This window comes from Enterobacter sp. SENG-6 (assembly GCF_001605945.1).
In the GTDB taxonomy this organism is placed as follows: domain Bacteria; phylum Pseudomonadota; class Gammaproteobacteria; order Enterobacterales; family Enterobacteriaceae; genus Enterobacter; species Enterobacter cloacae.
The window spans coordinates 1-57,671 of the sequence record NZ_LOMM01000004.1 but is presented as its reverse complement, the minus strand read 5'-3'; the positions used below and the strand labels follow the sequence as shown (position 1 = coordinate 57,671).

The 57,671-nt window shown below is 48.4% G+C and carries 55 protein-coding genes and 1 pseudogene (1 of these 56 running past the window's edge); 29 read left to right on the top strand and 27 right to left on the bottom strand.

The annotated features are described in order from the left end of the window. Positions 1-940, top strand: the 3' portion of a protein-coding gene (eno, locus tag AX755_RS02630; RefSeq protein ID WP_013098515.1) for a phosphopyruvate hydratase. It extends 359 nt beyond the left edge of the window; 940 of the gene's 1,299 nt are visible here — the last part of the coding sequence; its start codon lies beyond the left edge, outside the window; its stop codon occupies positions 938-940. 53 nt (positions 941-993) lie between these two features. Here the strand turns inward: eno and AX755_RS02625 are convergent, their stop codons facing one another. Both AX755_RS02625 and AX755_RS02620 read right to left on the bottom strand, forming a co-directional pair. After that, positions 994-2,103, bottom strand: coding sequence for an SDR family oxidoreductase (locus AX755_RS02625; protein ID WP_062856230.1), 1,110 nt, complete (start codon positions 2,101-2,103; stop codon positions 994-996). Positions 2,104-2,459: 356 nt separating this feature from the next. Then, positions 2,460-3,284, bottom strand: coding sequence for a MurR/RpiR family transcriptional regulator (locus AX755_RS02620; protein ID WP_047024544.1), 825 nt, complete (start codon positions 3,282-3,284; stop codon positions 2,460-2,462). A 166-nt stretch (positions 3,285-3,450) separates the two neighbouring features. Between AX755_RS02620 and AX755_RS02615 the strand changes: the two genes are divergently transcribed. From AX755_RS02615 to queE, 3 genes are read left to right on the top strand one after another with little or no spacing between them, the layout of a single operon-like run. Further along, positions 3,451-5,010, top strand: a complete 1,560-nt coding sequence (locus AX755_RS02615) for a maltose/glucose-specific PTS transporter subunit IIC (RefSeq protein ID WP_062856229.1) — start codon at positions 3,451-3,453, stop codon at positions 5,008-5,010. After that, on the top strand, positions 5,010-5,717 hold the full coding sequence (locus tag AX755_RS02610) for an N-acetylmannosamine-6-phosphate 2-epimerase (protein ID WP_062856228.1): 708 nt from the start codon (positions 5,010-5,012) through the stop codon (positions 5,715-5,717). Before AX755_RS02615 ends, AX755_RS02610 begins: the two co-directional genes overlap by 1 nt. Positions 5,718-5,771: 54 nt before the next feature. Continuing rightward, positions 5,772-6,443, top strand: a complete 672-nt coding sequence (queE, locus tag AX755_RS02605; RefSeq protein ID WP_013098510.1) for a 7-carboxy-7-deazaguanine synthase QueE — start codon at positions 5,772-5,774, stop codon at positions 6,441-6,443. A gap of 87 nt (positions 6,444-6,530) precedes the next feature. On the opposite strand, the gene queD is transcribed toward queE, so the two are convergent. Further along, complete coding sequence (queD, locus tag AX755_RS02600; RefSeq protein WP_010434567.1) at positions 6,531-6,893, bottom strand: 6-carboxytetrahydropterin synthase QueD; 363 nt, start codon at positions 6,891-6,893, stop codon at positions 6,531-6,533. Positions 6,894-7,199: 306 nt separating this feature from the next. Here queD and cysJ point away from each other — a divergent pair, with 306 nt between their 5' ends. Genes cysJ through cysH form a run of 3 tightly spaced genes read left to right on the top strand, consistent with a single transcriptional unit; the run spans position 7,200 to position 11,467 of the window. Continuing rightward, the gene (gene cysJ, locus AX755_RS02595; protein WP_062856227.1) at positions 7,200-9,005 is read left to right on the top strand and encodes an NADPH-dependent assimilatory sulfite reductase flavoprotein subunit; all 1,806 of its coding nucleotides are present in this window, start codon (positions 7,200-7,202) and stop codon (positions 9,003-9,005) included. Then, positions 9,005-10,717, top strand: a complete 1,713-nt coding sequence (gene cysI, locus AX755_RS02590) for an assimilatory sulfite reductase (NADPH) hemoprotein subunit (RefSeq protein ID WP_020689304.1) — start codon at positions 9,005-9,007, stop codon at positions 10,715-10,717. The genes cysJ and cysI overlap by 1 nt, the downstream gene beginning before the upstream one ends. A 15-nt stretch (positions 10,718-10,732) precedes the next feature. Beyond that, positions 10,733-11,467, top strand: a complete 735-nt coding sequence (gene cysH, locus AX755_RS02585) for a phosphoadenosine phosphosulfate reductase (protein ID WP_020689303.1) — start codon at positions 10,733-10,735, stop codon at positions 11,465-11,467. Positions 11,468-11,538: 71 nt separating this feature from the next. Here the strand turns inward: cysH and AX755_RS02580 are convergent, their stop codons facing one another. Beyond that, entirely contained in the window at positions 11,539-12,582 is a 1,044-nt protein-coding gene (locus tag AX755_RS02580; RefSeq protein WP_013098506.1) for an aminopeptidase, read from the bottom strand. A gap of 246 nt (positions 12,583-12,828) precedes the next feature. On the opposite strand from AX755_RS02580, the gene cysG reads away from it, so the two are divergent. The 13 genes from cysG (at position 12,829) to rpoS (ending at position 23,908) form a co-directional block, all read left to right on the top strand. Further along, positions 12,829-14,178, top strand: coding sequence for a siroheme synthase CysG (gene cysG, locus AX755_RS02575; RefSeq protein WP_161496891.1), 1,350 nt, complete (start codon positions 12,829-12,831; stop codon positions 14,176-14,178). Positions 14,179-14,187: 9 nt separating this feature from the next. Next, positions 14,188-15,096, top strand: coding sequence for a sulfate adenylyltransferase subunit CysD (gene cysD, locus AX755_RS02570; protein WP_008499613.1), 909 nt, complete (start codon positions 14,188-14,190; stop codon positions 15,094-15,096). 9 nt (positions 15,097-15,105) lie between these two features. Further along, positions 15,106-16,530: a sulfate adenylyltransferase subunit CysN gene (cysN, locus tag AX755_RS02565; RefSeq protein WP_062856226.1), complete on the top strand. Its 1,425-nt coding sequence runs from the start codon at positions 15,106-15,108 to the stop codon at positions 16,528-16,530. Beyond that, on the top strand, positions 16,530-17,135 hold the full coding sequence (cysC, locus tag AX755_RS02560) for an adenylyl-sulfate kinase (protein WP_062856225.1): 606 nt from the start codon (positions 16,530-16,532) through the stop codon (positions 17,133-17,135). The genes cysN and cysC overlap by 1 nt, the downstream gene beginning before the upstream one ends. Before the next feature lie 58 nt (positions 17,136-17,193). Further along, positions 17,194-17,520: a DUF3561 family protein gene (locus AX755_RS02555; protein ID WP_013098502.1), complete on the top strand. Its 327-nt coding sequence runs from the start codon at positions 17,194-17,196 to the stop codon at positions 17,518-17,520. A gap of 166 nt (positions 17,521-17,686) precedes the next feature. Next, positions 17,687-17,998, top strand: coding sequence for a cell division protein FtsB (gene ftsB / locus AX755_RS02550; protein WP_003862095.1), 312 nt, complete (start codon positions 17,687-17,689; stop codon positions 17,996-17,998). Positions 17,999-18,017: 19 nt separating this feature from the next. After that, positions 18,018-18,728 (top strand): 2-C-methyl-D-erythritol 4-phosphate cytidylyltransferase, encoded by a 711-nt coding sequence (gene ispD, locus AX755_RS02545; RefSeq protein WP_062856224.1) that lies wholly within the window; start codon positions 18,018-18,020, stop codon positions 18,726-18,728. Continuing rightward, positions 18,728-19,207, top strand: a complete 480-nt coding sequence (ispF, locus tag AX755_RS02540) for a 2-C-methyl-D-erythritol 2,4-cyclodiphosphate synthase (RefSeq protein WP_013098499.1) — start codon at positions 18,728-18,730, stop codon at positions 19,205-19,207. Before ispD ends, ispF begins: the two co-directional genes overlap by 1 nt. After that, on the top strand, positions 19,204-20,253 hold the full coding sequence (truD, locus tag AX755_RS02535) for a tRNA pseudouridine(13) synthase TruD (RefSeq protein ID WP_058683705.1): 1,050 nt from the start codon (positions 19,204-19,206) through the stop codon (positions 20,251-20,253). Before ispF ends, truD begins: the two co-directional genes overlap by 4 nt. Next, positions 20,234-20,995: a 5'/3'-nucleotidase SurE gene (gene surE, locus AX755_RS02530; protein WP_029883175.1), complete on the top strand. Its 762-nt coding sequence runs from the start codon at positions 20,234-20,236 to the stop codon at positions 20,993-20,995. The genes truD and surE overlap by 20 nt, the downstream gene beginning before the upstream one ends. Beyond that, positions 20,989-21,615 carry a protein-L-isoaspartate(D-aspartate) O-methyltransferase gene (locus AX755_RS02525; RefSeq protein WP_013098496.1) on the top strand — a complete coding sequence of 209 codons (627 nt, stop codon included), beginning with the start codon at positions 20,989-20,991 and terminating at the stop codon, positions 21,613-21,615. Before surE ends, AX755_RS02525 begins: the two co-directional genes overlap by 7 nt. 116 nt (positions 21,616-21,731) lie before the next feature. After that, complete coding sequence (gene nlpD, locus AX755_RS02520) at positions 21,732-22,856, top strand: murein hydrolase activator NlpD (protein ID WP_023620533.1); 1,125 nt, start codon at positions 21,732-21,734, stop codon at positions 22,854-22,856. 59 nt (positions 22,857-22,915) lie between these two features. Continuing rightward, positions 22,916-23,908 (top strand): RNA polymerase sigma factor RpoS, encoded by a 993-nt coding sequence (rpoS, locus tag AX755_RS02515; protein ID WP_013098493.1) that lies wholly within the window; start codon positions 22,916-22,918, stop codon positions 23,906-23,908. Between the two features lie 51 nt (positions 23,909-23,959). Here rpoS and AX755_RS02510 read toward each other — a convergent pair whose 3' ends face one another. After that, positions 23,960-24,337: a DUF4440 domain-containing protein gene (locus AX755_RS02510; protein ID WP_048971754.1), complete on the bottom strand. Its 378-nt coding sequence runs from the start codon at positions 24,335-24,337 to the stop codon at positions 23,960-23,962. Further along, positions 24,334-25,542, bottom strand: coding sequence for an MFS transporter (locus AX755_RS02505; protein WP_062730084.1), 1,209 nt, complete (start codon positions 25,540-25,542; stop codon positions 24,334-24,336). Before AX755_RS02505 ends, AX755_RS02510 begins: the two co-directional genes overlap by 4 nt. A gap of 108 nt (positions 25,543-25,650) precedes the next feature. Between AX755_RS02505 and AX755_RS02500 the strand changes: the two genes are divergently transcribed. Beyond that, entirely contained in the window at positions 25,651-26,538 is an 888-nt protein-coding gene (locus AX755_RS02500) for a LysR family transcriptional regulator (protein ID WP_062856223.1), read from the top strand. Here the strand turns inward: AX755_RS02500 and AX755_RS02495 are convergent. Then, positions 26,535-26,942, bottom strand: coding sequence for a MarR family winged helix-turn-helix transcriptional regulator (locus tag AX755_RS02495; protein ID WP_020689291.1), 408 nt, complete (start codon positions 26,940-26,942; stop codon positions 26,535-26,537). The two genes, AX755_RS02500 and AX755_RS02495, sit on opposite strands and share 4 nt — an antisense overlap. Positions 26,943-27,114: 172 nt before the next feature. On the opposite strand from AX755_RS02495, the gene AX755_RS02490 reads away from it, so the two are divergent. Genes AX755_RS02490 through AX755_RS02480 form a run of 3 tightly spaced genes read left to right on the top strand, consistent with a single transcriptional unit; the run spans position 27,115 to position 29,366 of the window. Then, positions 27,115-27,717, top strand: coding sequence for a non-oxidative hydroxyarylic acid decarboxylases subunit B (locus tag AX755_RS02490; protein WP_062856222.1), 603 nt, complete (start codon positions 27,115-27,117; stop codon positions 27,715-27,717). Continuing rightward, positions 27,707-29,134 carry a non-oxidative hydroxyarylic acid decarboxylases subunit C gene (locus tag AX755_RS02485; RefSeq protein WP_013098487.1) on the top strand — a complete coding sequence of 476 codons (1,428 nt, stop codon included), beginning with the start codon at positions 27,707-27,709 and terminating at the stop codon, positions 29,132-29,134. Before AX755_RS02490 ends, AX755_RS02485 begins: the two co-directional genes overlap by 11 nt. 10 nt (positions 29,135-29,144) lie before the next feature. Next, complete coding sequence (locus tag AX755_RS02480) at positions 29,145-29,366, top strand: non-oxidative hydroxyarylic acid decarboxylases subunit D (RefSeq protein ID WP_013098486.1); 222 nt, start codon at positions 29,145-29,147, stop codon at positions 29,364-29,366. 141 nt (positions 29,367-29,507) lie between these two features. Here AX755_RS02480 and mutS read toward each other — a convergent pair whose 3' ends face one another. Beyond that, on the bottom strand, positions 29,508-32,075 hold the full coding sequence (mutS, locus tag AX755_RS02475) for a DNA mismatch repair protein MutS (protein WP_058679579.1): 2,568 nt from the start codon (positions 32,073-32,075) through the stop codon (positions 29,508-29,510). A 159-nt stretch (positions 32,076-32,234) separates the two neighbouring features. Here mutS and AX755_RS02470 point away from each other — a divergent pair, with 159 nt between their 5' ends. Both AX755_RS02470 and AX755_RS02465 read left to right on the top strand, forming a co-directional pair. Further along, on the top strand, positions 32,235-33,689 hold the full coding sequence (locus tag AX755_RS02470) for a tyrosine-type recombinase/integrase (protein ID WP_001530776.1): 1,455 nt from the start codon (positions 32,235-32,237) through the stop codon (positions 33,687-33,689). Between the two features lie 11 nt (positions 33,690-33,700). Next, complete coding sequence (locus AX755_RS02465) at positions 33,701-34,276, top strand: hypothetical protein (protein WP_004114867.1); 576 nt, start codon at positions 33,701-33,703, stop codon at positions 34,274-34,276. Between the two features lie 89 nt (positions 34,277-34,365). On the opposite strand, the gene AX755_RS02460 is transcribed toward AX755_RS02465, so the two are convergent. Then, positions 34,366-34,932 carry a helix-turn-helix domain-containing protein gene (locus tag AX755_RS02460; RefSeq protein WP_016239675.1) on the bottom strand — a complete coding sequence of 189 codons (567 nt, stop codon included), beginning with the start codon at positions 34,930-34,932 and terminating at the stop codon, positions 34,366-34,368. A 982-nt stretch (positions 34,933-35,914) separates the two neighbouring features. Between AX755_RS02460 and AX755_RS02455 the strand changes: the two genes are divergently transcribed. After that, on the top strand, positions 35,915-36,340 hold the full coding sequence (locus AX755_RS02455) for a hypothetical protein (protein ID WP_062856220.1): 426 nt from the start codon (positions 35,915-35,917) through the stop codon (positions 36,338-36,340). Between the two features lie 145 nt (positions 36,341-36,485). Here the strand turns inward: AX755_RS02455 and AX755_RS02450 are convergent, their stop codons facing one another. The 13 genes from AX755_RS02450 to AX755_RS02395 all read right to left on the bottom strand — a co-directional run bounded on the left by AX755_RS02450 (position 36,486) and on the right by AX755_RS02395 (position 50,331). Beyond that, positions 36,486-36,806, bottom strand: a complete 321-nt coding sequence (locus AX755_RS02450) for a hypothetical protein (protein WP_000860569.1) — start codon at positions 36,804-36,806, stop codon at positions 36,486-36,488. 26 nt (positions 36,807-36,832) lie between these two features. After that, on the bottom strand, positions 36,833-37,219 hold the full coding sequence (locus AX755_RS02445; RefSeq protein ID WP_000713577.1) for a hypothetical protein: 387 nt from the start codon (positions 37,217-37,219) through the stop codon (positions 36,833-36,835). A 48-nt stretch (positions 37,220-37,267) separates the two neighbouring features. Then, positions 37,268-37,540: a hypothetical protein gene (locus AX755_RS25665; RefSeq protein WP_004114852.1), complete on the bottom strand. Its 273-nt coding sequence runs from the start codon at positions 37,538-37,540 to the stop codon at positions 37,268-37,270. A 189-nt stretch (positions 37,541-37,729) separates the two neighbouring features. Then, positions 37,730-38,989 carry a relaxase/mobilization nuclease domain-containing protein gene (locus AX755_RS02440; protein WP_023284180.1) on the bottom strand — a complete coding sequence of 420 codons (1,260 nt, stop codon included), beginning with the start codon at positions 38,987-38,989 and terminating at the stop codon, positions 37,730-37,732. Continuing rightward, complete coding sequence (locus AX755_RS02435) at positions 38,986-39,390, bottom strand: hypothetical protein (protein WP_031275125.1); 405 nt, start codon at positions 39,388-39,390, stop codon at positions 38,986-38,988. The genes AX755_RS02440 and AX755_RS02435 overlap by 4 nt, the downstream gene beginning before the upstream one ends. A 177-nt stretch (positions 39,391-39,567) precedes the next feature. After that, the gene (locus AX755_RS02430) at positions 39,568-40,512 is read right to left on the bottom strand and encodes an ankyrin repeat domain-containing protein (protein ID WP_001062023.1); all 945 of its coding nucleotides are present in this window, start codon (positions 40,510-40,512) and stop codon (positions 39,568-39,570) included. A 15-nt stretch (positions 40,513-40,527) separates the two neighbouring features. Further along, on the bottom strand, positions 40,528-40,968 hold the full coding sequence (locus AX755_RS25960) for a hypothetical protein (protein ID WP_001044498.1): 441 nt from the start codon (positions 40,966-40,968) through the stop codon (positions 40,528-40,530). A 355-nt stretch (positions 40,969-41,323) separates the two neighbouring features. Continuing rightward, entirely contained in the window at positions 41,324-42,310 is a 987-nt protein-coding gene (locus tag AX755_RS02420) for an ankyrin repeat domain-containing protein (protein WP_021241919.1), read from the bottom strand. A 430-nt stretch (positions 42,311-42,740) separates the two neighbouring features. Next, the gene (locus AX755_RS02415; RefSeq protein ID WP_021241920.1) at positions 42,741-43,712 is read right to left on the bottom strand and encodes a Kiwa anti-phage protein KwaB-like domain-containing protein; all 972 of its coding nucleotides are present in this window, start codon (positions 43,710-43,712) and stop codon (positions 42,741-42,743) included. Between the two features lie 10 nt (positions 43,713-43,722). Beyond that, the gene (kwaA, locus tag AX755_RS02410; protein WP_021241921.1) at positions 43,723-44,316 is read right to left on the bottom strand and encodes an anti-phage protein KwaA; all 594 of its coding nucleotides are present in this window, start codon (positions 44,314-44,316) and stop codon (positions 43,723-43,725) included. 51 nt (positions 44,317-44,367) lie between these two features. Next, positions 44,368-47,607: a type I restriction endonuclease subunit R gene (locus AX755_RS02405; RefSeq protein WP_048232686.1), complete on the bottom strand. Its 3,240-nt coding sequence runs from the start codon at positions 47,605-47,607 to the stop codon at positions 44,368-44,370. Between the two features lie 55 nt (positions 47,608-47,662). After that, on the bottom strand, positions 47,663-48,787 hold the full coding sequence (locus AX755_RS02400; protein WP_021241923.1) for a restriction endonuclease subunit S: 1,125 nt from the start codon (positions 48,785-48,787) through the stop codon (positions 47,663-47,665). Next, positions 48,784-50,331 (bottom strand): type I restriction-modification system subunit M, encoded by a 1,548-nt coding sequence (locus AX755_RS02395; RefSeq protein WP_021241924.1) that lies wholly within the window; start codon positions 50,329-50,331, stop codon positions 48,784-48,786. Before AX755_RS02395 ends, AX755_RS02400 begins: the two co-directional genes overlap by 4 nt. Positions 50,332-50,542: 211 nt before the next feature. Between AX755_RS02395 and AX755_RS25660 the strand changes: the two are divergent. Then, a pseudogene (locus AX755_RS25660) lies at positions 50,543-50,818 on the top strand (integrase core domain-containing protein); the annotation flags it as partial. Between the two features lie 673 nt (positions 50,819-51,491). After that, entirely contained in the window at positions 51,492-51,851 is a 360-nt protein-coding gene (locus tag AX755_RS02390; RefSeq protein WP_004114822.1) for a hypothetical protein, read from the top strand. 30 nt (positions 51,852-51,881) lie between these two features. Here the strand turns inward: AX755_RS02390 and AX755_RS24195 are convergent, their stop codons facing one another. From AX755_RS24195 to AX755_RS25655, 5 genes are all read right to left on the bottom strand, one after another. Then, a complete protein-coding gene (locus AX755_RS24195; protein ID WP_004114820.1) occupies positions 51,882-52,316 on the bottom strand; it encodes a hypothetical protein in 435 nt (144 codons plus the stop codon). Between the two features lie 898 nt (positions 52,317-53,214). Then, entirely contained in the window at positions 53,215-53,697 is a 483-nt protein-coding gene (locus tag AX755_RS02385; RefSeq protein ID WP_031275127.1) for a Mov34/MPN/PAD-1 family protein, read from the bottom strand. Then, entirely contained in the window at positions 53,690-55,564 is a 1,875-nt protein-coding gene (locus AX755_RS02380; RefSeq protein ID WP_021241926.1) for a ThiF family adenylyltransferase, read from the bottom strand. Before AX755_RS02380 ends, AX755_RS02385 begins: the two co-directional genes overlap by 8 nt. Next, entirely contained in the window at positions 55,557-56,711 is a 1,155-nt protein-coding gene (locus AX755_RS02375) for a hypothetical protein (RefSeq protein ID WP_062856219.1), read from the bottom strand. The genes AX755_RS02380 and AX755_RS02375 overlap by 8 nt, the downstream gene beginning before the upstream one ends. A 16-nt stretch (positions 56,712-56,727) precedes the next feature. Further along, entirely contained in the window at positions 56,728-57,102 is a 375-nt protein-coding gene (locus AX755_RS25655) for a hypothetical protein (protein WP_123912595.1), read from the bottom strand. Positions 57,103-57,671 lie beyond the last annotated feature (569 nt).

The following is a 57,671-nucleotide window of genomic DNA, read 5'->3' as shown; positions in this document are numbered from 1 at the left end:
AGCCGCTGCGGCAGCGAAAGGTATGCCACTGTTCGAGCACATCGCTGAACTGAACGGCACCCCAGGCAAATACTCCATGCCTGTACCAATGATGAACATCATCAACGGTGGTGAGCACGCAGACAACAACGTTGATATTCAGGAATTCATGATTCAGCCAGTTGGCGCGAAAACCCTGAAAGAAGCAGTGCGTATGGGTTCTGAAGTGTTCCACAACCTGGCTAAAGTTCTGAAAGCAAAAGGTATGAACACGGCTGTGGGTGACGAAGGTGGCTACGCGCCAAACCTGGGTTCTAACGCAGAAGCACTGGCTGTTATCGCTGAAGCAGTAAAAGCCGCTGGCTATGAGCTGGGCAAAGACATCACTCTGGCGATGGACTGCGCAGCATCTGAATTCTACAAAGACGGTAAATACGTTCTGGCTGGCGAAGGCAACAAAGCGTTCACCTCTGAAGAGTTCACTCACTTCTTGGAAGACCTGACCAAACAGTACCCAATCGTTTCTATCGAAGACGGTCTGGACGAGTCTGACTGGGATGGTTTCGCATACCAGACTAAAGTACTGGGCGACAAAATCCAGCTGGTTGGTGACGATCTGTTCGTAACCAACACCAAGATCCTGAAAGAAGGCATCGAGAAAGGCATCGTTAACTCCATCCTGATCAAATTCAACCAGATCGGTTCTCTGACCGAAACTCTGGCAGCGATCAAAATGGCGAAAGACGCTGGCTACACCGCTGTTATCTCTCACCGTTCTGGCGAAACTGAAGACGCTACCATCGCTGACCTGGCTGTTGGTACCGCTGCAGGCCAGATCAAAACCGGTTCTATGAGCCGTTCTGACCGTGTTGCTAAATACAACCAGCTGATTCGTATCGAAGAAGCGCTGGGCGAAAAAGCACCTTACAACGGTCGTAAAGAGATCAAAGGCCAGGCATAATTGCTTAAGCCTTAAAATGAAAATGCCAGTCGAAAGACTGGCATTTTTTTTGGTTATTTGAAATCAACCGCCATTTGCTCCGGGATGCTCAACCCCCGGGTAGTTTGTACGCAGCGGGCAATATAGTCCGTAAAACGCGGCGGTTTAGGCATGCCCATACTGAGCAGCTTGTCGTTGCTAAAACGTACGTTCAGCGTGGCAAAGGCCCCGTATAAGCGCATTGCTCTCAGCATCAGCCGTTCGTTGCAGGGGCCAAAAATATCCTTCAGCTCACGTCGCATTCTGACCAGCGTTTCGTAACTTACCTGGGCATACTTATCACCGACCGGGGCTTTCTCCAGCGCCTGTGCCATCGCATTATCAATATCCGCAAAGCGCACGCTGTTCTCTTCTCCGGCAGAAATATGTATCACTTCTCCCGGCTGCGCAGTGCTGTTAAGCAGCATCAGCAGCGCATCGGCGCAGTAATCCACCGGGACGACATCTATTTTGTCTTCCATTGAGCACATGAATTTTTGCAGCATTAGCCCCATGCTGAAGACCCAGAAAATACTGCTCGACGGCGTACAGCCATGACGGGTATGGCCGACCACGATGGACGGACGGGCGATGAGCAGCGGCAGGTTGGGACAGTGCTGGCGCATCAGTTGTTCAATGGTGGATTTCGAATACGTATATTCCACCAGATGCTCGGCGTTTTCTCTGAACTCCGCGCTTTCGGCGACCAGCGAATCCTGCTCCGGCGTGCACGACATGGCTGTTCCCACATGCAGAAAGCGCTGTAAACCGGCAACCTGGTTCATGCGTCTGGCGAGCGCCAGCGTCCCTTCCACATTCACTTTCCAGATCAGCGGATTGTTACCAAATGACGCGACGGCCGCGCAGTTAAGAACATGCGTCACTTGTTCCAGACGCGGGTCGTTCAGGAATCCCTCCGGCTGGCTGAGATCGCCGATAAGGATATTCTCCTCGTTCAACGCGGCCAGCGTCTCCTCTGAAACCTTGAATTTACGCATGTTGTCCCGCACGCGTTCCAGCCCCTGTCGCGGGTCACTGGCGCGCGCAAGCAGCAGTAATTTTACTGAACTATTGCTGGTCAGTATTTTTTCAAGTACTGCACCGCCCAGAAAACCAGTCACGCCTGTAATAAATAACATATTAATCTATACCGTCTCATAATGATTGATGAGGCGGATTGTAGGCAGGCAAAAGTAAACGGCATTTAAATAGAAAAATGGCAAACCTGACGGCGTCTTAAGCTTATTTTAAGGTAAGGAATTCAGGTGGAAATATTGGACACTAGCGGAGTAAGAAAAATTCAATTTATAAATCAAATAATTTTAACATTCTGATTTTGTTCTATTATTTGTGCGATTTTATTGCTTTTAATACGCATTGAATATGTAATAAATAAAATAATTTGTTACACCATTATGCCGCGCACGAAATAACCGTATCAGCACTTAAATGGAATCGACATCACGCCGTGCAGGCTATTTTATTTAGCCTGCAAAGGGTTTTAAAGTAATAAAGGCAGCGTTGCGCTCGCGGTTTGCTGGCTAACTTCACCGTAATGGCTATCAATCGCAATCAGGGAAGTTGTAAGCAATTCAACCAGTAACATTACGCCCACTTTAGCATTGAGCGCGCCTGCGCTGAGTGGTCCTTCCGGTTTTGCGGCGACCAGCTGCATATCGCTAAGCGAAGCCAGCGGGCTGCGGGGTGTATTGCTAAGGGATAACACCTTAACGCCGCGTTTGCGTGCAAGTTTTACGACGTGGAGCAAATCCCGCGTTGAACCGGAACTGGAAATGGCCACCACCAGCGTCCCTTCTGGAAGCGTTGCTGCATTCATGGCCGCACGATGCATATCGCTAAAAAGCTGTGCAGGTTTGCCGAGTCGCAACAGTTTGTAATGTAAATACTCACCGAGGATCGCGCTGGCGGCCACCCCATATATTTGTACGGCTTGCGCCTGATGCAGCGCCTGAGCGGCCTTTTCCAGCAGTGCTCTGTCGAGCAGTCTGGCGGTATCCTGCAGCGCCTGAACAGACTCATCGACGACGTTATCAATTTCGTCCCCGGCCACGCGTGCGGGCTGACCCTGCTGAATATCCAGCGCCAGTGCCATCTTGAATTCGTTATAGCCTTTGCAGCCGAGCGTCCGGCAAAGACGCGTCACGCTGGCTTCACTGGTGTGGCTCTCCCGTGCCAGTTCGGTGATCGTCAGGTAGAGCACCCGGGCCGGATCGTTGAGAACAAACTCTCCCAGTTTTTTTTGCGTGGGGCTGTACCCGGAAGCCTCCTGGCGCAGCTTCAGCAGCAGGTTTTCATGGTCTGACATGCTAGATCCTTAATGCGTTTCTCTGCGTCCTAGTGTGGCGGAAAGCGGGGCAGGGATGCCAGTCATTTCGAAAAAGTATGATCGTCGTCCTGGTTTTTGATGGTAATTTTCACTATTAAGTATAGTTATGGTAAAAATTTTCATCGTTAACTGAGGGGATGAAAAAATGATGCAAATGTTCAGTGGTGCTTCGTCCGGCGGATGGTTTGAAAAAGCGCAGCGCTTTGGCAAATCCTTTATGTTACCCATCGCCGTACTGCCTGCGGCGGGTCTGCTGCTGGGGATAGGCGGCGCGTTATCGAATCCCAATACGCTTACGGCATATCCGTTTTTAGATGTGGGCTGGTTACAGGCTATTTTTACCATCATGAGCAGCGCCGGTTCGATTGTGTTCGCGAATCTGTCGGTGCTGTTTGCCGTTGGGGTTGCCGTCGGGCTGGCAAAAAATGATAAAGGTACGGCAGGGCTGGCGGCGTTACTCGCGTTTCTGGTCATGAATGCCACCATTAACGCACTGCTGATCCTCACCGGAAAACTGGCGCACGAGAATCCGGGGGCGGTCGGGCAAGGCATGACGCTGGGGATCCAGACGCTGGAGACCGGCGTATTTGGTGGGGTGGTCATTGGTCTTGTGACCTGCGCGCTGCATCATCGGTTTAATAAGATCGCGCTGCCACAATTTCTGGGATTCTTTGGCGGGTCACGCTTTGTGCCGATTATCAGTTCACTGGCTGCGATCCTGGTCGGAGCCTTAATGACCGTAGTCTGGCCACATTTCCAGAAGCTGATCTTTGGTCTGGGCGGGCTGGTGGATGCGACCGGTTATCTGGGAACACTGCTGTACGGCTTCATTTTGCGCATGCTGGGCCCGTTCGGTTTACACCACATCTTCTACCTTCCGTTCTGGACCACCGCGCTTGGCGGCAGCGAGATTGTCAACGGGCAACTGGTTGAAGGTACGCAGCGGATCTTCTTCGCTCAGCTGGCCGATCCCACGACGCGCCAGTTTTATGAAGGAACGTCGCGCTTCATGTCCGGGCGCTTTATCACGATGATGTTTGGTTTGCTCGGGGCCTGCCTTGCGATGTATCACACGGCTAAACCGGAGAACAAAAAACGCGTCGCGGGGTTGTTGCTTTCAGCGGCATTAACCTCCTTCCTGACGGGGATCACCGAGCCCATCGAGTTCTCCTTCCTGTTTATCGCGCCGGTGCTGTACGTCATTCACGCATTTTTTGACGGGCTGGCGTTTATGCTCGCGCATATTTTACACATCACCATTGGGCAGACCTTCTCCGGCGGTTTTATCGACTTTGTGCTGTTCGGCATTTTGCAGGGGGAGGCCAAAACCCACTGGATGTTAGTGCCGCTGGTGGGTGTACCGTGGTTCTTCCTCTACTACTTCACGTTCCGCTATCTGATTTATCGCTTTGATTTTGCCACGCCGGGTCGGGAAAAGGAGGCGGTGGCCAATGACGTGACGTTCGCCCAGAACGAACGCGCAAGTGCGGTGATCGCCGGACTGGGCGGAAAAGACAATCTGGAAGAGGTGGACTGCTGCGCCACGCGTCTTCGCGTCACGGTTAAAGATGGCAGCAAAGTGAATGACGCGGCGCTGAAAGCCACCGGTGCGCCCGGCGTGATTGTGCGCGGAAATGGCGTTCAGGTCATTTATGGTCCGCATGTCACGATTATCAAAAACGAAGTGGAAGAGATCTTATCGTAATGAAAACTGTACTGGATACCCTGAAGGGAAAACTGGTCGTCTCCTGTCAGGCGCTTGAGAACGAACCGTTGCATAGCCCGTTTATTATGTCGCGGATGGCGCTGGCGGCGCGTCAGGGAGGGGCTGCGGCCATCCGTGCCAACAGCGTGGTGGATATTGAGGCGATCAAAGAGCAGGTTACGCTGCCGGTTATTGGCATCATCAAGCGGGAGTACCCCGACAGCGAGGTGTTTATCACCGCGACGATGAAAGAGGTGGATGAACTGATGACCGTCTCCCCGGCGATCATTGCGCTTGATGCGACCGACAGGGCGCGGCCTGGTGGGGAATCTCTGGCAACGCTGGTTACGCGCATTCGTACCCGTTACCCCTCGGTGCTGCTTATGGCTGATATAGCCACTGTTGATGAGGCCGTCACGGCGCAGGCGCTGGGGTTTGATTGTGTCGGGACCACGCTTTACGGCTATACCGCGCAGACCGCCGGACACGCCTTACCCGATGATGACTGTCAGTTTCTGAAAGCGGTACTGGCAGCCGTCACGGTACCGGTGGTGGCCGAAGGTAACGTGGATACCCCGGAACGCGCCGCCAGATGTCTGGCGCTGGGGGCGCATATGGTGGTGGTGGGCGGGGCAATCACCCGCCCGCAGCAGATTACGGAACGCTTTATGTCGGCAATTGACGCGCAAAGCACCGATCGAGCATGACCATCTCACGGGGATCTGCGATACTTATCGTTTATCCCCTTAACTGAGATGACTATGCAGTACCCGATTAACGAGATGTTCCAGACCCTGCAAGGCGAGGGTTACTTTACCGGCGTTCCCGCAATTTTTATTCGTTTACAGGGATGCCCGGTTGGCTGTGCCTGGTGTGATACCAAACATACGTGGGATAAACTCGCAGATCGGGAAGTGTCGCTATTTAGCGTTCTGGCGAAAACCAAAGAGAGCGATAAGTGGGGGGCTGGCAGCGCGGAAGATCTGCTGGCCATTATTGGTCGTCAGGGCTGGACGGCGCGCCATGTGGTCATTACCGGGGGCGAACCCTGCATCCACGATCTGACGCCGCTGACCGAACTGCTCGAAAAGAACGGCTATAGCTGCCAGATTGAAACCAGCGGTACGCATGAAGTGCGCTGCTCCCACACCACATGGGTAACGGTATCGCCTAAAGTAAACATGCGCGGCGGCTACGACGTACTGTCTCAGGCGCTGGAACGTGCTGATGAGATTAAACACCCGGTAGGGCGAGTACGTGATATCGAAGCGCTGGATGAACTGCTGGCGACGCTGACGGACGAAAAACAGCGCGTGATTGCGCTGCAACCTATCAGCCAGAAAGAAGACGCCACGCGCCTGTGCATTGAAACCTGTATCGCGCGTAACTGGCGCCTGTCGATGCAGACGCACAAATACCTGAATATTGCCTAAAAAAAGCCCGGTGGCGCTAGCGCTTACCGGGCCTACGGTTCCAGGCTTTTGTTGGCCGGGTAAGGCGAAGCCGACCCCCGGCAAGCATCACTCGCCGCGATACACGCAGCCTGCCGTACAGGTCTCTTTGATCATCACTGCGCTCAGCAGCGGTACCAGCGGTTTCATCTGATCCCAAATCCATTTTGCCAGCACTTCGCTGGTCGGGTTTTCAAGACCCGGGATATCGTTCAGGTAATAGTGATCCAGACGATCGTAAGTCGGCTTAAATGCCGCCTTCAGCTCAGCAAAGTCCATGATCCAACCGGTATGCGGATCAACTTCACCGGTGATCTCAAGACGCACCATAAACGAATGCCCGTGCAGACGGCCGCATTTATGTCCCTCAGGAACATGCGGAAGGTGGTGGGCGGCTTCGAAGGTGAAATCTTTAAACAGTGTGGTGGACATGATCGCTCTCAGTAATGCGGAAAAAACCGCCGCATAGTACCGGAAAGCACAATTTTTAGCATTAACTAAAACGGCCTTTACCTTTATTGCAGCAAAAAAGCCGTCGCTTTGTGATTTATATCCTTATTTTACAGTCGGTTAGTTTATCGCTTTTACCGTTAAGAACGATAACTAAAACAGGTTAGTCCATTTGGTTATTTATTATTTCCATCCCTTCTTTAATTGTTATTATCCTCGCCGTTAACCTTATCTTCAGTTTGGATTTATTCGCTTAAAGTCCGCTTGGCTACTGGAACATAACGACGCATGACAACACAGGCCCCACCTTCAAATTTGCTTCCCCTGAACCCGGAGCAACTGGCGCGCCTTCAGGCTGCCACCTCTGATTTTTCTCCCACCCAGCTTGCCTGGGTCTCTGGCTATTTCTGGGGAATGCTCAACCAGCAGCCTGGCGCTGTGGCTGCGGCTCCGGCAACGGCGGTAGAAATTCCTGCCATTACGCTTATCTCCGCTTCGCAGACGGGCAATGCCCGCCGCGTGGCAGAAGCGCTGCGTGACGACCTGCTGGCCGCCAAACTGAACGTGAACCTGGTAAACGCCGGGGATTATAAATTCAAACAGATCGCGTCAGAAAAACTGCTGGTGGTTGTGGCCTCAACGCAGGGCGAGGGTGAACCCGCTGAAGAGGCGGTCGCGCTGCATAAATTCCTGTTCTCGAAAAAAGCGCCCAGACTCGATGGCACTGCGTTTGCCGTGTTCGGCCTGGGCGATACCTCTTATGAATTCTTCTGCCAGTCCGGCAAAGATTTTGACAGCAAGCTGGCGGAGCTGGGCGCAGAGCGCCTGCTGGACCGCGTTGATGCAGATGTGGAATACCAGGCTGCCGCTGCAGAGTGGCGTGCGCGCATTGTTGACGTGCTGAAAGCACGCGTACCGAAAGAGACACCAGCCCAGGCTGCGATCACCGCGACCGGCGTGGTCAACGACATTCACACCAGCCCGTACACCAAAGAGGCGCCGCTGTCGGCAAGCCTGTCGGTTAATCAAAAAATTACCGGCCGCGACTCTGAAAAAGATGTGCGCCATATCGAGATCGATCTGGGCGACTCGGGTCTGCGCTATCAGCCTGGCGATGCGCTGGGGGTCTGGTATCAAAACGATCCGGCGCTGGTCAAGGAGCTGGTCGAACTGCTGTGGCTGAAAGGCGACGAGCCTGTCACCGTCGAAGGCAAAACGCAGCCCCTCTCTGAAGCGCTGCAGTGGCACTTCGAGCTGACGGTGAATACCGCCAATATCGTTGAGAACTATGCCACCTTAACGCGCAGCGAATCGCTGCTGCCGTTAGTGGGCGATAAGGCAAAGCTGCAGCATTACGCGGCGACCACACCGATTGTCGATATGGTGCGTTTCTCGCCGGCACAGCTGGATGCCGAGGCGCTGATCGGCCTGCTGCGTCCGCTCACGCCGCGTCTGTACTCCATTGCCTCATCGCAGGCTGAAGTCGAGAGCGAAGTGCACATCACCGTGGGCGTGGTGCGGTACGACATCGAAGGCCGTGCCCGCGCGGGCGGTGCCTCCAGCTTCCTGGCCGATCGCGTGGAGGAAGAGGGCGAAGTGCGCGTCTTTATCGAGCACAACGACAACTTCCGTCTGCCGGCGAACCCGGAAACGCCGGTAATCATGATTGGCCCGGGTACCGGCATTGCGCCGTTCCGTGCCTTTATACAGCAGCGTGCGGCGGACGAGGCACCGGGTAAAAACTGGCTGTTCTTCGGCAACCCGCACTTTACCGAAGATTTCCTCTATCAGGTTGAGTGGCAGCGCTACGTGAAAGAAGGGGTGCTGACCCGTATCGATCTGGCCTGGTCGCGCGATCAGAAAGAAAAAGTATACGTACAAGACAAACTGCGCGAACAGGGCGCAGAGCTGTGGCGCTGGATCAATGACGGTGCCCACATTTATGTCTGCGGTGACGCCAATCGCATGGCGAAAGACGTTGAGCAGGCACTGCTGGAAGTGATTGCCGAATTCGGCGGTATGGATGCCGAAGCGGCGGATGAATTTTTAAGTGAGCTGCGCGTTGAGCGCCGTTATCAGCGAGATGTCTACTAATGAGCGAAAAACATCCAGGACCCCTGGTGGTCGAAGGTAAACTGTCAGACGCCGAGCGCATGAAGCTGGAAAGCAACTATCTGCGCGGCACCATTGCTGAAGATCTGAATGACGGTCTCACCGGCGGTTTCAAAGGCGACAACTTCCTGCTGATCCGTTTCCACGGCATGTATCAACAGGACGACCGCGACATTCGCGCCGAGCGTGCTGAACAGAAGCTGGAGCCGCGTCACGCGATGCTGTTGCGCTGCCGTCTGCCGGGCGGAGTGATCACCACGACACAGTGGCAGGCGATTGATAAATTCGCCGGTGAAAACACCATTTACGGCAGCATTCGTCTGACCAACCGTCAGACCTTCCAGTTCCACGGCATTCTGAAGAAGAACGTGAAGCCGGTACACCAGATGCTGCACTCCGTCGGACTGGATGCGCTGGCGACGGCCAACGACATGAACCGTAACGTGCTCTGCACCTCGAACCCGTATGAGTCCGAGCTGCACGCTGAAGCCTATGAGTGGGCGAAGAAGATCTCCGAGCACCTGCTGCCGCGTACCCGCGCTTATGCGGAGATCTGGCTCGATCAGGAAAAAGTCGCGACCACCGATGAAGAACCGATCCTCGGTCAGACCTATCTGCCGCGTAAGTTCAAAACCACGGTGGTGATCCCGCCGCAGAACGACATCGATCTGCACGCCAACGACATGAACTTTGTGGCAATTGCCGAAAACGGCAAGCTGGTGGGCTTTAACCTGCTGGTGGGCGGCGGTCTGTCCATTGAACACGGTAACAAGAAAACCTATGCCCGCACCGCGAGCGAGTTCGGCTTCCTGCCGCTGGAGCATACGCTGGCCGTGGCGGAAGCGGTGGTCACCACCCAGCGCGACTGGGGTAACCGTACCGACCGTAAAAATGCGAAAACCAAATACACCCTGGAGCGCGTGGGCGTTGAGACGTTCAAAGAGGAAGTGGAGCGTCGAGCGGGGATCAAATTTGAGCCGATCCGCCCTTACGAATTCACCGGTCGCGGCGATCGCATCGGCTGGGTAAAAGGCATCGACAATAAATGGCACCTGACGCTGTTTATCGAAAACGGCCGTATTCTGGATTACCCGGGCCGTCCGCTGAAAACCGGCCTGCTGGAAATCGCGAAGATCCACAAAGGTGAGTTCCGCATTACCGCCAACCAGAACCTGATTATTGCTGGTGTGCCGGAAAGTGAAAAGGCGAAAATTGAGGCGCTGGCGCGTGACCATGGGTTGATGAATGCGGTCAAACCGCAGCGCGAAAACTCGATGGCCTGCGTGTCGTTCCCGACCTGTCCGCTGGCGATGGCGGAAGCGGAACGTTTCCTGCCGTCATTTACGGACAAAGTGGAAGCGATTCTGGAAAAACACGGTATTCCGGACGAGCATATTGTTATGCGCGTTACCGGCTGTCCGAACGGCTGTGGCCGCGCGATGCTGGCCGAGCTTGGGCTGGTGGGGAAAGCGCCGGGTCGCTATAACCTGCACCTGGGCGGTAACCGTATCGGCACGCGTATTCCGCGTATGTTCCGCGAGAATATCACTGAGCCAGAAATTCTCGATTCCATCGACGAGCTTGTCGGGCGCTGGGCGAAAGAGCGCGAAGCGGGTGAAGGCTTCGGCGACTTTACGGTGCGTGCGGGCATTATTCGCCCGGTGCTCGATCCCGCAAGGGATTTCTGGGAGTAACCACGAGAGGTAATTATGTCCGTACTCGATCTAAACGCGCTTAACGCATTGCCAAAAGTCGAACGCATTCTGGCACTCGCAGAAACCAACGCCCAACTGGAAAAGCTGGACGCCGAAGGGCGCGTGGCGTGGGCGCTGGAAAACCTGCCGGGTGACTACGTGCTGTCGTCGAGCTTTGGCATTCAGGCGGCGGTCAGTTTGCATCTGGTGAATCAGATCCGCCCGGATATTCCGGTGATCCTCACCGATACCGGCTATCTGTTTCCGGAAACCTACCAGTTTATCGATGAGCTGACGGACAAGCTTAAGCTGAACCTGAAAGTGTACCGCGCGGAGCAGAGCGCGGCCTGGCAGGAGGCGCGCTACGGCAAACTCTGGGAGCAGGGCGTTGAGGGCATTGAGAAATACAATGAGATCAACAAGGTCGAGCCGATGAACCGTGCGCTGAAAGAGCTGAACGCGCAGACCTGGTTTGCCGGTCTTCGCCGCGAGCAGTCCGGCAGCCGGGCCACGCTGCCGGTGCTGGCGGTGCAGCGCGGCGTGTTTAAAGTGCTGCCGATCATCGACTGGGATAACCGTACGGTGTACCAGTACCTGCAAAAACACGGGCTGAAATACCATCCGCTGTGGGATCAGGGCTACCTGTCCGTGGGGGATACCCACACCACGCGCAAATGGGAGCCGGGAATGGCGGAAGAAGAGACGCGTTTCTTTGGGCTGAAGCGCGAGTGCGGGTTACACGAAGGGTAATGATTTTTCCTCCCTCTCCCGGTGGGAGAGGGTTGGGGTGAGGGCATCAGGCCGCACAGCGTTCAAAAACCTCAGGCTTTCCCCGCTTTCGCCAGTTCCTTCACCAGCGGCAGCATCACTTTCACCACATCGCGGCTACGGTGCTCAATGCGCTGCGGCAGTGCGCTATCGATATGCTGCTGATTATCCAGCATCACGTTATGCCAGCTCGTCCCGTCCGGAAAGGCTTTCGTTTTAGCCCGCTGCTGATAGCCATCTTTCTTGCCTAACGCCCAGTTGGTGGCTTCGACGTACAGCACCGGGATGCCCGCTTTATCGAACACTTCACCATCGTTACAGCAGCCCGTTCCGCGCGGATAAGCCGGATTGCCGCCAGGATTGGTCGTGGCATACACGCCATGGCTGCGCGCAATCGCCAGCGCCCGGTCACGGGTCAGTTTACGCACGGTACCCGGCGTACTCTGTCCGCTATTAAAATAGAGCTTATCGCCAACGATTAAATTATCGAGGTTAATCACCAGCAGTGTATTTTTCTTCTCCTCAGCGCTCATGCGCTTAAGGAAATTCTCCGCGCCGAGTTTGCCTTCCTCTTCGCCGCTGGTTGCCACAAAGCGAATACCGTATTTTGTCGGAATGTTTTTCATTCGCTCGGCCAGTTCAAGCATCACGCCCAGACCTGCCGCGTTATCGTCCAGCCCTTGCAGCGTCAGCCCCCCCAGATTGTTATCGGTATCGGCGTCGCTCATGGGCGCGTAAGTGTCCAGGTGCGCCATAATAATGATCTGCTCAGCCGCGCTACCTTCATGTGCCGCAATAACGGTACTGCCGGTCACGTTATGCCAGTTTTTTGTTTTATTTCGTGAGGTGTAGATATAGCGGCTGTGAAACGAGCGGATATCGCTCTGGTAGCCCATATCGGCAAACTGCTGGCGAAGATAGTCAGCGGAAAGCATTTCCGCAGGGGAGCCGGTCATGCGTCCGGGAAAAACGGTGGCAATATGCCGCGCCTGCATATTGGCGATTTCACCATACGGTTGATTTTTTGCCTGAGCCGGAAGGATAAAGCAAACGCCGAGCGCCAGGGCAACGTATCGGTGGCGCATTGCGGAAAACATAGTGAGTCCTTAAAAACAGAGCAAAATTATAACCCGCTTAGTATGAAACTGTGATCGGCCATACACAATTTGAATTGCTCTTAAATGCCCGAAATTTCGCGTGTTAAGCACTTTTTGATATTTGCTTTTTCATCGCGTTATTCCATTGAGTAACTACTCATTCCAATTCGTAATTTCATTCGGTCTAAGCCGCCCCCTATAGTCCCTCTATTCCTCGTTGTTAGTGAGTTGTTGCTTGTGGACTATCTGCCCCTTTTTGCTGCGATTAAAGAAAAACCGGTACTGGTTGTGGGTACGGGTGAAATTGCCGATCGCAAAATCGCGTTTCTGCAGCGCGCGGGCGCGCAGGTGCGGGTTGTCGCAGAAGCGGAGTTCGACGAGTCACAAATCGACAGCGTGGTGCTGGTGATTGCAGCGACGGAGGATCGCGAACTCAACCGACGCGTTTCCGAGGCCGCTCAGGCGCGTTACCGCCTGGTGAACGTGGTCGACGACCAGCCTTTGTGCTCGTTTATCTTCCCGTCGATTGTCGACCGCTCGCCGCTGCTGGTGGCGATCTCCTCCGGCGGTACCGCACCGGTGCTGGCGCGCGTGCTGCGGGAAAAGATTGAAGCGCTGTTACCAACCAGTCTCGGACGTATGGCAGAGAAAGCGAGCTACTGGCGCAACCATCTGAAAACCCGGCTGACCAGCGTAACGGAACGCCGTCGCTTCTGGGAGCGGGTATTCCGTGGCCGCTTTGCCAGCCTGATGCACGCCGGTAATGAGACGGCAGCGCAAAAAATCCTCGAAGACGAGCTGGATAACCCCGGCAGCACGGGCGGCGAGATCATTCTGGTAGGTGCTGGTCCGGGTGATGCCGGGTTACTGACCTTACGCGGACTGCAGGTGCTGCAGGACGCGGACGTGGTGTTCTATGACCATCTGGTCACCGACGGTGTGCGCGAGCTAATTCGTCGCGATGCCGAGCAAATCTGCGTGGGTAAACGCGCAGGCGAGCACTCGGTACCGCAGCACGACACCAATCAGATGCTGGTTGCCGCAGCGAAAGCAGGCAAAACCGTGGTGCGCCTTAAAGGGGGCGATCCGTTCATCTTTGGTCGCGGTGGCGAAGAACTGCAGGCGGCAGCCGAAGCGGGCGTGCCGTTCCAGGTGGTGCCGGGGATTACGGCGGCCTCCGCGGTAACGGCCTACGCAGGTATTCCGCTTACGCACCGCGATTACGCCCAGAGCGTGACCTTTGTGACTGGTCATTATAAGGCCGACAGTACACCGTTTGACTGGTCGCATCTCGCCCAGAGCCGACAGACGCTGGCCATCTATATGGGCACCATGAAGGCGGCGGACATCAGTGAACAACTTATTCAGCACGGTCGCGAGGCGACAACGCCGGTGGCCGTGATTTCTCGCGGTACCCGCGTCGATCAGCGTGTGGTGACCGGTACGCTACAAGACCTTGCAGTCCTGGCGAAAGACGCCCCAATGCCCGCGCTTATTGTGGTGGGCGAAGTGGTACAGCTGCACAGCACGCTCGCCTGGTTTCAACATACAACAGACTCAGAGGGGTTTGGCTCCTCTGTGGTGAATCTGGCTTAAGGAACGGTTATGGACCAAAAACGACTTACTCACCTGCGACAGCTTGAAGCGGAAAGTATCCATATTATCCGCGAAGTGGCCGCCGAGTTCTCTAACCCGGTGATGATGTACTCCATCGGTAAAGATTCCAGCGTGATGCTGCATCTGGCGCGTAAAGCGTTTTATCCGGGTACGCTGCCGTTCCCGCTGCTGCACGTGGATACCGGCTGGAAATTCCGTGAGATGTATGAGTTCCGCGACCGTACCGCCAAAGCCTATGGCTGTGAGCTGCTGGTGCATAAAAACCCGGAAGGGGTGGCGATGGGCATTAACCCGTTTGTTCACGGCAGCGCCAAACACACCGACATCATGAAAACCGAAGGGCTGAAGCAGGCGCTGAACAAGTACGGTTTTGACGCCGCTTTCGGCGGTGCGCGCCGTGACGAGGAGAAATCCCGCGCCAAAGAGCGTATTTACTCCTTCCGCGACCGCTTCCACCGCTGGGATCCGAAAAACCAGCGTCCTGAGCTGTGGCACAACTACAACGGCCAGATCAACAAAGGCGAAAGCATTCGCGTCTTCCCGCTCTCCAACTGGACCGAGCTGGATATCTGGCAGTACATCTATCTGGAAAATATCGAGATCGTTCCGCTTTACCTGGCGGCTGAGCGCCCGGTGCTGGAGCGCGACGGCATGCTGATGATGATCGACGACGATCGCATTGATTTACAGCCGGGCGAAGTGATCAAAAAACAGATGGTGCGTTTCCGTACTCTTGGTTGCTGGCCGCTGACCGGCGCGGTGGAGTCCAACGCGCAAACGCTGCCAGAAATCATCGAAGAGATGCTGGTATCGACCACCAGCGAGCGACAGGGGCGCGTCATTGACCGCGACCAGGCAGGCTCGATGGAGCTGAAGAAACGTCAGGGTTATTTCTAAGGAGCCGCCATGAACACCACGATTGCCCAACAAATTGCCAACGAAGGCGGCGTAGAAGCATACCTGCACGCGCAACAACACAAGAGCCTGCTGCGCTTTCTGACCTGCGGTAGCGTTGATGACGGTAAAAGCACGCTGATTGGTCGCCTGCTGCACGACACGCGTCAGATCTATGAAGACCAGCTCTCTTCCCTGCATAACGACAGCAAACGTCATGGTACTCAGGGCGAAAAGCTCGACCTGGCGCTTTTGGTGGACGGCCTGCAGGCGGAGCGCGAGCAGGGCATCACTATTGATGTTGCGTACCGCTATTTCTCCACCGAAAAACGCAAATTTATTATTGCCGACACGCCGGGGCATGAGCAGTACACCCGCAACATGGCCACCGGTGCATCAACCTGTGAGCTGGCGATCCTGCTGATCGACGCCCGTAAAGGCGTGCTGGATCAAACCCGTCGTCACAGCTTCATCTCCACGCTGCTGGGGATCAAACACCTGGTGGTGGCGGTGAATAAAATGGATCTGGTGAACTTCAGCGAAGAGACCTTCGAGGAGATCCGCCAGAGCTACCTGACCTTTGCTGAACAGTTGCCGGGTAACCTTGATATTCGCTTTGTGCCGCTCTCGGCGCTGGAAGGGGATAACGTTGCCTCCCAGAGCGCCAACATGCCGTGGTACAGCGGCCCGACGCTGCTGGAAGTGCTGGAGACGGTTGAAATTCAGCGCGTGGTGGATACCCAGCCAATGCGCTTCCCGGTGCAGTATGTGAACCGCCCGAACCTCGATTTTCGCGGCTTCTCCGGCACCCTCGCCTCGGGCACCGTCACGGTGGGGCAGCGCGTCAAAGTGCTGCCGTCGGGTGTGGAGTCGTCCATTGCCCGTATCGTCACCTTTGATGGCGATCTTCAGGAAGCGGGGGCCGGTGAAGCAGTGACGCTGGTGCTGAAAGATGAGATTGATATCAGCCGCGGCGATCTGCTGGTGGATGCGCAGGAAACGCTGGCGGCGGTGCAGGGTGCTGCCGTGGATGTGGTGTGGATGGCTGAACAGCCGCTGACCGCAGGCCAAAGCTACGACATCAAAATTGCCGGTAAGAAAACCCGCGCCCGCGTGGACGGTATCCAGTTCCAGGTGGACATCAACAATCTGACCCAGCGTGAAGTGAGCGAACTGCCGCTGAACGGTATTGGCGTGGTGGATCTCACCTTTGACGAGCCGCTGGTGCTGGACAAATATCAGCAAAATCCGGTAACGGGTGGACTTATCTTTATCGATCGCCTGACCAACGTTACCGTTGGTGCAGGCATGGTGCGCGAGCCTAATCAACAGGCGGCAGCGGTGTCTGAATTCAGCGCCTTTGAGCTTGAGCTGAATGCGCTGGTGCGTAAGCACTTCCCGCACTGGGGCGCACGCGATCTGCTGGGAGGCAAGTAATGGCCGCCCATGATGAGAACGTCGTCTGGCATCCTCATCCGGTTACCGTCGCTCAGCGGGAGCAACTCCACGGCCACCGTGGGGTTGTGTTGTGGTTTACCGGGCTGTCCGGCTCCGGTAAATCGACGGTCGCGGGCGCGCTGGAAGAGGCGCTGCATCAGCAGGGGGTGAGCACCTACCTGCTGGATGGCGACAACGTGCGTCACGGCCTGTGCAGTGATTTAGGGTTTAGCGATGAAGACCGCAAGGAGAATATCCGTCGGGTTGGGGAAGTGGCCAGCCTGATGGCGGATGCCGGGCTGGTGGTGCTGACCGCGTTTATCTCGCCTCACCGCGCCGAGCGGCAGATGGTACGCGAGCGCGTCGGTCAGGATCGATTTATCGAGGTGTTTGTCGATACGCCGCTGGAAATCTGCGAAGCGCGCGATCCGAAAGGGCTGTATAAAAAAGCCCGCGCGGGTGAGTTGCGAAACTTCACCGGCATCGACTCGATCTACGAAGCGCCTGAATCCCCTGAGATCCACCTGGAAGGTCAACAATTGGTAACAAATTTAGTAAGCCAATTATTAGACCTGCTCAGACGGGACGATATTATCAGATCCTGAGACGGTATCGTTCGGGAGCTGTCTTCCCGAACGATGAGTCACGGTCACAGGATTAGCTATGCGCAACAGTGAAAACTACATGATTACCACCGGGTCGGATCCGATAGCGACCGACGACGAGACGACCTGGTCCTTTCCCGGGGCCTTCGTCGGCTTCGTCTCGTGGTTGCTGGCGCTGGGCATCCCGTTTCTCATCTACGGCGGTAACACGCTGTTCTTCTTTCTCTACACCTGGCCCTTCTTCCTGGCGCTGATGCCCGTGGCGGTTGTCGTCGGCATCGCCCTGCATTCACTGCTTAACGGCAAACTCCTGTACAGCACCGTTGTCACGATTGTGACGGTGGTCCTGATGTTTGGTCTGTTATTTTTGTGGCTCATGGGCTAACTTCAGCCATAATTCAAACCGTAACCAACTGTGTGACGATATTGAGCAGGGCGATTCTGCGGAAAAAATGTGGTACATTTGCCCGCGATGTTGCGGCATCTCTGTTACTCCGGCATAGAGCGCCGGGGGCGTTGTGGGATGAAGATGCCGTTTTTCAGGGGGCAGGATGGGTAAACTAACGCTGCTGTTGCTGGCTCTGCTGGTCTGGCTGCAATATTCGCTGTGGTTCGGTAAAAACGGACTGCACGACTATAGCCGGGTAAGCGATGACGTCGCGGCTCAGCAGGCAACTAACGCCAAACTTAAGGCGCGAAACGATCAACTTTTTGCTGAAATTGATGACCTCAATGGCGGGCAGGAGGCGATTGAGGAACGCGCACGCAATGAACTCAGTATGACTAAACCGGGCGAAACCTTTTATCGTCTGGTTCCGGATGCGTCTAAACGCAATCAGGGCTCAGCACAAAACAATCGATAATCAGGCCCAGGATTACGACATGGCAGTGACTTTTTCGGACGTATGCGCCGTGGTGCCGGCCGCGGGTTTTGGCCGGCGCATGCAGACAGAATGTCCTAAGCAATACCTCTCTATTGGCGATAAAACGATCCTCGAACATGCCGTGGCGGCGCTGCTGGCGCACCCCCGAGTGACGCGTGTCATCATCGCCATCAGTCCGGGCGATGCCCGGTTCGCACAGTTACCGCTGGCCGCTCATCCGCAGATCACCGTCGTTGATGGCGGTGCCGAGCGCGCCGATTCCGTGCTGGCGGGCATCCAGGCCGCTGGCGATGCCAAGTGGGTGCTGGTCCACGACGCTGCGCGCCCGTGTCTGCATCAGGACGATCTTGCGCGCCTGCTGGCGCTAAGTGAAACCAGTAAAGTCGGTGGCATTCTGGCCGCGCCGGTACGCGATACCATGAAGCGTGCCGAGCCTGGCAAACAGGCTATCGCGCATACCGTTGAGCGCGTCGATCTCTGGCACGCGCTGACGCCACAATTTTTCCCCCGCGAATTACTCCACGACTGCTTAACGCGCGCGCTTAAAGAAGGTGCGACCATCACCGACGAAGCCTCTGCGCTGGAGTATTGCGGTTTCCACCCAACGCTTGTTGAAGGGCGCGCTGATAATATAAAAGTGACGCGCCCGGAAGATTTACAGCTCGCGGAATTTTATCTTACCCGTTCGACCCATCAGGAGAAGGCATAATGCGAATTGGACACGGTTTTGATGTACACGCCTTTGGAGGCGTTGGCCCAATTATCATTGGCGGCGTGCGCATTCCTTATGAAAAAGGGCTGCTGGCGCATTCTGATGGCGACGTGGCGCTACACGCCTTAACCGACGCCTTACTGGGCGCGGCTGCGCTGGGCGATATCGGCAAGCTGTTCCCGGACACCGATCCGGCGTTTAAAGGCGCAGACAGCCGTGCGCTGTTGCGTGAAGCCTGGCGCCGTATTCAGGCGAAGGGCTACACCCTGGGTAACGTCGATGTGACGATCATCGCTCAGGCCCCTAAAATGCTGCCGCATATTCCTCAGATGCGCGTATTTATCGCTGAAGATCTGGGCTGCCATATGGATGACGTCAACGTCAAAGCGACCACCACGGAGAAACTGGGCTTTACCGGTCGCGGCGAAGGCATCGCCTGCGAAGCCGTGGCGCTGCTGGTGAAGGCGAGCAAATGACCGATTTTGACAACCTGACCTACCTGCACGGTAAACCGCAGGTGAGTGGGCTGCTGAAAGCCAGCCCCGAAGATTTCGTGGTCGTGGAAGATTTGGGCTTTGAGCCGGACGGCGAAGGCGAGCATATCCTGGTGCGCATCCTCAAAAATGGCTGCAATACCCGCTTTGTGGCCGATGCGCTGGCTAAATTTCTGAAAATCCATGCCCGCGAAGTGAGCTTCGCCGGGCAGAAAGACAAACACGCGGTCACCGAACAGTGGCTTTGCGCGCGCGTTCCCGGCAATGCGATGCCTGATTTAAGCAAATTTGAGCTTGAGGGCTGTAAGGTGCTGGAGTACGCCCGTCACAAGCGCAAACTGCGTCTGGGGGCGTTGAAAGGTAACAACTTTACCCTCGTACTGCGTGAAGTGACCGACCGTGACGACGTGGAAAAACGCTTGCAGGCCATCAATGAACGCGGTGTGCCTAACTACTTTGGCGCACAGCGTTTTGGCATCGGCGGCAGTAACCTGCAGGGCGCACTGCGCTGGGCGCAGAGCGATGCGCCGGTGCGCGACAGGAATAAACGCAGTTTTTGGTTGTCGGCGGCCCGCAGTGCGTTGTTTAATCAGATCGTAAGCGAACGGCTGAAAAAACCGGACGCGAATCAAGTTGTTGTCGGCGATGCGCTACAATTAGCGGGACGCGGTAGCTGGTTTGTGGCAACGGCCGAAGAAATGGCCGATGTACAGTCGCGCGTGGACGCTAAAACGCTGATGATCACCGCAGCCTTGCCCGGCACGGGCGACTGGGGAACGCAGGGTGACGCGCTGGCCGCGGAGCAGGCAGCCGTGGCCGAAGCGCAAGAATTACAATCATTGCTGGTGCGGGAAAAAGTCGAAGCAGCACGCCGGGCGATGTTGCTCTACCCGCAGCAGTTAAGCTGGAACTGGTGGGATGACGTAACCGTTGAGTTACGCTTCTGGCTGCCGGCAGGTAGCTTTGCCACCAGTGTTGTCAGGGAACTTATCAACACGTCGGGTGATTATGCGAATATTGCTGAGTAACGATGACGGGATCCATGCGCCAGGCATTCAGACGCTGGCGAAACACCTTCGCGAATTTGCGGATGTGCAGGTCGTGGCTCCCGATCGTAACCGCAGTGGAGCGTCTAACTCATTGACGCTGGAGTCGTCGCTTCGCACCTTTGCTTTTGAGAATGGCGATATTGCTGTGCAGATGGGCACGCCAACGGACTGCGTTTTTCTGGGGGTGAATGCGCTGATGCGCCCGCGCCCGGATATCGTCGTTTCCGGGATTAACGCCGGGCCGAATCTGGGTGATGACGTTATCTACTCTGGTACCGTGGCGGCCGCAATGGAAGGCCGTCATCTTGGCTTTCCGGCGCTGGCGGTATCGTTAAATGGTCACACTCATTACGACACGGCGGCAGCGGTAACCTGTTCTATCCTGCGGGCACTGAGCCGTGAACCGCTGCGTACCGGACGCATCCTCAACATCAACGTGCCGGATCTCCCGCTGAATGAAATCAAGGGCATTCGCGTCACGCGTTGCGGAAGCCGTCATCCGGCCGATCAGGTCATCCCGCAGCAGGATCCGCGCGGCAACACGCTCTACTGGATTGGCCCTCCCGGCGATAAGTGCGATGCGGGGCCGGATACCGACTTTGCCGCTGTGGATGAAGGCTATGTCTCGGTAACGCCGCTGCACGTAGATTTAACCGCGTATAGCGCGCATGATGTGGTGTCGGGCTGGCTTGATCGCGCAGGAGTGAACGCGCAATGGTAAGCAAACGTGTACAAACTCTTCTGGAACAACTTCGCGCACAGGGGATCCGCGACGAGCATGTGCTTGACGCGCTCGCCCAGGTTCCGCGTGAGAAATTTGTAGATGAGGCGTTTGAACACAAAGCGTGGGAAAACGTGGCGTTGCCCATCGGGCAGGGCCAGACGATTTCGCAGCCCTACATGGTGGCGCGCATGACGGAGCTGCTGGAGCTCACCCCCGACTCCCGCGTGCTGGAGATTGGCACCGGGTCCGGGTATCAGACTGCGATTCTGGCGCATCTGGTGCATCATGTGTGCTCGGTTGAGCGGATCAAAGGTTTACAGTGGCAGGCGCGTCGTCGCCTGAAACAACTTGATTTACACAATGTTTCGACACGACACGGTGATGGATGGCAGGGTTGGCAGGCTCGCGCCCCGTTTGACGCAATCATCGTGACGGCGGCTCCACCGGAGATCCCTGCGGCCCTGTTGTCGCAGCTGGATGAGGGGGGCATTCTTGTATTGCCTGTTGGCGATGAGCAGCAGCTGTTAAAGCGCGTTCGTCGACGTGGCGACGAGTTTATTATCGATACCGTAGAAGCCGTGCGCTTTGTGCCTCTGGTAAAGGGGGAACTGGCCTAAGACTCGGAATTATCCAGGGTTATTAAGGCAAATTCAGCGTATGGTGTGGCGCGAAAGAGTCGTGCCATCACGGTTAATTTTAAGTCACTGGTAGTTAACACATTCCTGGGGGATAAATGAGCGCGGGAAGCCCTAAATTCACCATCAGCCGTGTTGCGGCATTATCACTGGTTTCGCTCTGGCTGGCAGGCTGTTCGAGTTCTAACAATGCACCTGCGCCTGTCAGTTCTGTTGGCGGAAATAGCGGCTCCGGTAACACGTCCAGCGGAATGTTGATCACGCCGCCGCCTAAAATGGGCACTGCTGCGCCGCAGCAAACACCACAAATTCAGCCTGTGCAACATCCTGTTACACAGCCAACACAGATTCAGCCAGTCGAACAACCTGTTCAGACCCAAAATGGCCGCATAGTGTATAACCGTCAGTATGGGAACATTCCGAAAGGCAGCTATACCGGCGGCAGCACCTATACCGTGAAACGTGGCGATACGCTGTTCTATATCGCGTGGATCACCGGGAACGATTTCCGTGACCTCGCGCAGCGCAACAACGTCCAGGCACCGTATGCGCTGGAAGTCGGGCAGACGCTCCAGGTGGGCAACGCGACGGGTACGCCGCTTACGCCGGGCAATACCGTTTCTGCAGCCGACGTGACCGCGCAAAATAACAGCGTTAAGCCTGCACAAAAATCCACCACGGTGGTTGCTTCACAACCTGTAATTACGTATTCTGAAGATTCAGGTGATCAGACTGCTAACAAAATGTTGCCGAATAATAAAGGGACTGCGACTGTTGTCACAGCACCGGCTACGGCACCTGTGGTTAGCTCTACTGAACCGACTGCCAGCAGTATGAGTTCCAGTTCGCCAATTTCAACCTGGCGCTGGCCAACTGACGGTAAGGTTATCGAGAACTTCTCTTCCTCCGAAGGAGGAAACAAAGGGATCGATATCGCAGGAAGTAAGGGACAGGCTATCATCGCGACCGCAGACGGACGCGTTGTGTATGCCGGTAACGCTCTGCGCGGTTACGGTAATCTTATTATCATCAAACACAACGATGATTACCTGAGTGCCTACGCCCATAACGACACAATGCTGGTCCGGGAACAACAAGAAGTTAAGGCGGGGCAAAAAATCGCTACCATGGGTAGCACCGGAACCAGTTCTACACGCTTGCATTTTGAAATTCGTTACAAGGGGAAATCCGTAAACCCGCTGCAGTATTTGCCGCAGCGATAAATTGACGGGGCATGCCAGCCAGGGTGTCTCGTTCAGGGATCACGGGTAGGAGCCACCTTATGAGTCAGAATACGCTGAAAGTTCATGATTTAAATGAAGATGCGGAATTTGATGAGAACGGAGCAGAGGCTTTTGACGAAAAAGCCTTAGTAGAAGAGGAACCCAGTGATAACGATTTGGCTGAAGAAGAGCTGTTATCGCAGGGTGCCACACAGCGTGTACTGGACGCGACTCAGCTTTACCTTGGGGAGATTGGTTACTCCCCACTGTTAACGGCCGAAGAAGAAGTCTATTTCGCACGTCGTGCTTTGCGTGGTGATGTTGCCTCGCGCCGTCGCATGATTGAAAGTAACTTGCGTCTGGTCGTGAAAATTGCCCGTCGTTACGGCAATCGTGGTCTGGCTCTGCTGGATCTGATTGAAGAGGGCAACTTAGGTCTCATCCGCGCAGTAGAGAAGTTTGACCCAGAACGTGGGTTCCGCTTCTCCACCTACGCGACCTGGTGGATTCGTCAGACCATCGAACGGGCCATTATGAACCAAACCCGTACGATTCGCCTGCCGATTCACATCGTCAAAGAGTTGAACGTCTATCTGCGTACCGCGCGCGAGTTGTCCCATAAACTGGACCACGAGCCAAGCGCAGAAGAGATTGCTGAGCAACTCGACAAACCGGTTGATGACGTAAGCCGCATGCTGCGTCTCAACGAGCGCATTACCTCGGTTGACACCCCGCTGGGTGGCGACTCCGAAAAAGCGCTGCTGGATATCCTGGCCGATGAAAAAGACAACGGCCCGGAAGACACCACGCAGGACGATGACATGAAACAGAGCATCGTCAAATGGCTGTTCGAACTGAACGCCAAACAGCGTGAAGTGCTGGCACGTCGTTTCGGTTTACTGGGGTATGAAGCTGCGACACTGGAAGACGTCGGCCGTGAAATTGGCCTGACCCGTGAACGTGTTCGTCAGATTCAGGTTGAAGGTCTGCGCCGCCTGCGTGAAATTCTGCAGGGGCAAGGTCTGAATATCGAAGCGCTGTTCCGCGAATAAGCAACCTTTCGTCAAAAAAAGGCCCGTCGTGAGACGGGCCTTTTTTATCTCTTACGGCTGCGCCGTTTCGTGCAGCAGACGCCAGCTGATTTTCTCGCCTTCCCGATTGAGCACCGCGGTTGACCAGCGTACGTTGACGGGCTGGTCCGGGCGGGTCTGCGTCTCCCGGTAATGAAGCACCGCACCGTTATCCCATGACTGAATCGTGGCTAACTCATCAATGATGATTTTAAGGCCGGGTCGGCTTCCACGCTGGGCGTGCAGAAAACGGACAAGGGCGTCATGGTTTAAATGCGCCCCACTCGGGGGAACCATCAGAAAGTTTGGCTGGAAACGGGCGAGCAGGGCATCAATATTACCTTCACCGGCACCCAGCCACTTTTCCAGTGCGATATGAATATCAATGATGTCGTGTTCGAAAGGCGTCATGGTTTCTCCTGTTGCAGTTGTGCAAGCACCTGCGGGTTGTTAAGACGAAATACAGAGATGACGGGCACCAACGTGATGGCCGAAGCAACCAGAAACATCCCGTGCCACGCGGCGACGGGGGGCAAATACCTCTGGGCCAGATCCAGCACCTGTGCCAGCAGAAAGGCACCCGCAAAAAAACTCAGCTGACGATTAAGATTCCACAGCGCGCTGGCATCAGCCATCTCTTCCCGACGCGTTGTCAGAAATGCGCTGCTCTGCGCCGTACTGCTGCAAAGACTGCCTCCTGCGCCCATTAATGCAAACGCAACGATCGCTGGCAGCGTGCCCGTGGTCGCACTGACGCAGAGCAAAAGCAGAATACCTGACGCCTGAAGCAGGCAACCCGCGATCAACAGAGGTCGGGGGCCGACACGGTTAAAGTAACGGCCCGTTGCGGTGATGGCCATAAACGATGCCAGAGACCACGGCAGCATCAGCATGCCCGTCGCGGCTGGCGTCATGTTGGCCACGCTCTGCAGATAAAACATGCCGGTGACGTTTATTCCGATAAACATGCCGGGGACACATACATAAACCATCATGGAAACGCGCAGAAGCGGATCGGCGATCAAACTCAGGTTCAGCAGTCGGTTTGCTTTCATCGCGGGCATTTCATGCTTAAGCCACAGACAGGCCAACGCAAAGGTCAGGAGAGCAACCGGGAGGGTAGCAAAAAATACCCACCGCCAGCTTAACGCCTGAACCAGTACGCCCCCTAACGCAGGTGAGCATGCGGGGGCAAGCAGTGCAACCAGCATGACGGCGGAAGAGAGCCTGGCGCGTTCATGCGATTTAAACTGTTGCCAGGTCAGGGCCTGCCCTACGGGGATCAATAAGCCACCGCCCACGCCCTGCAGCACCCGCCAGGCAATCAGACTTTCAAGTGTGGCAGACAAGCCTGCCGCGGTGGAGGCTACGCTAAAGAGAACCAGCGAGAGAAGGATGACGTGCTTTGCCCCGATGCGGCGCGTCAGGGCACTGCTGAACGGGATCACCAGCGTCAGGCCGGCAATATACCCGTTACTGACCCAGGCAAGTGCAGAGGGCGTGGCGTGATAGGTCTGCGCCATTGCCGGAAAGGCGACGCTGGCAATAAACATGTTGATCAAATCAAGAAAAAAGCCCAGCAGATAGACTACGGCGACTTTGCTGCGATACGTCATGGTGGATCCTCCGGTGAGGGTCGTATCGTATCGGCTTGTCCGGTGCCGATAAACGCAACAATTCGCGATATACTGTCAAAACTATTTTGACAATTTTGAAGGTTAACGATGCTGAATCTCCAGCGAACGGCGATGTTTGTGGCGGTAGCGGATGCGGGCAGTTTTACTGCCGCCGCAGAGTCGATGGGGCTGACAAAGGCCGTGGTCAGCTTCAATATTCGCCAGCTGGAAGATGAGCTGGGAGTCACGCTGCTGTTGCGATCCACCCGTCGCCTGACGTTAACCGAGGCGGGCGCGCTTTTTCATCAGCGAAGCGTCAGGCTTTTACAGGAGGCTGAACGCCTGCAGGACGACGTTCGCGCTAACCATGCCGGCCTGACCGGCGAATTGCGGATCACCACCACGCCCGAATACGGTTCGCAGGTGGTTGTGCCTTTGCTGGCCGAATTTAGCCAGCAGCATCCGGAGCTTCGCGTTCGTCATGTTTCGTCGTCTCAGCACGCCGATCTCATCTCGGAGCGCTTTGATGTCGCCATCCGGCTGGGAACACTCGCTGATTCGCGCTACCACGCCGCTTTGATTTCAAACTTTACTATCCTGCCGGTTGCCGCCCCCGGGTGGCTGGCTAACCATCCCGTTGAATCTCTCGAACACCTGGCGCAGGCCGAGTGGATCGTTCACGAGCGTTTACCTTCGCCGCTGCACTGGCAGGTGAAAGATGGAGATGGCAATCTGGTTGCCTTTGAGATTAAAAAGGCCCCGCGCCTGTACGCAGATAGCGCCCAGGCGCTGATGGCTTTCGCGCATGCGGGATGTGGTGTGGCGCTGCTGCCGGAGTGGCTGGTGCGAAACGCACTGAATTCGGGGGTTCTGGTATCGCTTTTACCGGGATACACGTTTGCTCAGCAGGGCATCTATGCCGTTTATCCAGATGCCCAGCATGTGCCCGCTAAGGTTCGGACATTTATTGATTTTATGCGTGCCCGGGTGAACTAGTCATGCATCATCTTTTTGATCAGTGCCGTAAATTGTTCCCGCTCGTCCTGGCTGAGACGCCCTAAAAACGCCTCATCCACCTCATTGCCGACCGGTTTACAGCTTGCAAGCAGGGCTTCTCCTTCAGGCGTGAGGAAGACAAACCGGCGGCGCTTATCCGCAGGATCGTGTTCGCGCTTCACCAGCCCACGCGATTCCATGCGGCTCAGCATTTCGGCCAGCGTCGCTTTTGTGCTCACGGCAACTTCCGTCAGGGCGACCTGCTCGATCCCCGGATTTTCAGAAACAGATCGCATCACCGCATATTGCGGCTTGGTCAGCGCCGGTAAAGCATGTTGCCAGTGGGCAGTATGCTGTTGAAAAAGCTGCCGTAGCAGGTGGAACGCTTCTTGTCTCAGTTCCATGAACACTCCGACGAAAAAAATCTCCCCCTATGATAGCCGCTATTGCCTGCGATTTTAACGCAGCAGTTTTTAGCATTACGTGTGATCGTGTACGAACAATATTGTCAGGTCAGCTCACCGGGAGTAACGTAGTCATTATGTTCGTATGCGAACAAATTAATTGAGGTGCTGAATGAGATTGATCGTGGGAATGACGGGAGCAACAGGTGCTCCGCTGGGGGTGGCTTTACTGCAGGCGTTACGGGACATGCCAGAGGTTGAAACCCATCTGGTGATGTCGAAATGGGCGAAAACCACCATTGAGCTGGAAACGCCCTATACCGCGCAGGATGTCGCCGCCCTGGCAGATGTCGTTCACAGTCCTGCCGACCAGGCTGCCACCATCTCCTCCGGCTCGTTTCGTACCGACGGCATGATCGTCATTCCCTGCAGCATGAAAACGCTGGCGGGTATCCGCGCGGGCTATGCCGAAGGGCTGGTGGGCCGTGCGGCAGACGTGGTGCTGAAAGAAGGGCGCAAGCTGGTGCTGGTCCCGCGTGAAACGCCGCTCAGCACCATTCATCTGGAGAACATGCTCGCGCTTTCCCGCATGGGTGTGGCGATGTTGCCGCCCATGCCTGCGTATTACAACCACCCGCAAACCGCCGATGATATCACCCAGCATATCGTGACCCGCGTGCTCGACCAGTTTGGTCTGGAGCACAAAAAAGCGCGTCGCTGGAACGGCCTGCAGGCGGCGAAACATTTTTCACAGGAGAATAACGATGGCATTTGATGATTTGAGAAGCTTCCTGCAGGCGCTCGATGAGCAAGGGCAACTGCTGAAAATTGAAGAAGAGGTCAATGCGGAGCCGGATCTGGCGGCGGCCGCTAACGCGACGGGACGTATCGGTGATGGTGCGCCTGCGCTGTGGTTCGATAACATTCGCGGGTTTACCGATGCCAGGGTGGTGATGAACACCATCGGCTCCTGGCAGAACCACGCCATTTCGATGGGGCTGCCGGCGAATACCCCGGTCAAAAAGCAAATCGATGAGTTTATTCGCCGCTGGGATAAATTCCCGGTCGCACCGGAGCGCCGGGCCAACCCCGCATGGGCGCAGAATACGGTGGACGGTGAGGAGATTAACCTGTTCGACATCCTGCCGCTGTTTCGCCTGAACGACGGGGACGGCGGTTTTTATCTCGACAAAGCGTGCGTTGTCTCGCGCGATCCGCTCGACCCGGACCATTTCGGCAAGCAGAACGTCGGTATTTATCGCATGGAAGTGAAGGGCAAACGTAAGCTCGGCCTGCAGCCGGTGCCGATGCATGATATCGCCCTGCATCTGCATAAAGCCGAAGAGCGTGGTGAAGACCTGCCGATTGCGATTACGTTGGGCAACGATCCGATCATCACCCTGATGGGCGCAACGCCGCTGAAATACGATCAGTCCGAGTATGAAATGGCCGGGGCGCTGCGTGAAAGCCCGTACCCGATTGCGACCGCGCCGTTGACCGGCTTCGATGTGCCGTGGGGGTCTGAAGTGATCCTGGAAGGGGTGATTGAAGGCCGTAAACGTGAAATTGAAGGGCCGTTCGGTGAGTTTACCGGGCACTATTCGGGCGGACGCAATATGACGGTGGTCCGTATTGATAAAGTCTCGTACCGCACCAAACCGATTTTCGAATCCCTCTATCTCGGGATGCCCTGGACCGAGATAGACTACCTGATGGGGCCAGCCACCTGTGTGCCGCTTTACCAGCAACTGAAAGCGGAGTTCCCTGAAGTGCAGGCGGTGAACGCGATGTACACCCATGGTCTGCTGGCGATCATCTCCACCAAAAAACGCTACGGTGGTTTTGCCCGCGCGGTCGGTTTACGCGCCATGACCACCCCGCATGGCCTGGGCTATGTGAAGATGGTGATTATGGTGGATGAAGATGTCGATCCGTTCAACCTGCCGCAGGTGATGTGGGCGCTGTCATCAAAAGTGAACCCGGCAGGGGATCTGGTGCAACTGCCGAACATGTCGGTTCTTGAGCTTGATCCTGGGTCCAGCCCGGCAGGCATCACCGACAAGCTGATTATTGATGCCACCACGCCTGTTGCGCCGGATAACCGCGGTCACTACAGCCAGCCGGTGCAGGATTTACCTGAAACCAAAGCCTGGGCTGAAAAGCTGACTGCGATGCTGGCAGCACGCCAATAAGGAGGAAAAGATGATTTGTCCACGTTGTGCCGATGAGCAAATTGAGGTGATGGCCACATCACCGGTGAAAGGGATCTGGACGGTTTATCAGTGCCAGCATTGCCTGTATACCTGGCGCGATACTGAGCCGTTGCGTCGTACCAGTCGCGAACATTACCCTGAAGCGTTCCGCATGACGCAGAAGGATATTGATGAGGCGCCGCAGGTACCGACCATTCCGCCATTGTTGTAAAAAAAAAGCCCGGTGGCGCTGCGCTTACCGGGCAGTAACATCGTGCGGTCCTTTGCCCGGTGGCGCTACGCTTACCGGGCCTACGGGTTTTGTAGGTCGGGTAAGGCGAAGCCACCACCCGACAAAACAGACCGCAGAAAACTAAACCAGACTTTTCAGCCGATAAATCCACTCCAGCGCCTGACGTGGCGTCAGTGAATCCGGGTCGAGATTCTCCAGCGCTTCAACGGCGGGTGACGTCTCTTCCGCAGGTGCCAGCAGCGACATCTGCGTGCCGTCAATCTGGGTGGCCGCCGCATTCGGTGACAGGCTTTCCAGCTCGCGCAGTTTCTGACGCGCGCGTTTAATTACCTCTTTAGGCACACCCGCCAGTGCCGCGACGGCCAGGCCATAGCTCTTGCTCGCGGCCCCCTCCTGCACCGTGTGCATAAAGGCGATGGTATCGCCATGCTCAAGCGCATCCAGGTGGACGTTTGCCACGCCCTCCATTTTCTCCGGCAACTGCGTCAGTTCAAAGTAGTGCGTCGCGAACAGCGTCATGGCCTTGATTTTATTCGCCAGGTTTTCCGCACACGCCCATGCCAGCGACAGTCCGTCGTAGGTTGAGGTGCCGCGTCCGACTTCGTCCATCAGCACCAGGCTGTGTTCTGTCGCGTTGTGCAGGATATTGGCGGTTTCCGTCATTTCGACCATAAAGGTGGAACGGCCGCTGGCCAGATCGTCCGCCGCACCCACGCGGGTGAAGATACGATCGATGGGGCCAATCTCCACTTTCTGCGCCGGAACGTAGCTGCCGATGTAGGCGAGCAGGGCGATAAGCGCGGTCTGGCGCATATAGGTACTTTTACCGCCCATGTTCGGACCGGTAATGATCAGCATTCTTCGCTGCGGCGACAGGCTCAGCGGGTTAGCGATGAACGGCTCGTTCAGTACCTGCTCCACCACCGGGTGGCGGCCTTCGGTAATGCGAATGCCGGGCTTGTCGGTAAAGGTCGGGCAGGTATAGTTCAGCGTTTCAGCACGCTCAGCCAGATTTACCAGCACATCCAGCTCCGCCAGCGCGCCAGCGCTTAACTGCAGGTCCGCGAGGTGTGGCATCAGCATGTCGAACAGCTCGTCGTAAAGCTGCTTTTCCAGGGCCAGCGCTTTGCCTTTCGAGGTGAGAACTTTGTCCTCATACTCTTTCAGCTCAGGAATGATGTAGCGCTCAGCGTTTTTCAACGTCTGGCGACGCACATAGTGAATCGGCGCCAGATGGCTCTGCCCGCGGCTGATCTGAATATAGTAACCGTGGACTGCGTTATAGCCGACTTTCAGGGTATCGAGCCCGAGACGTTCGCGCTCGCGGATCTCCAGCTTGTCGAGGTAATCCGTTGCGCCGTCAGCCAGCGCGCGCCATTCATCCAGCTCTTCGTTGTAGCCAGGGGCAATTACGCCACCGTCGCGCACCAGAACCGGCGGCGCATCAATGATAGCGCGCTCCAGCAGATCGCGGAGCTCAGCAAACTCGCCCATGGTTTCGCGCAGTTTCTGAACCGGTGCGCTGTCAACATCGCTCAGTTGAGCACGCAGTTCCGGCAGCTGCTGGAAGGCATGACGCATTCGTGCAAGGTCGCGAGGCCGCGCCGTGCGCAGTGCCAGGCGAGCCAGAATACGCTCCAGATCGCCCACCTGACGCAGCACAGGCTGCAGCTCGGTGTAGCGATCCTGCAGCGCGGCAATGGTCTGCTGACGACAAACGAGCGTATCCGTATCGCGGACGGGCATATGCAGCCAGCGCTTCAGCATGCGGCTGCCCATCGGCGTCACGGTGTTATCGAGGACGGATGCCAGCGTGTTCTCAACGCCACCCGCCAGGTTCTGGGTGATCTCCAGATTCCGGCGCGTGGCCGCATCCATAATGATGCTGTCCTGCTGGCGCTCCATGGTGATAGAGCGGATATGCGGCAGGGCGGTGCGCTGGGTATCTTTCACATACTGCAAAAGGCAGCCCGCGGCGCACAGTCCACGCGGGGCGTTTTCCACCCCAAAGCCAATCAGATCGCGGGTGCCAAACTGCAGGTTGAGCTGCTGGCGAGCGGTATCAATTTCAAATTCCCACAGCGGACGGCGGCGCAGGCCGCGACGACCTTCTATCAACGCCATTTCGGCAAAATCTTCGGCATACAGCAGTTCCGCCGGGTTGGTGCGCTGCAGCTCGGCTGCCATGGTTTCCCGGTCAGCCGGCTCGCTCAGACGAAAACGCCCGGAGCTGATATCCAGCGTGGCGTAACCAAACCCTTTGCCGTCCTGCCACAGGGCCGCCAGCAGGTTATCCTGACGCTCCTGGAGCAGGGCTTCGTCGCTAATGGTGCCTGGCGTGACGATACGCACGACCTTGCGTTCAACCGGGCCTTTTGAGGTGGCCGGATCGCCGATCTGCTCACAGATGGCAACCGACTCGCCCTGATTCACCAGCTTGGCCAGGTAGTTTTCTACCGCATGATGCGGAATGCCTGCCATTGGGATGGGTTCACCTGCCGATGCGCCACGTTTGGTCAGAGAGATGTCGAGCAGCTGCGATGCCCGTTTAGCATCGTCATAAAACAGCTCGTAAAAATCGCCCATGCGGTAAAACAACAGAATTTCCGGATGCTGCGCTTTCAGCTTCAGGTACTGCTGCATCATGGGGGTATGGCTAGAGAAGTCCTTATCAATGTCTTCATTCATATTGATTTTACTCATTTTTTAATTCTTTCAAGTGCTCATATGGCCCCAGGTAAAACCCCTTTAAACCCACATAAACCCATAAATTTGTAGCTCACTTGTAGCCCAAAGCGTGATAGATTGGTTGTACTCCTTCTTTGGGTTACAAATGGTGGTGATACTTTGAAAACAACTCTCAATCAGGCTTTTATTATCAACAAGTTAAGTATTAATGTTAAGCCTGAGCTCAGTAGCTCTGGAAAAGTCGTTTTCGAAGCCAACCCTGACCAAAAACCTTACATAGTTTTTGACGATCATCGAGATTCACCCGTTGGCTTCGGTGTGAAGGTCAGTTTGACGAAAAAAACCTATGTAATCCAGCGAAGAGTAGCCTCTTCAGATCGTAATGTCAGTGAGGGTAAGAAGCCAAGCTCTGTCTTGAAAGTAAAGGTTGGGAATGTGTCCGATTTTCCGAGTATCGATCAAGCCCGTGAGGCAGCTCGGCAGTTGGTTCAGACAATGATTGCAACAAAGAGAAATCCCAACAAGATTAAAAGGGAACTCGATCTGGCTGAATTGACCGTGAGTGAAGCTTTTGCCCAATACAGGAGTCACTTACTTGGCAGAACCAAACCTGCTAAACCAAACACTCTCAATGTGTTAGACAAAGCTGAGAATCGGTTGAAAGAATGGCAAAACCTTCGAATCAAGGATCTTACTGGTAATGAAATCCTTCGAAAGTTTGACGAGATTGCTTCAAGAGCCAGAACAGCAGCAGAACAGACTTTTAGGTGGGCCAATGTTGCTGTAAAACACGCAATCGAGATTGAAGCTGGGAATGCTCAGACCCAGCAACGACAACCTTCGTTGTCCTATAATCCTTTTTCAATTTTAAAGGTACAGAAGAAGTTCAGAACACGATCTGAGCTGGAAGATAGCTATCGTGCCAAGGGCGTACGAAATCCATTGTCCCCCAAAGATACTTTGGGACGGTTTCTAGCTGCATTACACAATAAGAGAGGTTTTAATCGTTTGGGTTGTGATTATCTGTTGCTGACCATTTTGACAGGAGCCAGGAAAGAAGAGACAGCAACACTGTGCTGGCGAGAGGCCCTGACAGAAGAGGAAGTCAGAACGACAAGCTATGTCGATCTCGAAAACCGGGTTATTCGCTTTTACGACACGAAAAATCGTAACGACCATGAGCTTCCAATCTGTGATGCTACAAAGCGAATTCTGGAAGACCGACGAGATATCGTCAACGATACCGAAATACGGGCAGATAAACGCAAATGGGTTTTTCCGGCTCGTTCATCACGAAGCAAGGTTGGACATTATTCTGACAGTAAAAGCTTGCGCGAGTATATCTGTCAGGAAGCTGGAATAATGAAGCTGGGAATGCACGATCTGCGAAGAACTTTTGGCCGTGTTGCAGAAGAACTAACTTCGTATGCAGTGGTGAAAAGATTGCTTAACCACCGTAATACCACGGACCCTACTGAAAGATATGCTGAGCCTGATAACGAGCGAGTTTTTGAGGCACTTCAACGGATTGAGCTTCATATGCTGATGACAGTACCTGAGTTGTATAATACACTTTTGGCTTCGGCGAAATATCAACCATTGCCAACAAATTAGGGGGACAGGGAATGAGTGCAATCGATACTTTAAGGGAATATGCTGAAGTATGGCGGCTATTTGGTAGTATGCCAGATGATGCAACCCTGAGTGCTGAAGTTTCGGCCCTTTACCTTGGTGTAAGTGTCAAAACATTGGCTCGTTATCGCCAGACTGGTAATGGCCCTGCTTATATCCAATACCAGGCTGAAGATAGCAAAGCAAGAAATCAACGCGTAAATTATCTGTTGGGTGATTTAAAAACCTGGCGGGATAATCATAAAGTGAACAGCACAATGGAAGCAGCACAGGTCCGTGGGTTGGCTTTTGCTTCTTTGGCTGATTTTACCAAGCCAGAGCCTTTCTGGACTATTGATAATAAAATTTATTCTCATGCCCTTACTGTATCTGACGAAGTATTCAAGGAGCTATTAAATACCTCTCGCGCAGAAGTTATTTGGATCTCTCTTGAGAAAGTGTTGTTTGAGAACTGGCATGCTTCGAGAGAGCGCCAGAAATGGAATGACGTTTTTGTTAGTGTACTAAGTGGGATGGTTAAATCATGTGAAATTGAACAAGAACGTCATATACTTAATGATATTTTATGATTAATTTCATTCCCAATATAAAATTAAATTTATATTGGGAAATAGTCATTTGCGGAAGTATAAATTGTTCAACAGCATTATTTATTATTTTAATCAAATGGAATGCCGTCTGTAGGATATCTTCTTTTGGGATTTTTAACCGGCTTTGTTTTACTCCCTGCACGATAAAAGTTAAACGAATTGGCAAAGTCTTCTGTCTCCAGTCTGGACTTTCTAAATTTATCCATCAGATCTTCATTGAAACGACGAGGGATTCCTTTAACACACAAGTTTGAATTAAGGTATACTTGGTTATCTATGGCGTCACGAATAAGTATTTTTCTCTCAAATAACTCTTTGAATGCGCGTGAGACATTTGATTTATTCAGCCCAAGATCTTTGGCTATACGTGACTGTGAAAAATCAGGGATAATATTTCCATAATCAATTACTGAGAAGAGATAAAGCACAATTCTAAACGCTGTGGGCGTCAAATCCATCCTGGCGAGTGTGGCCATATTGCCTTTGAATATCATTGAGAAATCGTCTCTGAATGACGTTTTTTTATAGCTATTTGCTTTAATCTTTATTTCTTCCAGATCTTCGGGCATAACCTCTAATGCTTCTGCAATAATGGACTTTTGTTCTTTAGTTAATACAACGCTTGTGATTGACATGATGGCTCCTTTTTTATTGTTGTGATTACATATATGGCACATTTAATTTATTTGTCAACTTGGTTGGTAGTATTATTTAATTGTATTTACTTTGAGATTTTACGGTTGTTATTTAGTGGGAGATGGTTGGTTATCAAATTTAAAACAAGGGGTGCTAAATTTCACCATCACCTGTTATGTAATTAATGATTTTTGGTTCTGAAATTAATAACGGCAGGGTTTGTTTAATTATTTGATTTTATTGGTTAATTTTCAATTGTGTTCTGCAAGATAAAAGAGTGATAAAGAAATAAGAAACCACAGTTTTGCATTAGAACGATACTCAAGGCCTTGGTGTACCTGATGAAAACACTTTTATTATTGTTTTTCTTACATTATATCATTTCTTAAGTGAAGCCTGCGCAACTGTGTGTTGCGCCATTGGGCTTCAGAACATTACTACAGTATTTTCTGTAAGTATAAATACGCTTCGCGCACGAGTTCATAGACCTGAGGTTAACTGTCATTACAAATACGCTTCGCGCAAAAAATCAGGAGGCTGAGTTGATCGGGAAAGCGAACACAGATACATGATTTGCCCATTTGCTGAGTACGGCTCACGCCGGGACCCTTCGGAAAAACCCTTTCTGCTTCAGCGAGTGAGTGCTGTGGGCACTCAGCGGCGCTGCCAGGGAAACAAAATTATGGTTTTCACCGGTTTGGTAAAAATAATTAACATTTATCGGTAGTCGGGGCGTAAGCCAGTGCGTAGCACGCTCTCAAAAATATTCCTGTGGTTTTTTTATCTGAAATATGGAAATGACTCAGATAATTGAAATATGAAATAGTAATGCAATCTGGAGGACTCAATATCTCCACAGTGAAAGCTGTTTTAAGTGAGAATAGAATAAATATTGTTTTATAAAAATATTTTTAAATTACTATTGATTTTATTTTTGAAGATGATAGTACTTAATTATAAAAACAAAAAATGGAGAAAATTATGAGTGCTATTGATGTTTTATCTCAGGAGGAAAAGTTTATACATGTTGTTGATAAATTTATAACCCATCATCACAACAGCGTTAATAACAATGTCTTTTACAAAAAACTTTATGTTCTCTTCGCCGGGTATCATCTGAAGTATTTTTATTCACGGGCGCAGTATCGCAATTCATGTTATCACGTTGATAATATTATGCAGATGTTTACAGGAGTCGTTTCAACCCTGAACACAACTCTGCTCAGGAAGCTTGCAAACAGCAATACATTGCTGCATTGCCTGAATTCACTTGTGAATTATATTTCAGGCAATCTGGACGAAGCAGAGCATATTTATGCTGATTTGCTGGCTCAGTATGAAAAGAAACGCATTGCAGGCTCTCTGGCTTATACTCCGCGAGGCTCAGTGATCAGGAAAAGACTTTGATAGCGGCAGCAGCGTGTACAAGGAATGGGATGCTGAATGGTGGAGAGAAATGGAGCTGGCGTTTCCGGCAGGTCAAAATCGAGTATTAAAAAGGCAGGAGCCACCCAGTTGGCGTCCCGCCTGTCGTGATGGCTTTAAGGTGGGTTTACTTATCAACGACCTGCCAGCCATCATCCGTTTTGACAAGGGTTACAGCAGCAGTACGCTTTTCGTTATCGACAATAGCCGTCACATTGCATTTATAACTTTTATCAGAGACTTCTACGCAGTCATGCTTTTTGACTGATTTTAATTCGCGCAGTGCGTCTTTTGGGACATCCTTGCCTGCTATAGATTTCACGAAAGCATTCGCCTGCGCAACGACCTTATTCATGGCAGTGTAAATATCCTGTTCGGAAGGTTCGCTGTTACAGCCACTCAGCAACGATGCAGCGGTAACGAGTGTGATAACGGCATAAGTTTTCATAAATAATTCCCTGGCTGTAACGTGAGTTATTGAATCAGACCTGTATTCATTCTGCTTGTATTTTCAGAGAACGACCATTTGCTGACCGTTTCTCCTTTAAATTCGATTTCCAGCGTTTTGGCCTGCGTCTGTGAGCCCCCCGTCAGCAGCCCGACAACGGGAATAAATGTGGTGGCATCAAACTGATTGTTATCCATCGAATAAGTCCATTCTTCATTTCCACTATCAAGTGTAGTCTTGGTTTCGGGCTCGCCTAATGCGGTAATTATTTCTGATTTCGTTGTTTTATTTTTGATGATTTTTGACTGCAGACTTTGTGATGTTTCGTTTTTGAGATGCTGATTGCCTGATGTCGAACAGCCAGAAATAAGTAAAGCGGAAATAAAAAACGCAGAAGTAATGAATTTTTTCATAGGTCCCTCATGTTAATTTTTTATGTTTGCTGTGGTGTGAAATTAATATCACCGTATAAATATAACTCTGTCTGCATAGGTCTTTTTAATTATGCAGATAAGAATAATAACGCTGGCAAAAAACGTAATGACTGAGACAGGAGTACTGCCGGTCAATGAAAATACTAACCAGGCGAGAGCTAATGCCACGAATTGAAAAAGGAATGCCACACTGAGCGGACTTTCACCATAGGCCACTTTTGCATGGCAGCCTTTGCAAATCCGCACGCCGTGCGGGCTTTGTGTAAAGCAGAAGGGGCAGCTAATCGTTTTATTATCCATCATGACTCCATGGCCTGATTTAAGGTGATGTATTTTTGAACATTTTCGATGAATGACCCGCTTTAGTAAAATTGCTTGTACCGATCGATGATTGCTCTGTGATTGGTTTTAACTATTGTAATCAAATTATCGATCTATATAAACGATCAATAATTTATTGACTATCATTGCATTATAAACTAAGGATTCTTATGGTGTGAGGTGCTGGTTATTACTAACTGATTGTTCCTGAAGGGAATGACCGGCTGTGAAAGGAATGGGTTCTAATAGGTGCAGATGAAGAATCTTGCGGAAATGATGTATTGTGGCATGCAGCAGTGACAGTCCCTTGCGCCTTAGAAGTACAACAATTTGGCTGAGTAGTAAAAGCCACGCCTTCAGGCGACGCTGGCGGGGTATCTGACGGGTTGTATTGTGCAGCTTGCTCCTGAGCTGAATGATACCCACTGTCTCCTGTTGTCTTTCCAGACGAATTTTTTCTTCAAGCTGATGGATTTTCTCCAGAATCGTTTCCCGGTTTGCAGCCTGTTCTTCAGACTCGCATGATGGCATTGGCATTGGCATTGGCATTGGCATTGGCATTGGCATTGGCATTGGCATTGGCACTGTTAATGGCACAGGTGCAGGTACTGTTGGCTTTTGTGCTTGTTTCAGTAAAGTCAGATGTTCCGGTACGAAATCAATCAATGTTTGCAGGGAAGACCAGCCATATTTTTTACCCAATTGAGAGGCTTTAAAGGCAATACCTTGGTACTGAAATGAAAAGCCGTTCATTTTTCCCGTTGAGGCGATATTGGGTTTGCAGCTGACGTCTACCTTTTCCAGCATAGCGATAAAAGTCAGCAAATCAGGGCGGCCGGTTAACGCATTATCAATCAGGCTCTGCAGAGTGGACCTGGGGCAGGGAGTTGTCGTTCTTTCAGCCATCATCAGCTCGTTGCGGGAAGGCTTTCTTTTCTCCTGACTATGACTACTGATTGCAGATGTGGTTTGAGTGAGTTTGTGGACTTTCTCCAGCTCGCTGATAATCCGGGTACTGATAAGATTTTCATTTTTCCCAAGGTACAGCTTCCCACCGACCATGTTAATTCTGTTAGCTATTATATGGATATGCTGCCCGTCCGAATCATCGTGCATGATATAGCAGCGAAGATGGGTTTCAGTGAATCCCATCCGGGTCATATAATCGTCAGCGAATGCCGCCCATTGTCTGACTGACAGTGTTTCTCCCTTTGGCAGGCGAAGCGAATTATGCCAGACAGGTTTGGCGACACCGGGGCGCAGTAGTCTTGTGCCTTCAAATTCACTGATAAGTTCAGCAGCAGTGCTTCCCGTCATGTTGCCACCGATAATATAAGGCGTGATTTTGTGGTGAGATCCTGACTTAAGGCTATAGAGAACCACACCTGCAAACTGTTTACCCCGCTTTATTTTCTGCATGCCTTTCACTGGTCTTGCTCCAGAAAGGTTGATGGAATAAGGTGATCCCTGAGAGTTTTGATTTGTCTGCGCAGGGCGAAGAGTTCTGTACGGGTCAGTTCGCTGTCAGGGCTTTTGCTGTCGAGATGATTCAGCAGGCGGTTTAAATCCTGTGAAAGGTTGCCGAGTTTAATCCATGCTTCACGATTGATTTCAGGTAACACCGGTGGGAGTTTGTTGAGGGATGCCATTCTTAGCCATTCCCCTTTTTTATAAGGGCCTCTTTTACTATCGAGAATAGATAATTCTTCTTCGTTTAACCGAACGCTGACGCAGTGAGTTCGAACTTCATTAGGTGTATATTTTGCTGTATGGAATTTACCTCTTCTTGAGCTTCTTGATAGATCTTCTTTACTTTCATTTTTATGCATATCTAACCTTTTTTAAAATGTGTTCATGATCTACAGTTAGCGCATTGGTAAAATAAGTCAAGGCAGTGTCGAAATTTATAAATAAGATAGGTGGAGCAGATTGCTAATTAGGTAATCTGCTCTGGGTGAAAATAGGGTTCATATTAAATTCATTATGACAGTGAGGAGGGGTGGAGGTTACAATCTACGTTTTACTGGCATTAAAGAGATTGTTTGTTTCATAATTTCGCTAAGTTTCTTTCTCTCATGTTCTGCTATATATTTACAAATCTCATCATGTCGAATATGCTGTTCCAGTTGTTTTTTATCTATTTTGATGTCATTGCGGATAAACCATTTAATGGTTTCAATGTCCCCGCGTAAATCATAACCTCGCAGTACAATATGGCGAAAATGTGTGTTGCTGATATCTGTCTTCTTCTTTAGTTCACTGAAGAAAGAGCTCATTTCATTTTCATTGGCACTTAGATAAACCTGGCAGTTATCAGAGATAGTAAAGTTAAGGTTTTTCTTCTGAAGCAAATCCATTATCTGCAGACTTTCGCTGTTGAGGTAGTTGAAAATTACTGGACTGCTATCCTTCATACTAATATGACGAATGAGCATTTTGGCTTTGAAATCGCCTAATGAATAGCAAATTTCAAAAATACCGTGACCCTGGTTATCTCTGTGGTTTATATCGCAACCGGCCTGAACCATCAAATCAAAGATAGAGTGATTTTTTACGTAAAAAAGTATTGTTCTTCCGCATTTATCCACATTGTTGACATTAATTCCAGCATTGATCAGGGTTTTGCAACAGGATATATTATCAGCTAACGAGCATAAACAGGTTTGGCCGAGACCATTTTTGTGGTGTATATCTACGCCGGAATCAATCAATTTTTTCAGTATGTGAGGATTTCGCTGGTTAAACAAAACATTGTGACCATAGTTGTCAGCATGGTTAAAATCTATTCCTGCTTTAACCAGAGTGTCAATCATTCTTGGGTTTTTACAGTAAAACAGTATATTTCTTCCAAACGAATCCAGTGTATTAATATCGGAGCCTGCATTAATGCAAGCCTGAATGTCTTTTGGAGTTTTACAAGAGAGTAATGCATTTATTGCGTTGTTATTCATAATTTTTCTCCTCTGTTAAGCGACTAATCTGATATAGTTGTCATGGTTGGTTTTATATTCCTTTATTTTTTTAATGTCTTCGTAAATTCGAGCGAGTGAAAACCATGAGATCTCTTTCAACATGTTTTTGTTGCTTACATACAAAATGTTACCACCGCGAAATGAAAAAGCATTATGGAATGTACTTTCATTCGTCGTTTTGAGAAATCGAATGAAATTTTTTATTGTCTCTTTTTTATTCATGTTATAAGAGGTGAATGTATAGATAGAGAATACGGTTAAAATATTTCTCTTCGAGACCATATGTCTTGAGAAATAATCGAAATAAAATCTTTGCTCCTGAGTGTCACTTTTGCAGAAAAAAGAAAATTGTGGATTATATAATCTATAAAGATCTGCGTTCTTTTTTGTTTTTGCGAGATAGTTAGTCAGGCTTGGATAGTTTGTTTTATTCATTTTAGTTCTCCTTTATTTAATTAACAAAGGAAATATATATTATTAAATAAACAAAATGCAAATATATTTTTATATTTATTTAATTAAATAGATATATTTTTATTATATTTCATATAAGGTGTTGTTTTTCATTGTTAATTATTTTTATCAAAAAGTGCTGTGTTTTATTTGATTGATTTGGTTTGAGAGTAGTAATTGATATTGTATGAATTGGCGATGAGGGTGTTTTTAAAAATAAATTTCTCAAAGTGCTAAGGTGCAATGTGGGGCTTTGTATTAAATTAATGATGTTAGCGTCCCTTGGCTATCTAACTAAAGGTTAAAGCCAAGGGGAGAGTGTTCAGGCAGATTCAATTCATAATCTTTTTTTTGTAATTGCTTTACAGGTAACTGGTTGAATCGTTGTTGGTAAAACCTTTTGCTCTCTCTGTGATTTTTCCTGGAGGATTTCTTCATAGAAGTAGCGTTCTTTTAGTGATTCTATATCAACTTTTATATCATGACATATTAACCATTTAATTAGCAGTCTTCCTGCATAGTGAGTCAGTAGATATGTACTGTTTATGTAAAACCAAACATGACTAATGTCTGTCAGTTTCTTTAGTTGTAAAATTAATTTTTTAACGTCGGCATTTGTTGGTGTGATAATGCACTTATCACTTATCTCAAATTCATTTTTTTGCTTTATAAGTAACGACAACAGCTCAATTGATTTAAATGTAATGTTCGTGAATACAATTTTTGAACTGTCTTTAAGATGAATATTACGGATAAGAAAACGAATGTAGTTATCGTTTTTAGATTCCCAGTGAGTATATTTACCAGCTATGCTGTGGTTTTCTGACTGCCAGTAATCGAATGCTGTCTGCCCGCTTAAATTTTTATGATTAATGTCGCAACCAGCCTCAATGAGTGCATCGTATACATATCCTTCAAATGGAATGAAAAGAAAGGAGTTGCCATAGCTATCTTTGGTATGGATATCTAGTCCAGCTTTGATAAGATATTTTACTAACCCTGGTGAAACATCAATATGTTGAATCGCAAGGGTACCTGACTTATTCCGGTGGTTAACATTAATACCATTGCTGACAAGAAGTTCCACTGTTTCAACATTTTGAGCATAGAATAATGCATTATTACCGTCATTATCCAAGTGGTGAATGTCAATGTCAGCGTCAATCATTGCCTGTATAGCTTCAGGTACATTACAGGTAAAAAGAGCTGTTTGACCTTTTTCATTACAGGTATTTATATCCACGCCAGCCTTAAGGCAACGAAGGACACCATTTTTAGACTTTACACGGAATAGGTTATTTTTATTATTTTCGCTTGATATCATTGTTTATCTCCTTTTTTGTTGTTTTCAAGATATTAATGACACCAGATTTTACGGTATTCAAATTTATTTTTGTTTTATTAGGGGGGGATCTGATTTGGTTTGTTTGAGGTTATTCTTAACTTAATGGAACATAGGGACGTTAAGGTTATCCTATGTGATGTGGGTTAACCATTTTCACAAAAATATTTATCCATATTGGAACTGATCTGTATAAAGGAGATAATTAGAGGCTCAGATATTAATACTTTAGAGAGTAATGCTATAGGATATGGAAAAGATCATGTAATATAATGGTGATTATTAATGTTCTTCTTAATTTTGGAAATTAAATGAGTAGTGTTTTTTATGAGGTTTTTTGCTGTTGATAATGCTTATTAAAATTTGAAGAGCATCCTTTAAGTTATTCGGCTTGAGGATGCTCATTTAAAATTTAAGCAGCGGAGTCTTTTTCAACAGCCAGGAAGGGCGAGTTGTCGAGGGCAGCAAAAGAAGCTTCATTATTAAGTAGTCGGATAAAATATCTTTTTTGATCTTTCGTATTAAGGTTCACTAAGCCACCTGTCAGATCAATATTTCTCTGAAAAACAGGGAATTGCTGCATTACTTGTTGTATTTGAGGTATTGATACCCCCGTTTGTACTAAGCTTCCTTTCGAGACCATAGCAAGTCTACGCATAAATGCCCTGTCTTTATACATATCCTTGAAAATATCTAGCGGTGCTGGCATACCTTGTGTGTTAACAATTCCAAGACTGATTATCAATGGCGTTGAGTTGTTTGCAAGATTATCTATCACACTCTCTAACCCATACATTCTTTCAAGTAATTTAATATTTAATGCGTAATATTTATTCTGGAAGAAGAAAAAGTCAATAGTGTCATTTATATCAATACTATCATGAGTTATTTTATCTAAGGTTCTGCCATTTAAACTAAAAAAAGATTTTTTTGTTTTCTTATGTAGTGAAACAGGGTATTTGTGTTGGTAAATTACTACACTGTTCCCATTGCCATCACAAATATGGTAAATTACGGCTTTTACCGATGTAAGGCTTTGTGTAGTGAAATCAAACTGTGTTGCATTACCATTGACTCCGAAATTTAGCACATCGTTCATCTTCGTAAATTCAATAGGGAGGTGATTGATTGCTAAATGGTCATATTCGAAAACTTGTTTGTCTCGTTCCAGTAATGTTGACACAAGTGGGATTACTGCCTTACCTCTGTTAGGTTCAATGATATTATCCATTATACTTTTGGAAAATGAAGTGGTCAGATCTACTTCGGCATTAGGTTCAAGATTAACTTTAAATATATCTACAACACCTTGAGTATCAGCAACAAAAAAAGCTTCACCAGAGATTTTCTGTGATTGTAAAATATTTTCAATGTCAGTGAACATATTGTGATCTCTATATTATTTTAGCCAAATAAGTTTCATCGTCGATTTTTATATACTTTATACTATCTGTGCTTTTTAGAACACCACGGCATATAATTGTGCATTTTTTAACACCTCTATCATGAACATTAGCTTTGTATATTCTGAATCCGAGTATTGCAAGTGATGGATTTGAATAAAACCTATTTGTTTTTACGTATATCGCGCCGATGACAAATATCATCAATCCTAAATTTAATACAGTTCGTTTACTGTCGACATCAGTAAAAACTAAGGGCATTATATAAGTGGTTAAAAATTCTAAATGCTCATGATTTTCATTGCTAATGTCTGATACAGTACATGCAACAGACCAGCCCGAACCAAAACTATTTGCAAGAATTATTAAAATAATTGCACCGATAAAGATGAAAACCAAACTAACTATGAAAACGATATTTCTCACTCTCAATGACGAGATCGGAAAAGTAAAATTTTCAGTGAAAATATAGTCCCACACATTTTTTATCAAAACCTTATCGTAGGACATAATTAATAATGATAAAAATAAAAGCCACAGTGATAGTATATATAGTACTGTTTTAAGATATGGCCTGCTATCCATTAGCTTCTCCTGTATAACTTAAAATAGTTTATATGCTAAAAATTTAGGGAATCATTTTCCTAATTCTCCAGCTAAAAGTTCAGCCTGCTTCAAAATGGTCTCTGTGGCGAGCAAGGACATATCGGGTGGATAACCATATTTTTTGAGCAGACGTTTTACCACCACGCGAATTTTTGCTCTTGCTGCTTCTTTCACTGTCCAGTCAAGACTGACATTGTTGCGGATAGCCTCCGTAAGTACGACTGCCAGTTCTCGTAGTTTTTCCTTTTCCATTAACTCGCGAGCACTGTCGTTATCTGCAACAGCAGAATAGAAGGCATATTCATAAGCGCTGAGGTTTAACTGGGTGGCAAGGCTGTCAGATTCCTGGATAGTCTTGGCAAGCTTGATTAGCTCATCAATTACCTCCGCTGCGGTCAGTACCTTGTTCTGGTAGCCATTGATTGCAGAGGTCAGCATATCAATCAGTTTTTTGCCTTGGGTGATACTTTGATTCGAGCGAACCTTGATCTCGTCAGAAAGCAGTTTTTTAAGCGTTTCCAAAGCAATATTTCTGTGTTGGTAATCCTTCATTTCCTGAAGGAATTCTTCAGAAAGAACGGAAATATCAGGCTTTTGTATCCCAGCAGCGTCAAAAATATCAACAACTTTATCGGTAACCAGAGCCTGATCGATAGTCTGTTTTACCCGAACTTCGAGACTGTCATTGTGTTCTTCTTCTGATCCGTCTGAGTTTTCAGTAAATTTATTCAGTCTGGCTTTTACTGCCTGGAAGAATGCTACTTCGGGTGCCGCTTCCATTGCTTTATCGTGCGGTGTCGCCAATGCAAATGCCTGCGATAAGGCTGCAACCGCAGCCAGGAAACGCATTTTACCTTTACCGTTATCCAGCCCTAAAATATGGTTTTCTGATTCAAGAATAATTGTCAGGCGTTGTGAGGTAGTTGCGGCAAAGTAAGCTTTGTAATCGTATCCATGCATCATGCCTTCCAGGATTTCCAGCTTTTCCTGCATGAGCGTTACGGCTTCTTCCTGAACTTCGGCTGGATCACCACGTCCTCCGGCATCGGAGTAGAACGACAAGGCTTCTTTTAAATCAGAAGCAATACCCAGATAGTCAACCACTAGACCACCGATTTTGTCCTTGTACACGCGGTTGACACGGGCAATGGCCTGCATCAGGTTGTGGCCCTTCATCGGTTTGTCGATATACAGGGTATGCATACTTGGCGCATCAAAGCCGGTCAGCCACATATCACGCACTATCACCAGTTTCAGCTTGTCGTCGTCGTCTTTCATTCGGTTAGCCAGAACCTGACGTTCTTTTTTAGTGGTATGGTGTTTAGCGATTTCTGGCCCGTCAGCAGCGGAAGAGGTCATCACGACTTTAATCACGCCGTCATTTAAATCATCGCTATGCCATTCGGGTTTAAGTGCGACGATTTCCTTATACAATTCAGCGGCAATACGACGGGACATGGTAACAATCATGCCCTTGCCATGATCGGCATTGGACTTTAAGCGTTGTTCAAAGTGCTGGACCATATCCGCTGCAATGGCTTTAATGCGTTTTGAACTGCCAATCAGCCCTTCGATTCTGGCCCATTTAGAACGTTCTTTCTGGGTAAGTGTCAGCTCATCCTCGTTAAACTCATCGTCAAACTCTTCGATAAGCTGTCGACCCTCATCACTGATGGCAATTTTCGCCAGACGACTTTCATAGAAGATACGCACGGTTGCACCGTCTTCAACGGCCTGCGAAATATCGTAGATATCAACGTAGTTACCGAAAACAGCAGGGGTATTTACGTCCGTTTTTTCTATGGGGGTTCCGGTAAAGCCCAGATAGGTCGCATTGGGTAAGGCATCACGCATATATTTGGCAAAGCCATAAACGGTGCGCTTACCTGTTACGTTGCCTTCGCTGTCTTTCACGTCAACTTCTTTGGCGCTGAAACCGTACTGTGAGCGGTGGGCTTCATCAGCGATAACGACAATATTGGTTCTGTCTGACAGCAACTCATAGATATTACTGCCATCATCAGGTTGAAATTTTTGAATAGTGGTAAACACCACACCACCAGACGCGACGCGCAAATATTCTTTGAGTTCTTCCCGGTTATCAGCCTGTTTAGGTGTCTGACGTAGTAGCTGTGTAGCAGAAGAAAACGTACCGAATAGCTGATCATCAAGGTCGTTACGGTCAGTGATCACAACCACGGTCGGATTATCCAGCGCCAGTACAATTTTCCCGGTATAAAACACCATCGAAAGCGATTTACCGGAACCTTGGGTATGCCAGACTACGCCCGCTTTGCGGTCCCCGGTTTTTTGCGCATTAACGAGATCTTTACTGTTACGCCCCTGCTGGCGTACTGCTACTTCGGCAGAGGGGGAGTCCGCATTCACCGCCGAGGCACGGATAGTGGAAAGTACCGCCGCATTGACAGCGTAGTATTGATGATAAGCCGCCATTTTTTTAACAGTACGGATACTGATAATCCCTTTGCTGTCTTCATGTTTGCTGGCCTCAAACACGATAAAGTGGCGGATCATATCCAGCAGTGTTACAGGATTAAGCAACCCCTGTAACAGGACTTCGAGCATTGGCTGGGTACTGGTGGCTTGCGTTTTGCCGTTTGATGTTTTCCATGTCATATAACGACTGAAATCGGCAGAAACCGTCCCCGCTTTGGCTTCCAGCCCGTCAGATATCACATTAAATGTATTGTAGGTAAACAGGCTGGGGATTTGGTTCTGATAGGTTTTAATCTGGTTATAAGCACCTGCAACCGTTGCATTTTCGTCAGCGGCATTTTTAAGTTCGATAACGACTAATGGCAGACCGTTGATGAACAAAATAAGATCCGGTCTACGGGTATGGTTGCCTTCTTTGATGGTGAGCTGATTAATGACCAGAAATTCATTATTCGTGGGATCGTTAAAGTCGATCAGGCAGGCCAGCTCTCCTTGTGTATTACCATCCTTACTGACTTCGATATTAATTCCTTCGGTCAACAGGCGATGAAAAGCCAGATTGTTTGCCATCAGGTCAGGTGTGCTGATCTGCATCACCTGTTTCAGGGCTTCCTCACACTTCTGTTCGCTAAGGTGCGGGTTCAGACGTTGCAGGGCAGTACGCACTTTATCTTCAAGGATAACCTGCTGATAGCTACGTAACGGATTGATGCCACTGGGTTCAATGTCCGGGCCGTAAACATACTCATAGCCCAGACCTTGCAGGTGCTCAATCGCCATTACTTCAATATCGGATTCGGTCATCTTTGCCATGCGTATTGTCCTTATTGCTTACCCAGAGAACGGGCTGTGTATCCGCTTAATTATTTTATGCTACTGACGCGATTGCTTGTTCTGCATACTGAACCCGTACTTCACCGCTCATCAGCTTCGGTAAGAGAGTATCTCGGAGGGTTTCTAGGGTCTGTATTTTTTTGTAGTTGTTATGAATCTTGTTCCAGTAAGAGCCAACAAGTTTATGAAAGTTTTTTAATTTTTCCTCACCTGGATAGAGGAATAAAACATTGCCAATGTCTTCTGGTTTTAAAGAAGGATAGGTTGACGTAGAACCTTCTGCTATTGAGTGCAGATATTCGGTCATATCCTCAGAAGTTAAAAGATAGTAAATAAAAAATGGGCTAATTGATTTGCCAGAAATGACGCAAAAACCTGTTGAAACAACGAGATTTGACGGTGGATCAATGCAAATACCATAATGACACTGATCTGGGCGTACTGTTGATATTATTATGTCAAACTCATTGACTAATCTTTTAGCTCGACTTGGTGCCTCTGATAACAGCATGGTTTGAAGTTCAGATATTTTCCCTTTGGTTAGAGAACCTGTATCCAAGTATTGAATCTCTTTGAAATCATACTTTTTACTTATTGATGATTTATTTAGCTCAACATATTGATTGAGGCTTTTTTCAGGCCATTCATCTTGTGCTTCTTCAATAAACCACTGCCTGAACAGGGTTTCAGCCATAGATTCCAGAGTTTTATTCTGGCGATGAAGCAGATCTATTTTGTCATCAAGAGAGGACAGCACAGAGGCAATAGATTTTTGTTCATTAGGATTTAATGCTGTTTTTGTTTCAATTGAATTTAACAGCTTTTGTGTTAGCAGAGGATGACTTGAACCTTCTGCAAATTGATTTAAATCTAAGTTTTTTAATAGATAATATAAATATTTTGTATTATGTTCACCAACCGCTTTGGCTGACAGAGCATTGTCAGAAATCCAAATGGGCTTATTTTCATAATAAGTAGCACCGCAATAGGCCCCTACACGACCAATTATGATTGTTTCATGATCATAGTTAAAGTGAGATACATAGCTCATAATACCGTTGCCGCCATATACTGGAATATTTCCAGAATCTAATGGCCGGGATTTGCCATTACCAAACGACAACAATGACGCTAGATTTACGTTTGACCACTCACTCATAACATCACCTTCGCCAGATTATCAGCGATAGTTTTATTCAGGCGCGCTTCTTCTTCCAGTTGTGCTTCAAACTCCGCTTTAAGAGCAGTAAACCGTTCTTTAAAGTCGAAATCGTCTTCTTCATCAGCGAGACCGACATAACGACCCGGTGTCAGCACATAATCGAGTTTAGCCACTTCATCAATGTCTACGGAAGCACAGAAACCAGCAACGTCCTCATAGTCACCACCTTTATTACGCCAGTTATGGTAGGTATCAGCAATGGTCTTGATATCGTCGTCAGAAAGCACTTTGGTACGACGATTAATCAAATGACCAAGATTACGGGCATCAATAAACAGAATTTCTTTACTGCGATCACGATACTGGCTGCTGTTTTCACGATCACGGCGCATAAACCATAATGCGGCAGGGATCTGGGTATTCAGGAACAGTTTTGCGGGTAAGTTAACGATACAGTCAATAACATTTGCATCTTTAACCAGCGCCGCACGGATATCACCTTCACCAGAACTTTTCGAAGTCAAAGCCCCTTTTGCCAGCACAACCCCAGCCTGACCTTTTGGCGACAGGTGATACAGAAAATGTTGCATCCAGGCAAAGTTAGCGTTGCCAGCAGGAGGGATACCGTATTGCCAACGGGCATCACTCCGAAGTTGTTCACCTGACCAGTCGGAAACGTTAAACGGTGGGTTAGCAATGATAAAATCAGATTTTAAATCTTTATGGGCATCGTTCAGGAATGAGCCTTCACTGTTCCAGCGGACGTGTTCTGAGTTGATACCACGAATAGCAAGGTTCATTTTTGCCAGTCGCCAGGTCGTCTGGTTGGATTCCTGACCGTAAATCGAAATATCGTCGATATTACCCTGATGAGCTTCAACGAATTTCTCTGACTGAACAAACATACCACCAGAACCGCAACAGGGGTCAAACACACGGCCTTTGTAGGGTTCCAGCATGTTGACCAGCAGGCTTACAATAGATTTAGGCGTATAGAACTGACCGCCTTGTTTGCCTTCTGCCAGTGCAAATTCACCAAGAAAGTATTCGAATACGTGGCCTAAAACGTCAGCAGAACGCGCTTTGGCATCTCCCAAAGCAATGTTGCCAATCAAATCTATCAGTTCCCCCAGCACTGTGGCATCAAGATTCTGGCGAGCATAGACTTTCGGCAAGACTCCTTTTAGCTGTGGGTTACCCGCTTCGATAAACTCCATCGCATCATCAACCAGCTTACCGATTTCCGGTAGCTTGGCCTTAGATATCAGGTAACTCCATCGCGCCAGTTCAGGAACATAGAACACGTTATAGGCGGTATATTCGTCTTTGTCTTCCGGATCGGCTCCTGCAAATTCACCTTCTCCGGCTTTTAGCTGTTCGTAATGTGATTCAAAAGAATCTGAAATGTATTTAAGAAAAATCAAGCCCAGTACCACGTGCTTGTACTCTGCGGCATCAATGTTTTTACGTAGCTTATCAGCCGCTTTCCACAGGATGACCTCTAACGGGTCTGTTTTGATTTCTTTAGGTTTTCTAGCCATTAGCGTAACTTCATGAATAAGGAAAATCGCCCTATTTTGCCTTAAAGTTCCGGTTGTTACGAGCTTATAAAGCGATTAATTTTTTATCTGTTTTAGTGTGTTTGTTTAGCTCAGCAAGTGCAATGACTCATGGAGTAAGTGCTTTGTAGCGGGATTGTAGATGTCAGCTCATTGCCGTCAATGGAGCCACTGTCATTGGCATAATTGCTGCACAGCCGATGCCACGCGTACATTCGCCAGTTTACTGGGGTTCATCGTGTGTACTACACCAGTACACAGTCCAGAAAGTAACGGCATGGCAGAATCGTTTGTGAAGACGTTCAAGAGGGGTTACGTGTACGTAAATGATCTGCTGGCTGTATGCAGTCTCAGTGATGGAAAAAATGGCAGAATGGATAGAGGGCTATAATAATCTGCGTCCACACAAGGGGGGGGGAACATGAAATCGCCACGCGAATATTGTGATGCCATATTAGCAGTTAATTAGCCGTGTCCGTTTTAGCAGGGGTAACTCCAGTATTCAAAAAGATTTCTTAGTGCACATACATGAGGTGAATATATGCACAGGCTATGACAAACCATAACTATAATTTTCAATATTTAAAATTCTCCGTTACAGCAAGACATTCCTTGCACATTAAATTCCATCTAAGGTTGAATTTTTAATTTAATAAGGTTGTAATTAAAATGATGTGTATGGGGTTGTTTGTAAAATTATTTTTTTATTTTTGATAATGATAGTTAAGGGGGGAGGGGCTATTCAAGGATATAGATATTCAAGGTTGGTAGCGGTTTGGTTTCTTTTCTAACCGAAGGGCAGAAAAGCAAGGGGAACTCGAAGAAGCAAGCGCAGCGGCTTCGCAGAGTTAGCCCTTGCTTCATTTCGCTATAATAATAAAAAATCGCAGTGCCTGATATTTTATATAAAGATATACAGCTTAACTTGCATTTATTTTAAAGCTTCTCTTGCAGCACAGAAGATGCTATAAATTTCCGCTTCGGTTGAATAGATGACACTGTATGGTGCTTATAATTAAAAAATTATTCACTCAAGCAATTCTTTTTATAATAAATATTAGTTATTTCACAAAAATGCTTGACATTCTTTCTTAAAGTGATTAATTGTAATGTTGTATAAATTTAAAACAAGAGGTTAAATAATGACTGAATATAATACGGCCTTCAATGAAGTAGACTTGCTTATGAATGAGATGCTTGAAAAATTAAATATATCATTAAATGAAACGAATTTATATCCAACTGATGATATGTTTCGGATAATTGTGCAAGAGATTGATGTTGAAAATTTAAAAATACTATCTTTTATTTATAACGAAGGATCTCAAGAGGTTATAGACAATATGACTCCCGTAATAAAAGAATTCATGTACTGGTGGGGAGATAATTTAGATTATGGTACTATTAATATCCAATCTCTAATTGCAAAAAAAGAAGAAAAAATAATTTCTTCAATCATATTAGAAAATTCAGATAAAGCTAAAAAAATAAAAAGAATTTGATGGCTAATTGCAATCCTGACAATCATGCTCTCATGACCATTTTTTAGAGGGATGAGGGGCTGTTGCATTCACTTCATAGGAATACCTACTCATAGAGGCTGTCTGGCACGAGCGAAGCTCTTTGATCTGTTTCTTGACTGCGAAGATCTCTGTTTTAGCTAACTCACTATTGCTACTTTTTGCATCAAGATGGCTTATAAGGCGGTTCAGCTTTTGGGATATGTTAGACTGTGATTTCCAAGCTTCAACATTGATAGCAGGAACGACAGGAGGAAGCCTATCAAGAGAAGTTAAACGAAGCCATTCGCCTTTGCTTTTGTCACCTCTGTTTTTATTGAGAATAGCCAATTCTTCTTTATTAAATCGAACACTGACACAATGTATTCGCAAAGATTGAGCAGGGGGGATATGATTATTGACTGGTTTAAAATCATTTGTATAGGATAAGGTTATTGTATTACTCATAGAAACTCCTTTTCATATGTGTATTCGCTTTATGGTGAGCAATCCTTGCACACCCATAATACAGTTATAATAGAAATGCAATTTATGTCAATTAGTTAGATAAGACTTTGACTTTCTTTCTTTTTCAACCGAAGGGCGAAAAACAAGGAGACTAAACGAAGCTCCGCTTCGTTTAGTCATACCTTGCATCTATATAGATGCTATTGACATACTCATATAATGTTGTATCAATGGATTATTGTTAAAATAGATGAGGCCTGATTATGATTAATAATAAAAAAATACTATATCTGTTGGCTTTTATGTTCCTGTTATCATTCATATACACTTTTTTCGTTAATGAACTATTAGCTAACAGCAATAGTCTTGGTGAAACATTTATAATTTTACTACCTATATATTATATTATTGTATTCCCTTTTGTTTTCTTTCCTGTAAATAAGTGTAGCAACTGAAAATATTAACTACACTTTTAAGAATTGAAATATGATTAGTTTATGAATCTACTGACGAAAGCCGAAATTATTTTTGCGAACGACAATGCTGCAATTATTACGAGAAGTGCATAGCCTAACCCGCTTTGAAGGAATATAGGAAAAAGGTCATTTTGGACACCAGGTAAAGAATCAACGCATAAACTTATCGCAGCCGAAGCTGTCGCAAATGAAAATAGCCACTCAGCTTGTACTTCGTATCTTTTATAAAATACAGAAAAACCTAATGACAAAATTGCAGGGGGAATTAAGAGTATATATTTAGATAAGCTTTCATTAGAGTGATACTTATGATTAATTATTACCCCAAGAACAACGAAGCCAGCAAAAATAAATAACAGTATTAATATGATTAACCACCGTGGATATGATTTACTTGTGCTATTCATATAATTACAACCTTTTTATTTGTTTGGTTTTTGATATGTGAATTTATATAACATCTTCCCATCTGCTGCTGATAAATAACAGTGTGAAATATTTTCTTTGTTTGGGATTATTAGCATGAGAAAAAAAGGTCTTGTATGACCTGATTTGATAAATAAGTCTTGGATACTGCGGATATCTGTTCCTGATGGGCTTGCCATTCCTTCGTTATGTGTATGCCAATCACCTAAGTAGTGGAAACCCTGCTTGAATAACGATATGATATCTTCTTTGGCTTTTTTCTCATCTAACTTGAAATAATTTCTTTTCCTCAAGTCAGTAGAGCCTGGTGTAGTTATTTTATTGATTTCAATCTCAGAATCATTGAGATTATTGGAAAATAGCATACCTCCTGATTCTTTACTAAAACAGTGGGTTTGACGATGAGAAAATAATTCATCTACTATGCTTTGGCTGATGCATATTTTGAAATCTAATTCGGCACAATGAAATTTATGCATCACTTTTTTCCCAATTAGAATTTTCAAAAATCAAAGGTATAATACAATCACCCTTTCCTGGGTTTCCGAATTGTGCAATCCATTTATCATTCCAGTTACCACCAAGTTCTAAAAGCTCTGCTTCTCTTCCTATGTAACTATATGCAAAAGATTTATTTGAAAAACGATCCATGATTAGATCTATTACAGTTCTTGCCGTTAGAGCATGTAAATTAGTCAAAGGGATAGCTCCGTATGGTTGGAACTCTCCGGCACATGCTGCTATTCTTTTACGAGTATTTTCTTTCCAGTAAGTAGCAGGATATTTTAATGCACCTATATTTTTGCCTTCTGTAATATGCCAGCTATTAAAAGCATTAGAATCCACTTGGTTGACTATTACATGCCCCGCCATTGCATGAGCTTCAACAAATGCAAAGACAATAGCACCGAGAATGTCTTCCGACTGTCTTTTAATTAACTGCTGTTCAGTATTCCAATGTGCAGTGCAGCTTACTATAATATCGGCTTCTGCAATTTTTTTGTTATACTTGGAATCTTCTGTCCAATCTTCATTAAAAGCTTCTATATAGACATTTGGAAACTCTTCCCGTAGCCTTGAGGCAAGAGCTAATGCTTTATTTTTATAAACAGAATCAAATCCTAATAGATGACGAGAGGAGTTTTCACTCTTCATTAAATCATCATCCCAAAGCATCATTTTTCTAATGCCTGATTGAAGTAACAGTCTTGATACCGAAGATCCTACTGAACCACATCCGACGATAGCTACTTTATGTTCAGAGATTTTCTTGTAAGTTTTGTTATGCTCACGACCCGTTAACCAAGAATCGTCAGAACGGTCTACTATAAGATTTTCTGTTTTAGTTTGGCCTATTCTATTTTTTAAAATCTTTCCATCAATGTAATTTCTATAACCATCTAATAAAGCTGTATTTCTGAATCGACCCCGACTAATACCTCTGGTATCAAAGCGGTCAGTGGCAAGATCACTAACTCCCTTAGGAATCTGTATTCCTATAATATTCATCCCAGAAGGCGTTGGGAATGAAACTAGAATTATGGGCTTGACATTGAACATATTAGCACAAGATCTTAAGATCAATTCAATAGTGCTTTCTGGATCTTCCTGTTGCTGATTTATGAGTTCAAAAAAATCCCTTGCAGTTTTGGGATATTGACTCGGATACCAGGCTTCATTGAAGAATATCAATGGAATTGAAACTACTTTAGAGAGTTGCTGTTGCCTTATTCGTTTATCTTTTGAATTACTTCCATCCGATTCTAATGGCAATATTTTTTGGTTTTCCAACCAGTTAATTAATTCTTTTTGTGTGTCAGAATATATTACTCCAAATTTCCGGGTCCGATAACCGAAAACCAACCTTGTGTTTTTATTTGTTAGATCACACTGGCTTATAAGTCGATCTATTTTATTACATTGATAAATCCAATAGTTCTGGAACTCATCAATAAAATCCTCATTTAAATCACCATTTATTCCTTTTCTTAGCATTAGTATAGCATCGTTTAGTAAATCGACTGCATAGGTCATATCATTATGATCGATGATATAAATGTCAGGCCAAACACATAACTTGCCATTTTTTTCCAAGTGTGGGAGTTGGCAAACATCAATTTTTGGTGAGGAAATAAACACATCTGGGATGTCAAATTGACTAAGAGTTTTGTATCTTAGTTGCAATACAATAGGTTCATTACTAAATTCTAAATCAGTTACTAATTCCCAAGCACAAACATATTTACCGTTGAATTTTGATAATTCATTCGTAGAAAGCTTCCTTGCACCATAAGGTGCAAGGATAGTGCTCAACTGATCTATCTTTTTATTAAGACAATCAGGCATAACCACCACCACCTTGTCTATTTACAGCGGCACTTGATGATTCGGCCATACCTAATGCAGATGCAGCAATTTTCTTAATACCGTTATCGGAAATTTCAATCTCTAACGGAATATTCTCTCCATTCTTTTTATGGTCTGACACACATAAAAACTGACCTTGCACATCATCTACTATTTTTTCATATTCTTCTTTGGCTCGGTATGCTGGAGGATCTTTTTCGTCATTTTCAATTGTTTTAGAGCTTGAAATTATAAATGCTTTTTCTTTTGCTCTATTAAAAACTTCCATAGCTTTCTCGGAAGTTTTAGCATCATCTCCTTTTTTGCTTAAACTATCATGAGATAGACTATGCCAAGAACAGTGATGTGGTGCTTGTAAAATGTCATAATCTAACCATGACATAGAATATTTATTGGTTAAACGATCTCTAACACCTTCCCAACAAACGACTTCTGCATCACCACCACTTAAAAAGTGTGCAGTTTTATTGTCACCTTTAATTTCAAAATTTATTATTACGCTGGAATGATTTTTACCTAATTTATCTTCCAACTCATCAAGATCTTTCTTGGGTGAAGGACCCAATAAATGAGCTTCAAAATATGAAGAATAACTTTGATTAATCCAGCGGGTTGTTTGGTCTAATTCTAATAGGATACCTGGTATGTCGTCTGTTTTCCCATCTTCGTCTTTTCCTAAGACCAGAACTTGGTTTCCAACTCCATCCAAATAATTTTTTTCTTTATAAAGATTAACTCTTCTCTTAACTTCTTTATTCAAAGCTATTGCATCATCGCATAACGGATGATTTTGTGCATGGTGTCGCCTGAATGCAATTGGACTTGACCAAATCTCATTTATAAAAATTTTATCGTTCTTCTCACTCCAATCTTCTGGTTTTCCTAAATGAAAGTGGTCAGCCACCCCATCACAATGATCTGAATCAGGGTGAGTCCAAATAAAAAGATGGACAAACAAACGACCTTCGTTATTTCGAGGAAGCTTTTCTCTGAGTTGGGTGCGAACATCAGGATGTTCTTCACCATCCCTGATGCGACAATCTATTAAAATATTTTTATCATCTTCCGTTTGGATGAGGGTCATATCCCCATTCCCAACGGGAAAGAAGCATATCTTTGCAGACATATCATATCCTTTTTAATTATTTCTGATCGGAATTATCACCCGATCTTGCTGTGCGAGATTTTTCAATCCCAAAAATAGCCATACCAACATCTTCAATTTTGCCAACGAACTTATCGACATTCAACCCTGCAAAGAAGGCAAATGCCATATATCCGTAGTCACCACCACTGCCATTTTGTGATGCATCTAACACTATTAATCCAGCTTTAAGGAATAGATAAGCCACTACACCGCAGATGCCACTAACGATAGGTCTTAATACATACCAAACATGCCAACGGTCATCCCAACAATTCCTAACACATTTGTTTAGATATACTCCACGAATGCAGTAAAGAGTTCCACCAAGAACACCTATCAATCCACAACGAATCATGAGCTTCTTACTCATGATCCATTCAGGGAATACATCGCCCTTTACTAATCCTGCATACACAAGCACAACAAGTAAGAGTAATGTGAAGAGATAACCGATTATCCTTTTCATATGTAGCCTATAAGTAACTTTTGAAGAGGGTTTTTATATTTATTCATTTTAGATCATGACATTAGATTGTCTAGAGAAGTACTGCTGCATCATTGGGGTATGGGCGTCAAAATTTTCAAGTGTACTCATTAGGTTACCGTGTCCATTTTTTTTCAATTTCAATGAGTTGTCTTTTTTATTGTCAGGTTTCTTACTCTCTCATTGGAACGCATGAAAGCCTGCGTTTCTTATCATGAATCGTTCACGGACCATGATAACGGACTCTGCTGGACAGGAAAACAGACGTGCGGGCTCTTTCGACTAAAATGCGTACCTGATTCCAGCGATGCTGAAGACGTGGGCCTGTCTTGCCGCAATTGCGACAGGCACGCTGGTCCGGTAACGCTAAAGTGATGTAGCCCCCTGAAACACCAGACAGTAGCTGTATCTCCAGATAAGAGATAGGCTTGAATATATGTCTAACACTAACACCA

Coding starts and splice junctions, on each gene's coding strand:
- AX755_RS02620 (WP_047024544.1), bottom strand. CDS start 3,284: ATGTCAGACCATGAAAACCTGCTGCTGAAGCTGCGCCAGGAGGCTTCC.
- AX755_RS02615 (WP_062856229.1), top strand. CDS start 3,451: ATGATGCAAATGTTCAGTGGTGCTTCGTCCGGCGGATGGTTTGAAAAA.
- AX755_RS02610 (WP_062856228.1), top strand. CDS start 5,010: ATGAAAACTGTACTGGATACCCTGAAGGGAAAACTGGTCGTCTCCTGT.
- queE (WP_013098510.1), top strand. CDS start 5,772: ATGCAGTACCCGATTAACGAGATGTTCCAGACCCTGCAAGGCGAGGGT.
- queD (WP_010434567.1), bottom strand. CDS start 6,893: ATGTCCACCACACTGTTTAAAGATTTCACCTTCGAAGCCGCCCACCAC.
- cysJ (WP_062856227.1), top strand. CDS start 7,200: ATGACAACACAGGCCCCACCTTCAAATTTGCTTCCCCTGAACCCGGAG.
- cysI (WP_020689304.1), top strand. CDS start 9,005: ATGAGCGAAAAACATCCAGGACCCCTGGTGGTCGAAGGTAAACTGTCA.
- cysH (WP_020689303.1), top strand. CDS start 10,733: ATGTCCGTACTCGATCTAAACGCGCTTAACGCATTGCCAAAAGTCGAA.
- AX755_RS02580 (WP_013098506.1), bottom strand. CDS start 12,582: ATGTTTTCCGCAATGCGCCACCGATACGTTGCCCTGGCGCTCGGCGTT.
- cysD (WP_008499613.1), top strand. CDS start 14,188: ATGGACCAAAAACGACTTACTCACCTGCGACAGCTTGAAGCGGAAAGT.
- cysN (WP_062856226.1), top strand. CDS start 15,106: ATGAACACCACGATTGCCCAACAAATTGCCAACGAAGGCGGCGTAGAA.
- cysC (WP_062856225.1), top strand. CDS start 16,530: ATGGCCGCCCATGATGAGAACGTCGTCTGGCATCCTCATCCGGTTACC.
- AX755_RS02555 (WP_013098502.1), top strand. CDS start 17,194: ATGCGCAACAGTGAAAACTACATGATTACCACCGGGTCGGATCCGATA.
- ftsB (WP_003862095.1), top strand. CDS start 17,687: ATGGGTAAACTAACGCTGCTGTTGCTGGCTCTGCTGGTCTGGCTGCAA.
- ispD (WP_062856224.1), top strand. CDS start 18,018: ATGGCAGTGACTTTTTCGGACGTATGCGCCGTGGTGCCGGCCGCGGGT.
- ispF (WP_013098499.1), top strand. CDS start 18,728: ATGCGAATTGGACACGGTTTTGATGTACACGCCTTTGGAGGCGTTGGC.
- truD (WP_058683705.1), top strand. CDS start 19,204: ATGACCGATTTTGACAACCTGACCTACCTGCACGGTAAACCGCAGGTG.
- surE (WP_029883175.1), top strand. CDS start 20,234: ATGCGAATATTGCTGAGTAACGATGACGGGATCCATGCGCCAGGCATT.
- AX755_RS02525 (WP_013098496.1), top strand. CDS start 20,989: ATGGTAAGCAAACGTGTACAAACTCTTCTGGAACAACTTCGCGCACAG.
- nlpD (WP_023620533.1), top strand. CDS start 21,732: ATGAGCGCGGGAAGCCCTAAATTCACCATCAGCCGTGTTGCGGCATTA.
- rpoS (WP_013098493.1), top strand. CDS start 22,916: ATGAGTCAGAATACGCTGAAAGTTCATGATTTAAATGAAGATGCGGAA.
- AX755_RS02510 (WP_048971754.1), bottom strand. CDS start 24,337: ATGACGCCTTTCGAACACGACATCATTGATATTCATATCGCACTGGAA.
- AX755_RS02505 (WP_062730084.1), bottom strand. CDS start 25,542: ATGACGTATCGCAGCAAAGTCGCCGTAGTCTATCTGCTGGGCTTTTTT.
- AX755_RS02500 (WP_062856223.1), top strand. CDS start 25,651: ATGCTGAATCTCCAGCGAACGGCGATGTTTGTGGCGGTAGCGGATGCG.
- AX755_RS02495 (WP_020689291.1), bottom strand. CDS start 26,942: ATGGAACTGAGACAAGAAGCGTTCCACCTGCTACGGCAGCTTTTTCAA.
- AX755_RS02490 (WP_062856222.1), top strand. CDS start 27,115: ATGAGATTGATCGTGGGAATGACGGGAGCAACAGGTGCTCCGCTGGGG.
- AX755_RS02485 (WP_013098487.1), top strand. CDS start 27,707: ATGGCATTTGATGATTTGAGAAGCTTCCTGCAGGCGCTCGATGAGCAA.
- AX755_RS02480 (WP_013098486.1), top strand. CDS start 29,145: ATGATTTGTCCACGTTGTGCCGATGAGCAAATTGAGGTGATGGCCACA.
- mutS (WP_058679579.1), bottom strand. CDS start 32,075: ATGAATGAAGACATTGATAAGGACTTCTCTAGCCATACCCCCATGATG.
- AX755_RS02465 (WP_004114867.1), top strand. CDS start 33,701: ATGAGTGCAATCGATACTTTAAGGGAATATGCTGAAGTATGGCGGCTA.
- AX755_RS02460 (WP_016239675.1), bottom strand. CDS start 34,932: ATGTCAATCACAAGCGTTGTATTAACTAAAGAACAAAAGTCCATTATT.
- AX755_RS02455 (WP_062856220.1), top strand. CDS start 35,915: ATGAGTGCTATTGATGTTTTATCTCAGGAGGAAAAGTTTATACATGTT.
- AX755_RS02450 (WP_000860569.1), bottom strand. CDS start 36,806: ATGAAAACTTATGCCGTTATCACACTCGTTACCGCTGCATCGTTGCTG.
- AX755_RS02445 (WP_000713577.1), bottom strand. CDS start 37,219: ATGAAAAAATTCATTACTTCTGCGTTTTTTATTTCCGCTTTACTTATT.
- AX755_RS25665 (WP_004114852.1), bottom strand. CDS start 37,540: ATGGATAATAAAACGATTAGCTGCCCCTTCTGCTTTACACAAAGCCCG.
- AX755_RS02435 (WP_031275125.1), bottom strand. CDS start 39,390: ATGCATAAAAATGAAAGTAAAGAAGATCTATCAAGAAGCTCAAGAAGA.
- AX755_RS02430 (WP_001062023.1), bottom strand. CDS start 40,512: ATGAATAACAACGCAATAAATGCATTACTCTCTTGTAAAACTCCAAAA.
- AX755_RS25960 (WP_001044498.1), bottom strand. CDS start 40,968: ATGAATAAAACAAACTATCCAAGCCTGACTAACTATCTCGCAAAAACA.
- AX755_RS02420 (WP_021241919.1), bottom strand. CDS start 42,310: ATGATATCAAGCGAAAATAATAAAAATAACCTATTCCGTGTAAAGTCT.
- AX755_RS02415 (WP_021241920.1), bottom strand. CDS start 43,712: ATGTTCACTGACATTGAAAATATTTTACAATCACAGAAAATCTCTGGT.
- kwaA (WP_021241921.1), bottom strand. CDS start 44,316: ATGGATAGCAGGCCATATCTTAAAACAGTACTATATATACTATCACTG.
- AX755_RS02405 (WP_048232686.1), bottom strand. CDS start 47,607: ATGGCAAAGATGACCGAATCCGATATTGAAGTAATGGCGATTGAGCAC.
- AX755_RS02400 (WP_021241923.1), bottom strand. CDS start 48,787: ATGAGTGAGTGGTCAAACGTAAATCTAGCGTCATTGTTGTCGTTTGGT.
- AX755_RS02395 (WP_021241924.1), bottom strand. CDS start 50,331: ATGGCTAGAAAACCTAAAGAAATCAAAACAGACCCGTTAGAGGTCATC.
- AX755_RS02390 (WP_004114822.1), top strand. CDS start 51,492: ATGACTGAATATAATACGGCCTTCAATGAAGTAGACTTGCTTATGAAT.
- AX755_RS24195 (WP_004114820.1), bottom strand. CDS start 52,316: ATGAGTAATACAATAACCTTATCCTATACAAATGATTTTAAACCAGTC.
- AX755_RS02385 (WP_031275127.1), bottom strand. CDS start 53,697: ATGCATAAATTTCATTGTGCCGAATTAGATTTCAAAATATGCATCAGC.
- AX755_RS02380 (WP_021241926.1), bottom strand. CDS start 55,564: ATGCCTGATTGTCTTAATAAAAAGATAGATCAGTTGAGCACTATCCTT.
- AX755_RS02375 (WP_062856219.1), bottom strand. CDS start 56,711: ATGTCTGCAAAGATATGCTTCTTTCCCGTTGGGAATGGGGATATGACC.
- AX755_RS25655 (WP_123912595.1), bottom strand. CDS start 57,102: ATGAGTAAGAAGCTCATGATTCGTTGTGGATTGATAGGTGTTCTTGGT.